Here is a 56363-nt window from a genome sequence, read left to right on the forward strand (position 1 = left end):
TCGCGCGCCGGCTTGCCCAACCACAGGCGCGAGCCCATCTCCACGCCTTCGACGATGCCGCCCATGGGCGCGTGGGTCAGGTACAGCGACAGGATCTCGTCCTTGCTGTAGTGCATTTCCAGCTGGATGGCGCGCCAGGCCTGCCGCAGCTTCGCCGACATCGAGCGCGAGGGCTTGCCGGCCAGTTCCGGATCGATCAACCGCGCAACCTGCATGGTCAGGGTGGAGCCGCCCGACACGATACGGCGGTTGGTGGCCCACTGCCAGCCGGCGCGCGCCATCGCCACCGGGTTGACGCCCGGGTGCCAGTAGAACCAGCGGTCCTCGTAGGTCAGTAGCGTTTCCAGATAGCGTTCGGACACCTGGTCGGGTTTGACCGGATAGCGCCAGATGCCGTCGCGGCTGGGATAGTTGCGCAGCGGCGTGCCGTCCGCGGCCACGACCACGGCGGCGCCGCCCGAATCCACGGGCGGCAAGGGATAGAGGCGGTCCAGCGTGAATAACAACGCGGCCAGCGCAAACAACGCGCTGGCCGCGAAGATTCCGCGCCGCCGCCAGCGGCGGGCGCGCGAGGCGCCCGCCACGGGGGTGGCGGCGGGGGTCAAGGACGCTTGGCGCCGCGGTCGCGGATCTCTACCGTGCTCCATTGCTCGCCTACGCCCCGGATTTCAGGCCGGTACATATCTTCGGCCACCGTCGACGGCACCGCGTAGCGGCCCGGCGTCACGACGCGCACCAGATAGAACACGTCCACCTTGCCGCGGCCCAGCGACACCGCGGCCACATAGCGGTCGTCGCGGAACTCGCGGTGCTTGATGTTGGGATCGGACATGGCTTCGGCCACGCGGCGTCCGCCGATCGTCCATTCCTGCATCTCGGGGCTTTGCGACAGGTTCAGGTTTTCGACTTCAAAACCCGCCGGCACGCGGTCCACCAGCAAGCCATCCGGAATGTTCTGGTTGGCGCTGGCCTGCACCCACACCACCAGCATATCGCCGGTCTGCAGGCTGCCGCCATCCCACGGACGGCCGTCCGGACGGTACCAGCCGCGTTTGAGCTGGATCACGTCGTTGCGCGGCGCGGGCGCGGTGGTCGGGCTGCCCTGGATGTCGTATTCGACGAACAAGGACTGGTTGCCGGTGTTCAGCAGCTGCGCGCCGGCCAGGTCGGCCGCCGACAGCGACACGGTCTGGTCGCTGGTGCCGCCGGCGAGCGCCTTGGTGGAACCGTTGACGGTCAGCGTGGCGGACCAGGGCGTGGCCTTGTCGCCGCCCAGGGCGCGGGCGGCCAGCAACAGCGACATCTGTTCCTGCGTCGACAGGTACGAACGGTTGCCCAGGCGGCTGGCCAACTGCGTCAGCAGGTTGTCCAGGCGCTCGTGGCGCAGCTCGTACTTGTCGGCGATCGCAAAGGCCAGCGCGTAGTCGCGCACGCCGCTGCCGTAGTCGCCCAGCCATTCGTCGTAATAGCCGGAGTTGCGGCGGTTGTTGAGACCGTACTCGCGCGCCACGGCCTGGTCGAGCGCGCTCTTCATGCGCCCTTCGTCGCCCATGAGCTTGAACGCAGCCGCCAGCTGGATCAGCGGCAGCGGCGAACGCGCGCGCTCCTGGTAGTTGTCGTACAGCTGGCGCACCGTGGACAGCGGCGCCTTCTTGTCGCGCGCCAGCGCCAGCGCGGCAGTGGCCAGGCCGGCGAAGCGGCGGTGGTCCTCACGCAGGATGTTGGCGTCGCTGGAATCGTAGCGTCCGGATTCGACGCCGCGCTTCAGGTTGGCCGACCAGGTGCCGAATGCGCCGGAACTCTGCTGCACCTGCTCCAGCAGCCACTGGCGCGAACGGTCCAGCGAGGCCTCGGGCACTTCGAAACCGTTGTCGCGGGCGTCCTGCATGAAGCCGACGGCGTAGGCCGTCAGCCATACGTCGCGCGAGGACGAGCTGCTCCACAGGTTGTACGAACCGACGGCATTGCGCATGCCCGCCAGGCGGCCGATCGCGCCGGCCACCTTGGCGTCACGCTCGGCCTTGGTACGCGGCTTGAGGCCGAACTGCTTGGCCGCGGCCTCATCCAGCATGACCCACGGCAGGGTCGCGCTGATGGTCTGCTCGGTGCAGCCGTAGGGATAGTTGAGCAGCCCTTCGACCAGGCGGTTGACGTTGATCGGCGGACGGTTCGAAACCGTCATGCTGACCGTGGTCGAGTCCGGATAGTAGGAAGCGATCCACGACGCCTGCGGCGCGTTGGCTTCGCCCGGATTCAGGCGCAGGCGGCGCACCTGGCGCTCGGCCGCGTAGGCCGGTTGCACCTGCAGCACGGATTCGCGCACGATGCGCACGGGCTTGCCGCCGCCCTGCCCGTCGACGGTCAGGCGCATCAGGCCCAGGCCGTACGAACCGGTGGTGGTGGCGGTGAAGCGCAACGTGGTGCGCTGCTTGTCCTTCAAGGTCACGGTCTTGACGCCGTCGACGATGGCCAGCGGGTCCAGCGCTTCCAGCTTGACCGTCACCTTCTGTTCGGCGCCGCTCAGGTTGGTCACGTCCAGCGCGATCGCTGCCTGGTCGCCCGGAGTAATGAAGCGCGGCGTGTTCAGCTCGGCCACGATAGGCGCCGCCACCACCATTTCGGTGTCGGTGCTGCCGTAGTTGTCGGGCGTGAAGGCCACCGCCATCAGGCGCAGCGTGCCGTTGAAGTCGGGCAGGTCCAGCGGGATGTCCGCCTCGCCCTGCTCGTTCAGCTTGACCGGACCGGAGAACAGGTCCACCAGCTTGACCTTCTTGGGCAGGCTCTTGCTGTCGCCGCGCATGGCGGCGTCGCCGCCCCACTTCAGCTTGCCCTTGGTGCCGTCCATTTTCTCGATCAGCTTGCCGTACATGTCCAGCAATTCGGGCGCGTAGCGGTGCTTGCCGAAGAAGTAGTCCAGCGGGTCGGGCGTCTTGTACTGATTGATATTGAGGATGCCCACGTCCACCGCCGACAGGGTCACGGTGGCCTGCTTGCCCGAAGCGCCGTCGACCTTGACGCGCACGGTCGCCTTGGTCTCGGGCACCGCCTTGGGCGGCGCCGTCAGCTTCACGTCCAGCTTGCGGTCGGCGCTGGCGATGGGCAGGAAGGTCAGGCCCAGCGCGCGCGCCGGCGTCACGCGGTCGCCCTCGCTGCCGGGACGGAACACGGCGGCTGCAATGTACAGGTCGTGGCGCTTCCAGCTCTTGTCGACCGGAATCTCGACCTGCGTGCCGGTCGCTTTCACGGCCACCCAGGTGGACCACAGCATGCGGTCGCCTTCCACGGTGATGAGCGCCTGGCCGTCATGCGGCGGCGTCAGGGTCAGCTTGACCGTGTCGCCCGGCTTGGCCGGCACGCCTTCGAGCTTCATCTGCACGCGGTCGGGACGATTGCCCATGGCGTCGGAGTCCTGCGCGTTCCAGCCCGCATAGAAGCGGTAGCGCAGGGTCTGGCCGGTTTCGGGATCGGCGATTTCCAGGCGATAGCGGCCCCACTTCACGGGCACGGTCAGCTGGGAGCGGTCGTTCAGCGCGATCTCGCGCGAATCCAGCAATTCCTCGGTTTCGGTGTAGCCGCTGTTCCAGCCGCGCTGGTCGTCGAAACGCCAGTAGTACTGGCGATCTTCACGGTACAGACGCATCTGCGCCTGCGCCAGCGGCGCAATCTTGCCCTGCGCGTCGACGCGCAGCACTTCAAAACCGGCGGGCGCGCCTTCGCGGGCCACGTCGCCGTCGAATTGCGGACGCACGGCGATCAGGCGGTCGGCGGGCCAGACGCTGCGCTCGATCGAACGCACCACCGGACGGCCGCCGGATTCCAGCAGGCTGGCCGACACCCTCACCTTCATCGGCGAACGCGTGCCGCCGGTGCGCGGATCGACCTCGAGCTGGCCGCGGCCCTTGTCGTCCAGGGCCGTTTCGGGCAGTTCCTCGAAATGGCGGCGGGCATCGTCGGCAACGTCGCCGAAGATGAAGCCAGGCCATTGCTGGGGCAGCGCAAAACGGTCGCGCTTGACCTGGAAGCTGGACAGCAGGCGGTTGCCGGCGGCGGGCGCGCCGTAGAGATAATCGCCCTGCACGTCCACGGTCAGCGTTTCCTCCGGCGACAGCACCTCCTGGTCGGAGGTCAGCGCCATCTTCATGCGCTCGGGCAGGAATTCCTCGACCTGGAACTTCCAGGACGCGTCCGGCGCGCGCGACGCGGGGTCCACGCGCAATTCCAGCAGCCACGTGCCGGTCTGCGCGTCCAGCGGCAGATCGATGCTGCGCTCGAGATAGCCGGGCAGATCCTTTTGGGGTTGCCACAAGGTGCTCAGCACCGTACGGCCGTCGGGGCGCTTGATGGTGGCGGTCAGGGGCGACGGCGCCAGCATGCGGCCGTCCAGGTCGCGCGGCAGGACCGAGACGTTGAAGGTTTCGCCGGGGCGGTACAGGTTGCGGCCGGCGTAGACGAACAGGTTGTTGGGGCGGGAAACATGGCCGCCGGTGTCGAATTCGGACAGGTCGAGGGCGGGTTCGCCCAGGGCCAGCACCGTCATTTCCTTGTCGCGCGAGGCGCGGATGACGCGCGCATTGGCGAAACTGCCGTCAAAGCGGACATGGCCCTGGCCGTCGGCCGCGGCCTTGGCCAGCGACTTGCCTGCGCCGTCCACCAGTTCGAACACGGCGCCCGAGATGGCGGTGCCGCTCTTCAGGGATACCGAATAGGCTTCGATGCGGTCGCTGTAGCGGCGCGCGTGCAGGCCGATGTCGCTGACGTAGAAATACGTCACCTGGTACTCGTAGCGGAAACGGCCGGGCTGGCTCATCACCGCGATGTAGATGCCGGGCTCCTGGAGTTCCTTGATGCCTTCGACCGGCAGGAACGTGACATGGCGGCGGTTGGGCTTGTCGTCGGTAACGAAACGGCCTTGATAGACGCTGGTCGTCAGCGAGTTCAGGCGGTCCAGGTCCCAGTTGCTGACCGAGCCCTTCAGGCTGCGGTTGTCGGAATAGCGCCAGTTGTCCTCTTCGTCGCCGCTGTCTTCCTCTTCTCCGGAGCCGGTGCTGCGGCCGATGCCCAGCACGGTGTCGAACAGTTCAGGCACGCGCTCAGGCGATACGCGCAGGAACTGCACGTCCACTTCGGAGACGTTCACCGTGGCCACGGGCAGGCCGCCATTCTGGCCGGCCGGCAGCACCACGCCGCGGCTGGCGAAATAGAACGACGGCGGCATGGCCTGCGTGTTCACCTCGCAATTCGACGCTTCCGCCAGCTTGATGCCGCCCGCGCCGGGCAGCCCGGCACGCACGGAGATCGCGTAGGAACGCTGCGGTTGCACGTAGGGGAAATAGACCATGCGGGGGTTGTCGCCCACCACCCAGTTGCCCTTCAGGATCTTGCCCTTGGGCGCCGAGTCGCCCGGCCGGACCGAGGCGGGCTGGTCGCCGTTGCTGGCGGCCGATTCGCTGTCCTTGTCGGAAGCCGAGCCCGTGTCCGTCACTTGCAGATAGCTGTCCAGGTCGGACTTGGCGTCCACCGGCTGCGTGAAGGTCACCGCCAGCGCCAGCGTATCGTTGTACTGGCGCGGCTGGCAGGAAAGCGCGGCAAACGGGTCGGCCGCGCCGACCACCGCGCTGGCGGGCAATGCCGGCTTGGCATCGCCGCCACCCGCCGTGGCCGCAGGCTGCGACACGACGGCTGGCGCCGGATTGGCGGGCTGACGCTCCTTGCCCATCCACCAGCCCACGCCGATGGCGCCGGCCAATACAACGACCCCGGCTGTCGCCAGCCAGGCCTTGCTTATCTTTCCACTCACGGTAAATCTCCCGCTTACTCAAATGCAGACGCACCGCTCCTAAGCGGCGGAGCTGCCGACCTGATCATTCCGCGCGCTTCTCGGGTACGCGGATACTGCCTATCAAAACAAAATAACCGGACAACACAACGCCGCCATGACAGGCGGCGCATTGATTCTGGGGTTCAGACGGGTTCCATCACGCATTGCAGGGGGTGCTGGCGCGCCCGCGCGTATTGGGCCACTTGCGCAATGCGCGTGGCGGCGAGGTCCCGGGGATAAACCCCGCATACACCACGCCCTTCGTGATGCACCTGCAACATGATCCTCGTAGCCTCTTCGTGATTCTTATTGAAGAACTTTTGCAGTACTTTCACGACGAACTCCATTGGGGTGTAGTCGTCGTTCAGCAGCAGGACCTGGTACATCGGAGGCGGCGCGGCGCGCGCCGGAGCCTTCTCGACGGCCAAATCATGCTGGGTATCCAAGGTAGAACTCATAGGGCCGCTATTCTATTTAAACGGGGGACGGCTAGCGTGTAACTTACGGAAAATTACACGTAGAAATGCGTAGTTTCCATACTTGACGCCGCAAAGAAAAGCGGCGCATTATCCACGCATTCTGGGGTTTTCAAAGCACCGAAAATCTGCCAGGAAGCCGGAGGGGGGACAGGGGTCTAGGCCGCGATGCCCTTCGTCAACATACGATTCAATGAGGCAGTCCGCATGTCTGATACGACCGCAACCGCCGTCCAAGGGGACAATCCCAAATCGACGGGCACCGTCAAATGGTTCAACGATGCAAAGGGGTTCGGCTTCATTACGCCCGACGACGGCGGTGAAGATCTGTTCGCCCATTTTTCGTCCATCCAGATGAATGGTTTTAAAACCCTGAAAGAAGGCCAGAAAGTGGCCTTCGAGATTATTCAGGGGCCCAAAGGCAAACAGGCGCTTAATATCACGGCTGCCTGAGTTACCCTTAAAGCGCAACGGTAAGGTTGCGCCATTATTCAGGCGGGGCTTTCGGGCCCCGCCTTGTTATTTTTCATTCATTGCGCCAGGTCATGCCCAAGAACGCCGTTTTAAATCCTGTCAGCCTCACGTTGTTCAAGACAGCGTTCTTCAGAAACCTCCTGCCGAAAGCCCTGGCTCCCGCCCTGGCAGCCATCGCAATGGCGCTGCCCGCAGCGGCCGGCGCGCAGCAGACAGGCCCGCAAGCCCCGCTACCCACCACCCAGCTTTCGGCCGGCATCCATATTATCCGCGCAGAAGTCGCGAACACGGAAGCGACCCGCCGCGACGGCCTGATGTTCCGCAAGGAGCTGCCCGGCAACGACGGCATGCTGTTCGTCTTCGAACAGCCCGACGTGCAGTGCTTCTGGATGCGCAACACCATCCTGCCGCTCTCGATTGCCTTTATCGCCGACGATGGCACGATCGTCAACATTGAGGACATGGCGCCACAGACCGAAGACCCGCACTGCGCCAAGAAGCCCGTGCGCTACGCATTGGAGATGGCTCAGGGCTGGTTCGAACGGCACGGCATCCAGGCCGGCAAGAAACTGGACGGCCTGCCCTGAGGCAAGCCTGCCGGCAGACATGAAAAGGGAGCCTTGCAGGCTCCCTTTTCGTTCCAGCGCGCAGCGTAGCCGCTGCGCGCCAGGCGATTACACGCGTTCGATGATCAGCGCGATGCCCTGGCCCACGCCGATGCACATGGTGCACAGCGCGTAGCGGCCGCCGGTGCGGTGCAGCTGATTGATTGCGGTGGTGGCCAGGCGTGCGCCGCTGGCGCCCAGCGGGTGGCCCAGGGCGATCGCGCCGCCGTTGGGGTTCACGCGCGGGTCGTTGTCGGCGATGCCCAGCTGGCGCAGCACGGCCAGGCCCTGGGCGGCAAACGCCTCGTTCAGTTCGATGACGTCCATTTGCGCAAGCGTGAGGCCGGTCTGGGCCAGCACCTTCAGCGTGGCGGGCGCCGGGCCGATGCCCATGATGCGCGGCGCGACGCCGGCCGTGGCCATGCCGACCACGCGGGCGCGCGGGGTCAGGCCATGGCGGGCGGCGCCCTTTTCGTCGGCCAGCAGCAGCGCTGCGGCGCCGTCGTTGACGCCCGAGGCGTTGCCGGCGGTGACGGTGCCGCCTTCGCGGACCACGCCCTTCAGCTTGGCCAGCGCTTCCAGCGTGGTTTCACGCGGGTGCTCATCCTTGCTGACGATGATCGGGTCGCCCTTTTTCTGGGCAATCGACACCGGCACGATCTCGGCGTCGAAGAAGCCTTCCTTCTGTGCGCGCGCGGTCTTCTGCTGGCTGGCCAGCGCGAACAGATCTTGGTCTTCGCGGTTGATCTTGAAATCGTCGGCGACGTTCTCGGCCGTTTCGGGCATCGAGTCCACGCCGTATTGCGCCTTCATCAGCTTGTTGATGAAGCGCCAGCCGATGGTGGTGTCATAGATGGCGGCGTTGCGCGAAAACGCGCTGTCGGCCTTGCCCATGACGAAGGGCGCGCGGCTCATGCTTTCCACGCCGCCGGCCAGCATCAGGCCGGCTTCGCCGGCGCGGATGGCGCGGGCGGCGCCGCCGATGGCGTCCAGGCCCGAACCGCACAGGCGGTTGACGGTGGCGCCGGGGACTTCGATCGGCAGGCCGGCCAACAGCGTGGCCATGCGGGCCACGTTGCGGTTGTCTTCGCCCGCCTGGTTGGCGCAACCCATGATGGCGTCGTCCAGTTCTTCCCAGCGCACGCCGGGATTGCGCGCCACCAGCGCCTTGATGGCTACGGCAGCGAGATCATCGGGGCGCACGGAAGCCAGCGCGCCGCCGTAGCGGCCGAAGGGGGTGCGGATCGCATCACAAATGAAAGCATGCACGGTCATGGGAAGCTCGAAGTCAGTGAGAAAAAATCCGGATCGGCCGATCTTAACGCAGCGCTTTCGCGCCAAGTTGGTGCGCACGCGGGATGTCCGCTGCACGGACAGTGTCCAACGGCTGTTCACCACCCCGGTGCGCGCCGCGTGCACCGCGGCAAGGCGCGGATCTGGCCTGCGGACTCACGCCGCAGGCGGCCTGGCGGCACGCCCGGCGTCGACGATGGCCTGCCTGCGGAAACGCCCGGCGGCCATGTGATAGAACGGTTGCGGGCAGAATTGGCGCGACACGCCCGAGGCCAGCAGGGAGCCCACCAGCAGCCAGAACAGCATGGGCTGGCTGCCCGTCATTTCCATGACCACCACGCTGGCGGTCAGTGGCGCCTGGGTCGCGGCGGCCAGGAAGGCGGCCATCGAAATCAGCACCAGCACGCGGTGATCCACGCCCTCTCCCGCCAATTGCCAGATGTGATGGCCGATGCCCGCCCCGGTGGTCAGGGCCGGCGTGAAGATGCCGCCCGGTATGCCCGCCCAATAGGAGGCGACCGTCGCGGCCAGCTTGGCCAGGCCGAAGCTGGCGGGCGCGGTGTCCTTGCCCGACAACAGATCCGCGGCCACGCCATACCCCGTGCCGTAGACGCTGCCGGCAGTAGCCAGCCCGATCACGGCCAGGATCAGGCCCATGATGAAGGCCGTCCAGATCGGATGGGCGCGGATCCAGGCGCGCCAGGACTGGGGCGCGCTACCGGCCGCCCCCTTGCCCAGCAGGCGCGCGAATATGCCGCCCAGCGCGCCATTGAGCGCCGCGCAGATGGCCACCCACATCACCATGCCATGGGTCAGCGGCGCGCCGCCGAACACGCCGAAGTACGGGTTGTTGCCCACCACGGCCACGACCAGGAAGCCCGAGGCCAGCACGCCGATCAGCACCAGCCGTTGCCAGCGCAGCACGGTGCCGCGCCCGAGTTCCTCGATGGCGAAAATGACGCCGGCCAGCGGCGCGTTGAAAGCGGCGGCCAGGCCGCCCGCGGCGCCGGCGGCGATCAGTTCATTGGCGTGAAAGCCGCGCAGCTGCACGCCGCGCCGTTTCCAGAAGTCGCCCCAGGCCAGCATCAGCGCGGCGCCAACCTGGACCGACGGCCCTTCGCGGCCGATCGAGGCGCCGGCCAGCATGCCGCCGAACGCGAGAGGAATTTTCCAGAGGGTCTGCCCCAGCGCCACCAGGCTGTTCTGGCTGGCGCCCGGCGGCAGCGACAAGGCGCCGATGACCTGGGGAATGCCGCTGCCGGACGCATTGGGCGCAAAGCGCAGGGTCAGCCAGCGCAAGGCCGCCAGGCTCAGCGGCAGGACCAACAAGGCCAGCCAGCCGTTGTAGGCGACCCACTCGCGGTTCCATTCCAGCGCCTTGTCGGCCAGATAGGCGAAGCCCAGCGACATCAGCGCCACCAGGCCGGCGCCCCCCAGCAGCAGCCCCATCTGCACGCTCTTGCGCGACAGGCGGTTGATCTGGCGCACCTTGCGATGCGCCCATCGGCGCGGGCCGGCCAGCAGCCGGCGTAGGGGGTCGGGCAGGTTCATGGGCGAAGCCGGCGCGGTTGAAGGTGGCTAACCTTACCACTCCCACCTGACCGGCAGCCCACAGCGCGGGATCAGAAGGTCGACCAGTCGTCGTCCGAGGCCTGCGCCAGCGCGGGACGCGCCGCGGGCGCGGCCGTCTTGCGCGGCGCCGCGGGCACCGCCTGCACCAGACGGACCTGGGCTTCGCGCGCCGATCCGCCGCCTGCTTCGACCTTGAAGCGGCGCACTTCCTGGGCCAGGCGGGTGGCCTGTTCCTGCATGCTGGCCGCCGCGGCGGCCGCCTCTTCCACCAATGCCGCGTTCTGCTGGGTCACGGTGTCCATCTGAGCCACGGCCTGGTTGACCTGGCCGATGCCGGCGGATTGCTCTTCCGAAGCGCTGGCGATTTCGCGCACCAGCGTGGCGACCTGGCGCACGCTGTCCACCACTTCGCGCATGGTGCGGCCAGCTTCGTCGACCTGGCGCGTGCCGCCCTCGACGCGCGTGACCGACTCATCGATCAAGGCCTTGATCTCCTTCGCGGCCACCGCCGAGCGCTGCGCCAGCGTGCGCACCTCGCCCGCGACCACCGCGAAGCCGCGGCCCTGCTCGCCCGCGCGCGCCGCTTCCACGGCGGCGTTGAGCGCCAGGATGTTGGTCTGGAAGGCGATGCCGTCGATCACGCCCGTGATGTCGGCGATGCGGCGCGAGCTGTCGGAAATCGCGCTCATGGTCTGGACCACGCCCTCCACCACTTCGCCGCCGCGCACGGCCACGCTGGAAGCCTGGTTGACCAGGCGGTCAGCTTCGCTGGCGTTGTTGGCGTTCTGCTGGACGGTGCTGGTCAGTTGCTCCATCGAGGCCGCGGTCTCCTCCAGCGACGAGGCCTGTTCCTCGGTGCGTTGCGACAGATCGGCGTTGCCCTGGGCGATCTGCGAAGACGCCGAGGCGATGCTCTCACAGCCGTCGCGCACGTCCTTGACGATGCGCGCGAGGCTCGCGTTCATGGTCTTGAGCGCGCCCATCAGGTCGCCGGTTTCGTCGCGCGTGGCAACCTGGATGTCGGTCGTCAGATCGCCGGCCGCGACCTGGCGCGCGGCCATCACGGCCTGTTCCAGCGGACGCACGATGCCGCGCGTCACCAGCCAGCCCAGCAGCATGCCGATCGCGACGCCGGCCACGGCGAGGACGATCATGACGGCGCGCAGCGTTTCATACAGGTCCGTGCCCGCCTGCACGCTTTGCGCCGCGACGTTTTCCTTGGCCTTCGCCAGGGTCGTCATCAGATCATCCAGCTTTTGCGACGAGGCGATCACGCGCGCCTCGATCGCGGCCACTTGCGGGTCGGCCTGGGTCAGCGGCCGGGCCTGGGCGGCGGCGAAGAAAGCGGCGGATTCGCGCTTCCAGACCTGCTCGGTCTCGGTGAACTGTGCCAGCAGGCGCTTGCCCTCTTCCGAATAGAAGTTGGCGGCGGCCTTTTCGCGCAAGTCATCCATGGTTGCAACGGCGTCGTCGAACTGCTTGCGCAGCGACTGGCGTTCCTGGTCCGTGGACGCGGCCAGGTAGCCCGTGCGGGCGCGGCCAGCGTAGATCAGATTGATGTTGGCTTCCTTGATGTCCGAGATGCCGCGCAGCTCGGTGTCGTAAAGCCGGTCATTCATTTCATTGATGCGCGCCAGGCCCCAGACCCCAAAGCCTCCTATCGCACCGCCTATCACCGCCACCAGCAAAAACGCGCCCGACAGGCGCGCGCCGATGCGCAAACCCGAAAATAACCGCAACATGCTTCCCTTCCCTGTAAGTACCACGGTTTATCGCGGGCATGCCGCGGCCGTGGACCCCGTGGTTCAGTCGCCGACCGGGGCCAACGATAGTGGTTGGCAAACCTAGGGATTACCCGGAAGAAAAGCCGGTTTGTTCGTTATTTCCCCGCAATGAATTCGACAATCGACAGGGATTTCGCAGGCTGAATTTTTCCTGAACAAAAAAGAAAACCCCACGCTCGCGCGAGGGGTTGCTCAGCAGGAGCCGCGACGCTGACGCCGCGGCGGGCCTGGCTTTGCCTATCAGGCGAAGTTCTTGGCCGCGAATTCCCAGTTCACCAGCGCCCAGAAGTTTTCCAGGTACTTGGGACGGGCATTGCGGTAGTCGATGTAGTAGGCGTGTTCCCACACATCACAGGTGAGCAGCGGCTTGTCGGCCGTGGTCAGCGGGGTGGCGGCGTTGCTGGTGTTGACGATGTCGACCGAGCCGTCGGCCTTCTTGACCAGCCAGGTCCAGCCCGAACCGAAGTTGCCGGCGGCCGACTTGTTGAAGGCTTCCTTGAAAGCGTCGAAGCTGCCCCACTTGGCGTTGATGGCGTCAGCCAGCTTGCCGGTCGGAGCGCCACCGGCCTTGGGAGCCAGGCTGTTCCAGTAGAACGTGTGGTTCCAGATCTGGGCGGCGTTGTTGAAAATGCCACCCGAGGACTTCTTGACGATGTCTTCCAGCGACAGCGTTTCGAATTCCGTACCCGGGATCAGGTTGTTCAGGTTCGTGACGTAGGTCTGGTGATGCTTGCCGTAGTGGAACTCCAGCGTTTCCTTGGAGATGTGCGGAGCCAGTGCGTCCAGTTCGTAAGGCAGGGGGGGAAGAGTATGTGCCATGTGAGGTTCCTTCTGTTGAGTGCACGATCAAGCCGTTCAATTGTATCGGCAACTACTGAGGATACCGCGTTAACCCCCCGCCCGCGCGGGGTTAAGGGACGCATCTGCTCATTACCTGAAGCATGTGCTCATGGCAGCGGCCTCAAGGGCGCGTGACCGCCCTCTTTCAGGAAGCCTCGCGCGTCTCGCGGCTGCGCGTGACCGCGACTTCGGCGCCGCCTTGCGCGAAGCTCAGGTCCAGCGCCTGCCCCGCCGTCAGCGCGGCCCCGTCCCGCACGATGCGGCCTTGTTCGTCGCGCGCGATGGCGTAGCCGCGGGCCAGCGTGTTGCCCGGATCCAGCGCGCGCAATTGCGCCGTGGCAGACGCCAGCCGGTTGCGCCGCTGCACCAGCAACCGCGCATGCGCCTGGCCAAGCTGGCGCGCCGCGCCCGTCAGGCGGTCGGCGGCGCGGCCGGTATCGGGCACGCGATGCGCCAGGCGCTGCGTCAGCAGGTTGACGCGCGCCGCGCGCCGCTCCTGGGGGCCGGACCAGGCGGTCGCCAAACGGAAGCGCAGGCTGTTCAGGCGCTCGCGCTGATGCTCCAGACGCTGGGCCGGGGACACCAATTGCGCGGCGGCGCGGTCCAGCCGCTGCGCCGCGCGTTCCAGGCGGCGCTGCTGGCCGCGCGTCATGGCCTCTGCCGCCTGCATGACCCGGCCCAGCAGTTCCGAACGCGGCACGCAGGCCAGTTCGGCGGCCGCGGTCGGTGTGGGCGCACGCACGTCGGCAACGAAATCGACGATGGTGAAATCCGTTTCGTGCCCCACCCCGCTGATGACGGGAATGGCGCTGGCCGCGACTTCGCGGGCCAAGGCTTCGTCGTTGAAACTCCAAAGATCCTCGATGCTGCCGCCGCCACGCACCAGCAGCAGCGTATCGACCTCGGCGCGCTGGTTGGCCATGCGCACCTGGGCGGCCAGCCGTCCGGCGGCGTCCGCCCCCTGGACCGGCGCCGGGTAGATGAACACGGGCACCTGGGGCGCGCGCCGCGCGAGCGCCGACAGCACGTCCCGCAGCGCCGCGGCATGCAGGGACGTCACCACGCCGATCGCCCGCGGCAGGCGCACGGGTTCGCGCTTGGCGGCCGGATCGAACAGGCCTTCGGAAGCCAGTTGCTCCTTCAGGCGCAAAAACGCCTCGTACAGATTGCCTAGTCCGGCCCGCCGCATGGCGTCAGCCTGCAGCTGATAGTCGCCGCGGGGCTCGTAAAGGGACACGCGGGCCCGGATTTCGACCTGGTCGCCGGCGCGCGGCGTGAAACCCACCGCACTGGCGCGGCTTCTGAACATGACTGCCCGCACCGAGGCCCGGCTGTCCTTGAGCGTGAAGTACCAATGCCCGGAAGCCGCCGCCGTGAAGTTGGAAATCTCTCCGCGCACCCACAGCGCCGGGATGCTGCGCTCCAACAACTGCCCCACAGCTTGATTCAGCTGGGCAACCGTCAGGATATCCCGCGCGAATACGTTGTTTGTGACTGTAGATTCAATTGTCATGGGGCTTTCCGATGCATACCTGTCCACAGGAGCCGCGTAGCGGGCCGCAATCATACCGCGTCCCAGCAGATTTCCCCCAACCGGCCCGAAAGCCAGCAAATTAGAACCAAGTCATTGTTTTTTATAAGAATTTATTGAAATCCAAGCTGCTCGAAATTGAAGCAAACAAGTGCAAGCCCTGTGCCCACAAGCAATTCCGGGAAGTTTTGCACAGAATTATCCACAAGATCTGTGGATAGATTGGGGGTCGTACCGACTTGCCACACCCCCGCCGCACCGTTACAGTTTCGGCTTGATCAGATGCCGGTCCGCGCCGCCTTGCGTACCGGTTCCCCCCGGGAGTTGAACGCTTTGCTTTCCATACTGCGCGAGGCCGGCTGGCCGATCTGGCCCCTGCTGGCGACATCCGTCCTGGGCCTGGCGCTGATCTTCGAGCGCTTCCTCTCCCTGCGCCGCGGCCTGGTCATGCCGCGCGGCCTGAGCGACCAAGTGGCTGAAATGCTGCGCAACCGCCAGGACACGCCCGACGCGATCAACCGCCTCGAGCGCAACTCGCCGCTGGGCCGGATCCTGGCCGAAGTGATGCGTCACCGTCATCTGCCGCGCGAGGAACTGCGCAACGTGGTCGAGGACACCGGCCGCGCCGTCGCCCACGACCTCAGCCGCTACATCTCCGCCATCGGCACCATCGCCGTGGTCGCGCCCCTGATGGGTCTGTTCGGCACCGTGGTCGGCATGATCGAGATCTTCGGCTCCTACACACCCGGCGGCGGCGATCCCGCGCAACTGGCGCGCGGCATCTCGATGGCACTGTACAACACCGGCTTCGGCATCCTCATCGCCATTCCCGCCATGATCGCGCACCGCTATCTGCGCGGCCGCGTGGACGGCTACCTCAGCGCCATGGAGCAGACCGCGTCGCGCCTGGTGCGCGCGGTCGCCCCCGGCTCCGCCACGCGCGAGGGCCGTTCATGAATTTCCGCGGCCCCCGCGGCGAGCGCGATGAGCTGGACATCAACCTGATTCCGCTCATCGACGTGCTGCTGGTCATCCTGATCTTCCTGGCGGCAACCACTTCCTTCGCGCGCTTCACCCAGCTGAAGGTGACGCTGCCCCAGGCCTCGATGGAACAGGACACGCCTCCGGCGCTGGAAGTCGCCGTCAGCCAGGACGGGCGCTACGCGCTCAACGGCACGCTCATCGACGTCTCCACGCCCCCCGAGATCGCCGAGGTCCTGCGCCAGGCCGCGGCCGGCAAGACCGAACCGCTGGTCGTCATCAACGCCGACGCCCAGGCCACCCACCAGTCCGTGATCAACGTCATGGAAGCCGCCCGGCTGGCTGGCATCGGCCGCGTCAACTTCGCCGCGCAGACCACCCGGTGACCGCCAAGCGTGCCTCGACGCTGCTGGCGCGCCAATGGCAGCGCGGCGGCTGGCTCTCCAATCTGCTGCTGCCGCTGTCCAGGCTGACCGCCTGGGAAGTGGCGCGCAAGCGCCAGCGCTACCTGGACGGTACCCGCAGCTCGTACCGCGCCCCGGTTCCCGTCGTGGTGATCGGCAATGTCTACGTCGGCGGCACGGGCAAGACCCCCATGGTCATCGCCACCGTCGAAGCGTTGCGGGCCCGCGGCTACACCCCCGGGGTCGTCAGCCGCGGCTACGGCGTCAAGGTCGGCCCGCACGCCCGCGTAGGGCTGGGCGAGCTCGAAGCCGCCCGCTTTGGCGATGAGCCCGCGCTGATCGCCCGCGCCACCGGGGCGCCGGTTTCCGTGCACCCGAAGCGCGCCCTGGCCGCCCAGGCCCTGCTGCAGGCGCACCCCAAAGTGGATGTGATCGTCTCGGACGACGGCCTGCAGCATCTGGCGCTGGCACGCGATGTCGAAATCGTGGTGCAGGACGAGCGCGGCGTGGGCAACGGCCGCCTGCTGCCCGCGGGCCCCTTGCGCGAGCCTGCCGAACGGTTGCGGGAGGTCGACGTGGTCGTGACGAACATCGGCACGCCTGACGGCCAGCCGCAAGCCGCTGGCAGCGGCCGGCCGCGGCAAGTCCGCATGTGGCTGGAGCCGGGCGATACGCGCCAGGTCTCGGGCCGCGGCACGCGCCCCCTGGCGGCCTTCGCCGGCCAGCCGCGCATCGCTGCGGCGGCGGGCATCGGCAATCCGGAACGCTTTTTCACCACGCTGCGCGGCGCCGGCATCCAGCTGGAAACCGCGCTCGCCCTGCCCGATCATCACGATTACGCCGAGTCGCCCTTCCAGGCGCTCACGGCCGAGGCCATCCTGGTCACGTCCAAGGACGCGATCAAATGCGCCGCCCTGGACGATCCGCGCCTGTGGGAAGTGCCCGTGCGCGCCGGCTTTTCCGACCCCCAGCTATTCGACTGGCTGGCGCAGGCGCTGCGCCAGCCGGCCCGGGCCTAGCAAACCGTCCGCCTGGTAGCGCCGCGCGGCCCGGCCCCCGGCAAACTGCTTTAGAATTCCGGTCATGGAATCCCGCCTACTCGACATCCTCGTCTGCCCGCTGTGCAAGGGCCGCCTCGAACACGACCGGCAGCAAGCCGAACTGGTTTGCCGTGCCGACCGCCTGGCCTTCCCTGTGCGCGACGGCATCCCCGTCATGCTGGAATCGGAAGCCCGCGCGCTGGACGACGCCCCCGCTGCCCACTGAACCGCCGCGCATGAGCTTCATCGCCCTGATCCCGGCGCGCACCGCCTCGACCCGGTTGCCCGACAAGCCGCTGGCCGACATCGCCGGCAAGCCCATGGTCGTGCGCACCGCCGAACGCGCGGCGCTGTCCGGCGCCTCCCGCGTCTATGTGGCCACCGACGACGTCCGCGTGCAACAGGCTGCGCAGGCGCACGGGCTGCAGGCGCTGATGACCCGCGCCGACCACCCGACCGGCACCGACCGCCTGGCCGAAGCCGTGGAGCAGCTGGGCCTGCCCGACGACGCCATCGTGGTCAATGTGCAGGGCGACGAACCCCTTATCGAACCCGAACTCATCGATGCCGTGGCGGCCAAGCTGCAAGCCAGCCCCGAGGCAGACATCGCGACCTGCGCCTGTCCCCTGGCCAACGCCGAAGCGCTGTTCAACCCCAACGTGGTGAAGCTGGTCTGCGCCGTGAACGACCGCGCGCTGTACTTTTCACGCGCCCCGATCCCCTGGGCCCGCGATGCGCTCGCCTCCGGCGAACGCGTGCTGGCGGAAGGCCTGCCGGCCTGGCACCACATCGGCCTGTACGCGTACCGGGTGTCGTTCCTGCGCCGCTATCCGGCCCTGCCGCAGGGCGCGCTGGAACGTTTCGAATCCCTGGAACAGCTGCGCGCCATGGAACACGGCCACGTCATCGTCGTCCATCGGGCGTCCCACCCTCCTGCCGCAGGCGTAGATACCCCGGCGGATCTGGAACGCGTCCGACAGGTCTACAGCAAGCAGATATAAGGGTTATTTCCTATGGCGCGGCTCCGCATCGGCTGCTGCATTGCGGCATAATTCCCCGGATCACAAAAAATACACCCCTTCAGGAGCACTCATGCGTCTCATCTTGCTCGGACCTCCCGGCGCCGGCAAAGGCACCCAGGCCGCGTTTCTCACCCAACACTTCGGCATCCCCCAGATTTCCACCGGCGACATGCTGCGCGCCGCGGTCAAAGCGGGCACGCCGTTGGGCATTGAAGCCAAAAAGGTCATGGATGCCGGCGGTCTGGTTTCCGACGAGATCATCATCGGCCTGGTGCAGGACCGTCTGAAGCAGCCCGACTGCGCCAACGGCTACCTGTTCGACGGCTTCCCCCGCACCATCCCGCAGGCGGACGCGCTCAAGAGCGCCGGCGTCAAGCTGGATTACGTGGTGGAAATCGAAGTCCCCGAAGAAGACATCATCGAACGCATGAGCGGCCGCCGCGTGCACCAGCCCAGCGGCCGCAGCTACCACGTGCGCTTCAACCCGCCCAAGGTCGAAGGCCGTGACGACGTCACCGGCGAAGAACTGATCCAGCGCGACGACGACCGCGAGGAAACCGTGCGCAACCGTCTGGCCGTGTACCGCGACCAGACCCGCCCCCTGGTCGACTACTACTCGTCCTGGGCGCAGCAGAATCCCGCCGACGCGCCGAAGTACCGCAAGATCTCCGGCGTCGGCGCGGTCGAGGAAATCAAGGCGCGCCTGTTCGCAGCCGTCCAAGGCTGATCGGCGCCTCGATGGCTCACAGGCCTTCGGCGCCGGCACCGGAACGCATCGCGTCCGGCCGGCCCCGAAGGCCTAGTCATATCCGGCGCCTGCCGCGCCGCTTTCATCCCTAGAACTCACTGGTGGTAGACACATGGAAATCGCGAACAAGGTATTCATCGTCACGGGCGGCGCGTCCGGACTGGGCGCCGGCACGGTGCGCATGCTGGTCGAAAATGGCGCCAAGGTCGTCATCGCCGACGTGCAGGACGAACCGGGCTCGGCCCTGGCCAAGGAACTGGGCCAGCGCTATGTCCACTGCGACGTGACCCAGGAAGCCGACGGCAAGAACGCCGTGGCCGCCGCGCTCGAACTGGGCTCGCTGTTCGGCCTGGTGAACTGCGCCGGCGTCGCGCCCGCCGCCAAGATCGTGGGCAAGAACGGCGCGCATCCGCTGGAACTGTTCCAGAAGGTCGTGTCGATCAACCTGATCGGCAGCTTCAACATGATGCGCCTGGCCGCCGAGGCCATGAGCGCCAACGCGCCCGAACCCACCGGCGAACGCGGCGTGCTGATCAACACCGCCTCCGTCGCGGCCTTCGACGGCCAGATCGGCCAGGCCGCCTACGCCGCCTCCAAGGCGGGCGTGGCCGGCATGACCCTGCCCATCGCGCGCGACCTGTCCAAGACCGGCATCCGCTGCATGACCATCGCCCCGGGCATCTTCGGCACGCCCATGATCTTCGGCATGCCGCAGGAAGTGCAGGACTCGCTGGCCGCCAGCATTCCCTTCCCCGCCCGCCTGGGCCGTCCGGAAGACTATGCCAAGCTGGTCCACAGCATCGTCACGAACGACATGCTCAACGGCGAAACCATCCGCCTGGATGGCGCCATCCGCATGCCGCCGAAATAATGCCCCCACGCTTCGCCCGCTACGCGGGCTCTCTGCCCCCCGAGGGGAAAAGACGCTCCGGCCTAGAGAAAAAGCGTCGGGCGAAGCGTTGTCCCACTCAAGGGGCAATGTTGGTCATGGGGCCTATCGGCCCCCTTTTTACGTAGTCATCCATGAGCCTGTTTCGTTCGGCGGCCACGGTCAGCAGCTTCACCCTGCTGTCCCGCATTTCCGGCCTGATCCGCGACATCCTGGTGGCCCGCGCTTTCGGCGCCGGCCCCATCACCGACGCCTTCTGGGTCGCTTTCCGCATTCCCAACCTGCTGCGCCGCCTGTTCGCAGAAGGGGCCTTCGCCCAGGCCTTCGTGCCCATCCTGGGCGCCGCGCGCAACAACAGGTCCGAAGCCGAAGTCCGCACCCTGCTGGACCGCGTGGCGCTGCTGCTGACCGCGGCGCTCATGCTCATCACACTCATCGGCATCGTCGCCGCGCCCTGGGTGGTATCGGCCATGGCCAGCGGCCTGCGCGGCGCCGCCCGCGACACCGAATTCGGCGCGGCGGTCTGGATGACGCGGGTGATGTTCCCCTACATCTTCTGCATGTCGCTGATCGCCTTCGCCTCGGGCGTGCTCAATACCTGGCGGCGCTTTGCCGTGCCGGCCTTCACGCCGGTGCTGCTCAACCTGGCCATGATCGCCGCCTGCATCTGGCTTGCCCCGCGCATGGACGTGCCGGTCTATGCGCTGGCCATCGGCGTCATGATCGGCGGCGTGGCGCAACTGGCCGTGCAATGGATCGCCCTGGCCCGGCTCGGCCTGACGCCGCGCTTCACCCTGCGGTTCCGCGAGGCCTGGGGCGACCCCACGGTGCAGCGCATCCTCAAGCAGATGGCGCCCGCCACCCTGGGGGTCTCGGTCGCGCAGATCTCGCTCTTGATCAACACCAACATCGCCACCTGGCTCACGCCGGGCAGCGTCACCTGGCTGTCCTTCGCCGACCGCCTGATGGAATTCCCCACGGCGCTGCTGGGCGTGGCGCTGGGCACGGTGCTGCTGCCCAGCCTGTCCGCCGCCCATGCCCGCGACGACCACGGCGGTTACAGCGGGCTGCTGGACTGGGGCCTGCGCCTGGTGCTGCTGCTGGGCCTGCCGGCGGCGGTAGGCATGGCGCTGCTGTCCGATGGCCTGGTCGCTACCCTGTTCCACTACGGCGCCTTCGCCGCCCAGGACGTGAGCCAGACCCGCCTGGCGGTGATTTCCTACTCCGCCGGGCTGATCGGTCTGCTGGCCGTGAAGATCCTGGCGCCCGGCTTCTACGCCAAGCAGGACATCCGCACGCCGGTGAAAATCGCCATCGGCGTGCTGATCATGACGCAACTGATGAACCTGGTGCTGGTGCCGCTGATGGCGCATGCCGGACTGGCCCTGGCGATCGGCCTGGGCGCCTGCCTGAACGCGCTGGCCCTGCTGATCGGACTGCGCCGCCGCGGCGTCTACCAGCCCGGTCCCGGCTGGACCGCGTTCGCGCTGCGCCTCCTGCCCGCCCTGGCGGCGCTGGCGGCCTTGCTCTGGTATGCGGACGGGCGCATCGACTGGATCGCCCTGCAGGCCCATTCCTGGCAGCGGGTGGCCTGGCTGGCCGGCGTGCTGGCAGCCAGCGGCGCGGTCTACTTCGGAATGTTGTTACTGTTTGGCTTCCGCCCTAGGGACTTTGGCCGACGTCCGGCGCGCTAAGTTCGGACAATCTGCCTATATACACGTCAAAAGCCGGTCTAGTACCGGCTTTTTTGCATTAGATTCGTCAAGAATTGACAATCAGCCGGTAATCTTTGGTAAAAAACCTTTATTATTTACAAATTGCCATCGAAAGGATCCCCCTTGAAGCACTGCGGGGACATGAAGTGAAGTACGCCCAAGGACAACCCATGGCGGACCAGGTAATCAATTGGCTGCTGTTATTGCGCTCCGGCAAGGCGACCGCCCAGGACTATAACGACTTCCTGGCGTGGCGCGCTGCCGACCCAGCCCACGAAAATGCCTGGCAGCAGCTGACCGGCTCGCTGGAAGGATCGACGTTCGGCCGGCTTGGCGACGCCTATCCCGCCGGTTACGCCACCGCTGGCCCCGCCATCCCGCCTCTCGCGGCCCCTCTCGGCCCCGCCATTGCGCCCCCTCGCCGCCGTTTCTTGGCCGGCGCGCTGGCGCTCGCCGGCACCGGAGCCTGCGCCGCCTACGTCGGCAATGCCTTCTATCCCCTGGGCAACGTGGCGGCGGATGCCGCCACCGCCACGGGCGAACGCCGCCGCTACGTGCTGTCCGACGGCAGCCAGCTGCTGCTGGACGCCCGCAGCCGCGTCAACCTGGACTTCACGCCTGCCTACCGCCAGGTCCGCCTGCTGGACGGCGCCGTGACGGTGTCCGTGGCGCCCGACGCGCGCCGCCCTTTCCTGGTCCAGACCGCGGAAGGCACGGTCCGCGCACTGGGCACCCGCTACATGGTGCGCCAGCAAGCCCAGCGCACCCTGGTGGTGGTGCATGAGCACGAGGTCGAGGTCGAAACCATGTCCGGCGCCCACGGCACCGTCCGCGCCGGCACCGGCGCCCGGTTCGACGCGGCCCGCATGGATACCCCGCGCGCCGAACTCATGGCCGAGGCCGCCTGGGAAGCCGGTTGGGTCGAAGCCCGCGGCCGCCCGCTGGCCGAAGTGATCGCCGCCCTGCGTCCCTACCGCAGCGGCACGCTGCGCGTGTCCATGGCCGCAGGCGGCCTGCCGGTATCCGGCCACTTCCCGCTGGATGACACCGATGCCGCGCTCGATACGCTGCGCGAAATCATGCCCATCCACGTCCGCCGCTTCACGCCCTGGTTCGTCTCCATCAGCGTCGCCACCTGACAACGCCGGCGTCCGCGCCGTGTCGCCAGAGCGGCTTCGTTGTATACTAAGCACGGTGTTTTTATCCAGTAGGCGCCACGGGTTTTCCTCAAACACATGAGGACCATCCGCAAGGGCTTTCCAGCCCAGGGAATTCCTCCCGCAGCGCCCCCGCCCGGTTGACGGGCGCTCCATCGGCTGATCAAACATTAAAAGCTTGCATTCCCGTAGGGACTTGCTACAATGTTCGACTTTGCCGAATTCAACTTATATAGCAACATGGCCAATACCGCCCAAGCCCGCAAGCGCGCTCGCCAATCCGTTGAGCGCAACAAGCACAATTCCAGCCTGCGCTCGATGCTGCGCACCGCCATCAAGCGCGTTCGCCAATCCATCGCCGCTGGCGACAAGGCTGCGGCTGGCGAAGTGTTCCAGAAGGCCTCCAGCGTGATCGATCGCGTGGCTGACAAGAACATCATCCACAAGAACAAGGCCGCTCGCCACAAGAGCCGCCTGGCTGCCGCCATCAAGGCGCTGGCCTAAGCCATTCTGCCGCCCTGTTTTCAGGGCGTCACGAATACGGCAAATGAAAAAGGATGCCCTTGGGCATCCTTTTTTGCATTTCCGCCCACCGCAAAGCCTCTAGTTTCCTGCGCCCACATCCATTCTTTGGACGCCCTACTCCCGACGCAGCTACAGCTGCGCCGCGATCCGCTCGGCGAAGAAATCGATGAATGCGCGCACCCGGGCAACCTCTGCCGAACGGGGCGGCCATAGCAGCGAAACGCTGCCCCGGTTTTCCGTGTAGTCCTCGAGCACCGGCCGCAGCCGGCCCGCCGCCACGTCTTCCTTTACCAGGTAACTGGGCACCTGCACGATCCCCAACCCGCCGATCGCCGCGGACGCCAGGGCCTCGCCATCATTCAATATGCTGGACGGCTTGAACACCCTGCCCGACGGCTCTCCCTTGAAGGCCCAGGTTTCCGTCCTGCCCGTAGTTGGAAACCGATAGTGGATGCAGCAATGCTCACTGAGATCCGCGGGCGTGCGCGGCGTGCCGCGCTGGGCCAGATAAGCAGGCGAAGCGCAAGTCGTGAACGCATGCGGGCCGATGTTGCGGGCCTGCAGTCTTGAATCCTCCAGCTCGCCCAGGCGCAATACGAGGTCGTATCCGTCCTCGATCACGTCGACGATCAGGTCGTCCAGGTTGATGTCCACCATCACCTCGGGAAAGCGCAAGTGGAAGTCGCTGAGCGCCGGCAACACGATCCTGCGGCCCATCACCGTGGGAACGCTGACCTTGAGCCGGCCCCGCGGCGCGTTCTGCACCAGCTGCAATTCCCGCTCCGCCTCCTGGAGATCCTTCAGGATCTTGCTGACATAGCGGTACAGAACCTCGCCTTCGCCCGTCGGCCCCAAAGAGCGGGTACTGCGATGCAACAATCGCACGCCCAGCTTTAGCTCCAGCCTTTCCACCGCCTTGCCCGCCGCTGAAGCGGACAAACCCAGCTTGCGCCCGGCCGCGGCAAAACTGCCGGACTCCACCGTGGCCGCGAAGGCCACCATTCCACTGAACGATTCGATCGAAAAGGTTCCGGACATATGTTCGCGACTCTAAAGACCGACACCCGTCTTCTGCCGGCGGCGGTACCGATGAATGATGCACCCAAATGGATGGCGAGCTGAACGCTGGCTCCAGCTGATCCGATCAGCCGTCGATGCGCTTGAACCTCCGATCCTGACACAAGCTCGGAATTCTTATGGGAGACCACAATGAATACAGGACTACGCCACCCTTTGGAGTCGGAAAATTCAGACTTCGAGCATGCTGCCTTCGACATCATCGTGGTGGGAGGCGGCTCGGCCGGAGCCGTGCTGGCCAGTCGCCTGAGCGAAGATCCGACCCGCCAAGTGCTGCTGATCGAGGCCGGCCGCGCCTATCCGCCCCACGCTTACCCCGACGCCGTCCGCGCCCAGAACATCATCGGCGGCGATGCCAAGCACGACTGGGGATATGCATCCCTGCCAGGCTGGGGCGGAAAATCCTTCCCGGTTCCGCGGGGCAAGGTGCTGGGCGGCTCCTCGGCCGTGAATGCCGGCGTCTGGATGCGGGCGCCCGCAGCCGACTTCGAGCGCTGGACCCGGGCAGGACTGCCACATTGGTCCATCGCCGACGCGCTGCCGTTCTTCCGCGGCAGCGAATGGACCGCCTCGGGCGCGGACCAATGCCACGGCCGCTCCGGCCCGGAACCGGTGCACCAGCTGCACGACGACGAGATCTCCGACATGCAGCATGCGTTCGTGGTGTCGGCCCAGATGGCGGGTCACCCCCGCGTCCAGGATTTCAATGGCGACTCGCCTTTCGGCGTCGGCCCCTACCCGATGAACAACCGCATGGGCCAACGGCTGAACACGGGCATGACCTACCTGTCGGACCTGGTGCGCGCCCGGCCCAACCTGACGATCTACAGTGAAACGCTGGCTGACCGCGTCGATATCAGCGATGGCCGGGCGCGGGGCGTGATCCTGGCCGATGGCGAGCGGATCGAAGCCGGCGAAGTCGTGCTCGCGGCCGGAACGTATGGATCGGCAGCCATCCTGCTTCGCTCCGGCATCGGGCCGGCGGCGGACCTCAAGGCTCTGGACATCCCCGTTATCGCCGATCTGCCGGTCGGCCTGCGGCTGCAGGAGCATCCCTTCTACTACACCGTCTGGGCCGCGCATCCCGAACGGCTGGGGCTTCCCATCCCGCCGGTCGGCGCCATTCTGTGGACCCAGTCATCCGAAGCCGGCCCGGGCGACGGCGACCTGCACGTCAGCGCCGTGCACTACGGCGATCCCGCCGACTCGCCCACCGGCGCGATCTTCATGCTGGCCCTGGCGCTGACCCGTCCCAGCTCCACTGGCACCCTCAAGCTGCGGGACCGCGATCCCCGTACCGCGCCGCTCATCGACCTCAACATCCTCGGGACCGCGCGCGATCGGGAACTGATGGTCGAAGGCATCCAACTGATCCGGCGGATCGCGAGCCAGGGTCCGCTGTCCGAGATCATCGCCCAGGAACTCATACCCGGCCCGGCCGCTGCGGACGCCGCCGCGCTGGAAGCCGCCCTCCCTGCGGCGCTGGACATCTATCACCACCCGACCTCGACCGCCCCCATGGGCGGCGACGGCGATCCCGCCGCGGTAACGGACTATCAGGGGCGCGTGCGCGGCATCGCCGGCCTGCGGGTCGCGGACGCTTCCTGTTTCCCGGACATTCCCTCGGTCGCCACCAATCCCACCGTAGTCATGCTGGCCGAGCGCATCAGCAACTGGATCAAGGACACGGAGACCTGACCATGAACGATGCCGCAAACACCGCCTGGTCCCGCAAGGCCTACAACTGGATCGGAGGCGTCCAGCTCTCCGAAGGCGCCTTGAGGGAATCGATCGACCCTGCCACCTACAACATCATCGGCCACTACCCCGACAATGGCCTGCAAGCGGCAAGTTCGGCCGTCGCGGCCGCCGTGCGCGCCTTCCGCACGACGCCGTGGGCGCATGACCACGAACTGCGCGCCCGCGTCCTGGAGCAACTGGCGCGCGCCTTCGAGCGCAACCGCGACCGGTTGCTGGATATCCTCTCGCTCGAAAACGGCAAGATCAAGGGCGAAGCCGGCTTCGAACTCGACATGATTCCAAGCAAGCTGCGCTACGCGGCCGCCGCCGCCCTGCTCGAAAGCGGCCGGGCGCTGACGCCCAGGCCTGGCAGCATCTCCATGGTCCTGCGCCAACCCATGGGCGTGGCGGCCGTGATCGCGCCCTGGAATTCGCCGGCGGTGCTGACGATACGGTCGCTGGCGCCGGCCCTGGCGGCGGGATGCACGGCGGTCGTCAAGCTGCCCGGCCAAGTGGCGCAGACGGCCAGCTTCATGGCCGAAATCATGTCCGAAGCTGAGGATCTGCCGGACGGCGTGGTCAATCTGTTCTTCGAAAGCGGACCCGAAGGCTCCGCCTATCTCGTGGACTCGCCCGAGGTTCCCGTCATCAGCTTCACCGGCTCCACCCGCACCGGCCGCGCGATCAGCGGCGCCGGCGCCAGGCACTTGAAGCGCTTCGGCATGGAACTCGGCGGCAAGACTCCCATGATCCTGTTCGATGACGCGGACGTGGACGCGGCGTTGCCCGTGCTTGAAAAGGCATTGACTGTCTTCAGCGGCCAGTTCTGCATGACCGGCTCCCGCTTGCTGGTTCAGGACGGCATCTACGCGGCGGTCCGCGACGGACTCGCCAGCCGGCTGCGCCAGGTCAAGGTCGGCCCGGCTGCCGATCCGGACAGCGATATGGGTCCGTTGATCGACCGCGCCAGCGTCGAACGCGTCGACCATGCGGTCGTCCTTGCGATCGCGGCGGGCGCCACGGCGGTCGAACGCGGCGGGCCGGTGAACAGCGGCCCGCTGGCCAGCGGCGCCTTCTACCGCCCCACCCTGCTGGAAGTGACCGACAACAGCCTGGCCATCGTCCAGCAAGAAACCTTCGGCCCGGTGCTGACGATCCAGCGCTTTGCCAATGAGGCCGAAGCCATACGCCTGGCCAACGACAGCGAGTACGGCCTGGCCGCCAGCGTCTGGACCCGCGACGTAGAGCGGTCGCTGCGCGTCGCGCAAGCCATCGACGCGGGTTCGGTATGGATCAACGACTGGGCCAAGGTCTACGACGGCACCGAGGAAGGCGGCTTCAAACAGTCCGGACTGGGACGCCTGAACGGCGTGGCCGCGCTGGAAGACTTCATCGAGTACAAGCACATCGCACTCAAATCCGGCCTCGGGTAATGCCGACGAACCGGAACATCCATTAGAAGAAGGGAGGCAACCATGCCGGATTCCACCGCCGCAAAGCTGATCGACGCGCTCCATGCGGGCGCGGAGGTCCCGCCAGGCTGCCGCGTCAATCACGCGCGCGGACTGCTTGTTGAAGGCAGATTCCTTGGCGTGCCCCGGGCAGCGCAATTCTGCGCTTCGCCCATGTTCAACGACGCGGAGCAGCCGCTCCTCGTCCGGTTCTCAGACTCCGGCCCCGACCCGCGGATCCGCCAGGACAGTCCGCAAGCCGAACCGCGCGGCTTGGCCGTGCGTATCGGGCAGGATTCCCAGTTGGTGCTGGTCGGCCACTCGATCGAAGGCTTCCCCGCGCAAGACCCGCAGACGTTTCTTGCATTCATACAGGCCTTGAACACGCAGCACGCGGCCCCTGAATCGCTGCAAGCCCACCTGGCGGCCAATGCGCCGGCGCAACGCTTCGGCCAACTGCAGCAAGACACCCTGCCCACGGGCTACGCCTCCCGCAGCTATCACATGCTTCATTCGTACCGCCTGACCGCCGCGGATGGCGGGACGCGAACTGGCAGGCTGACGATCCGGGGCAGGAACGCCGATGGCGCTCACAAGGCCCTGAACGGTCGGAACTGCATGGACGAGGCCTTGCGCCACGCAATGGAGGCGGGCCCGGTGGCGCTGGAACTGGCGTTCACTCCGGCGCCGGAAGGAGGCGCGACGAACGACCCGTCCGCTGGCTGGCCCGAACACGGCGGCTCGATGCTCCTGGGATACCTGATGCTGGAACGCCTTGCGCCAGATCAGGACGCGCAACGCACCCTGGTGTTCGACCCATCCATCCTGCCTGCAGGCATCGAGTTTGTGGGCGACCCGCTGCTGAAGGCGCGCCTGCTGGCCTACCGGCTGGCGGCAGAACGACGACTGCGCGGCATTTCCTGATCCAGGCCTGACGCCAGGCGGCTCCGGGCTGCCGCTGCCGCCTCGCGCAATGACGCCATCAGCCCGCCCACCAGCGGATTGCCTGGCCGATGCTCAGGAAACACCACGCTGACCCGGAACGGAAACGAGCGCGCCAAGGGACGGATATGCAGGCCCCGGCCGGCAAAGTCCAGCGCGGTCAGCGGATTCACGATGGCCAGGCCCAAGCCCTGCCGCACGAAGGTGCACACGGACACGGCGGTCGTCGTCTCGACGATGGACCGCCGCAGCACGCCGGCTTCGGCAAAAGCTTCGTCGATCTGGATGCGGTAGGGATCGCTGGAAGACAGGCTGACGAACGCCTGCCCTGCGAAATCCGCCAGTTCTATGCGCTGCCTGCCCAGGAGCGCATGAGCATCGGGCAGCACGCAGACCTCGTCCACTTCCAGCAACAGCTCCACGCGCGTGCCGGCCGGCGCCGCATCGTGTTCGGTCAGGCCCAGGTCGTAGCGCTGGGCGCTCAGCCATTCCTCCAGGAAGGGCGATTCCTGCGTTTCCAGCATCAGGCTCACCCCGGGATGGCGCTCGTGGAAGCGCCGGAATGCATCCGGCAGGATGGAATGGGAAAAGACCGGCAAAGCGATCACCGACAACTGCCCGCCCTGGTAGGCCCGCAGGCGGGCGGCAGCCGAGGCCACCCGCTCCAGGCCCGCGTAGGACTGACGGACCTCGTCGAACAGCGCCAGGCCCGGCATGGTGGGCCGCAGCCGCCCCGCCACGCGGTCGAACAGCGTGAAGCCTATGCCCTGCTCCAGGCGCGCCAGCTCGCGGCTGACGGTCGGCTGGGACGACCCCAGCAGTTCGGCCGCCTTGGTCACGCTGCCGGCGATCATGACCGCGCGGAAGACTTCGATTTGCCGGTGCGTCAGCATCGCCTACTCATATCAAAAATGAATCGATCAAGGAAATTTAAGCATTTTACTGGATGACCAAAGCCGGGCATCATGCCGCCTTGTTTTCACTTCCACCAACAAGGTTTCGCCCGCCATGGCCTTCGATCCGCGCCAACTCACCCAACTCGCCGCCGAGCACGGCACGCCGCTTTGGGTGTACGACGCCGCCGTCATCCGTGAACGCATCGCGCAACTGCGCCGCTTCGACACCATCCGCTATGCGCAGAAGGCCTGCTCCAACCTGCACATCCTGCGCCTGGTGCGCGCCGAGGGCGCCGTGGTGGACGCCGTCTCGCTGGGCGAGATCGAGCGCAGCCTGGCCGCCGGCTTCCAGCCCCAGGGGGAGCCGGAAGGCATCGTCTTCACCGCGGACCTGATCGACCACGCCACGCTGGCCGCCGTGCTCAAGCACGGCATCACCGTCAACGCCGGTTCCCTGGACATGCTGGCCCGCGTCGGCCAGGCCTCGCCCGGCCATCGCGTCTGGCTGCGCATCAACCCGGGCTTCGGTCACGGCCATAGCAACAAGACCAACACCGGCGGCCCGCAGAGCAAGCACGGCATCTGGATCGGCGACGTGGCCGCAGCCATGGCCATCGTGCGCCGCCACGGCCTGAAGCTGGTCGGCATCCACATGCATATCGGCTCGGGCGTGGACTACGCCCACCTGTCCAGCGTGTGCGACGCCATGGTCGACGTGGTCGCCTCGCTGGACCACGACATCGAAGCCATTTCCGCGGGCGGCGGCCTGTCCATCCCGTACCGCGAAGGCGACGCCCGCATCGACTGCGACCACTACTTTGAACAATGGGACGCGGCGCGCCGGCGCATCGCCGAGCGCCTGGGCCATGAGATCCGCCTGGAAATCGAGCCGGGCCGCTTCCTGGTCGCCGAGGCCGGCGCGCTGGTGTCGGAGGTGCATTCGATCAACCGCCGTCCGGAGCGCGATTTCGTGCTGGTCGACGCCGGCTTCAACGACCTGATGCGTCCGGCCATGTACGGCAGCTATCACCAGATTTCGGTGCACGCGCCCGACGGCAGCCGGCCGCAAGGCGCGGCCGAGACCCGCATCGCCGTGGCCGGCCCGCTGTGCGAATCGGGCGACGTGTTCACCCAGGACGCCGGCGGCGTGGTGTCGGACCAGTTGCTGCCGCAGCCGCGCATCGGCGATTTCCTGGTGTTCCACGACGCGGGCGCCTATGGCTCGTCGATGTCCTCGAACTACAACAGCCGCCCGCTGGCGCCGGAAGTGCTGCTGGACAACGGCGCGGCGCGGCTGATCCGCCGCCGCCAGACGATAGGCGAGCTGCTGGCGCTGGAAGAGGCCTGAGCCTCGTCAGGTCGGGAACGCCTCGCGCAAGGCAAAGGTCGCCTGCTTGAACACGCCCAGGTCGGTGCCCACCGCCACGAAGTGCATGCCCATGTCCAGGTAGCGCCGTGCATCCGCATGCACCGGCGCCAGGATGCCCACGGCCTTGCCCTGGGCCGACACCCGCTGGTACAGATGGCGGATGGCCTCCTGGACTTCCGGATGGCCGGGATTGCCGATATGGCCCAGCGCCGCGGCCAGGTCGGACGGTCCGATGAACACGCCGTCCACGCCCTCCACGGAGGCAATCTCGTCCACGGCATCGATGCCCGGGCGGCTTTCTATCTGCAGCAGTACGCAGATGTTGTCGTTGATGGTGTGCAGGTAGTCCGGCACCGTGCCATAACGGTTGCTGCGCTGGGCGCCCGCCACGCCGCGCATGCCCTGCGGCGGATAGCGCGTGGCGGCCACGGCCCGACGCGCGTCCTCTTCGGATTCGATGAACGGAATCAACAGGTTGTAGAAACCGATATCCAGCAGCCGCTTGATCTCCACCGGGTCGTTCCACGACGGCCGGCCCACGGCAGCGCTGGCGCTGCCCTGCAGGGCCTGCAGCTGCTGCAGGAACATCGGCACCTCGTTGGGCGAGTGCTCGCCGTCCAGCAGCAGCCAGTCGAAATTGGCCAGCCCCACGAGCTCGGCCGTGATGTGGCTGGACATGCACATCCAGAATCCGATGAGCCGTTCGCGCGCCAGGATGCGTTGCCGGAAACGGTTGGGTAAGGGTGAGTTCATTGCCGTCTTCACTTCATCAAAAAAACAGGTCAGGCCGGGCCCGCAAGCCCGGCCGCGCATTCAATCCACGCATTCAATCCATTTTTGCGCCCGAGGCCTTGGCCGCCTTGCCCCACTTCGCGATCTCGTTATCCACGAACGCCGAGAACGACTTCGGGTCGTCGGCCACCACCACGAACCCCACGCTCTCCAGCTTCTGCCGGATCTCGGGCGAAGACAGCGCCTTCACCGTCGCCTGGTTCAGGCGCTGGATCACGGCGGGCGGCGTCTTTGCCGGCGCCGACAAGCCAAACCAGGACTCGGCCGAAAAACCCGGATAGCCCGATTCCGCCACCGTCGGCGTATCGGGATAGGCGGGATTGCGCTTGGCGCTGGCCACGGCCAATGCGCGCAGCTTGCCCGAAGTGACCTGCGGCAGCAGCGTGTCCTGGTTCAGGAACATGACCTGCACGCGGCCCCCGATCATGTCGGTGATGGCGGCAGCGCCGCCCTTGTAAGGCACGTGCACCAGATCGATCTTGGCGTCCTGCTTCAGCATCTCCATGGCCAGATGGCCCGACGAGCCGCTGCCCGAACTCGCATGCGTGTACTTGCCCGGGTTCTCGCGCGCCAGCTTGATGAACTCGGCGAAGGTCTTGCCCGGAAAGTCGTTGTTGGCGACCAGCACATTGGGCCCAGTCGCCAGCAGCGAGATGTGCGCGAAGTCGCTGTCGCGGTAAGGCATGTTCTGGTAGACCGCATAGCTGATGGCGTTGGAGCCCACGCCCGACAGCAGCAGGGTGTAGCCGTCAGGCTCGGCCTTGGCCACCATGTCGGAGCCGATATTGCCATTGGCGCCGCCCTTGTTCTCCACCACCACGGTCTGGCCCAGTTCCTTGGACAGCTCGGCCGCCAGCAGGCGGCCCACCGAATCGGTGCTGCCGCCCGCCGGAAACGGCACCACCAGCTTGATTTGCTTGGCGGGCCAGTCCGCGCCCTGCGCCATCAGCATGCCTGGCAGCACGGCCAGCGCCCCCGCGGCCGCCAGGATGGCCAAGCGTGCGCGCGCCGCCGGTTTCTTCTGTTGCATGGTTGTCTCCTCTGTGGGTTTTTTAGTATGTGCGCCCGGTGTCCGGGTCAGTGGATTTCAGGCTCGCCCGCGGCCGGAGCGCGCGTTTCAGTCTGAAGAAAATCGAAATCGCAGCCCGTGTCGGCCTGGCCGATGTGCTTGAGGTACAGCACGCCGTAGCCGCGCTCGAAACGCGGCGGCGGCGCCTGCCAGGCGGCGCGGCGCGCGGCCAATTCCTCGTCGGACACCAGCAGTTCCAGGCGCCGCGCCGGCACGTCCAGCGTGATGCGGTCGCCGTCCCGTACCAGCGCCAGCGGGCCGCCCACATAGGCTTCGGGCGCCACGTGCAGCACACAGGCGCCGTAACTGGTGCCGCTCATGCGCGCGTCCGAGATGCGCACCATGTCGCGCACGCCCTGCTTCAGGAGCTTCTGCGGAATCGGCAGCTGGCCCCATTCCGGCATGCCGGGCGCGCCCTGCGGCCCCGCGTTCTGCAGCACGATGACGCTGTCGGCGTCCACGTCCAGATCGGGGTCGTCGATGCGCGCGGCCATGTCGTTGTAGTCTTTGAAGACCACCGCGCGGCCCGTGTGCACCTGCAGATGCGCCTCCATCGCGGGCGGCTTGATCACCGCGCCGTCGGGCGCCAGGTTGCCGCGCAGCACCGCCAGCCCGTCGCGCTCGATCAGCGCCTGCGCGCGCGGCCGGATCACGTCTTCATTGAAGATGCGCGCGCCCGCGATGTTCTCGCCCAGCGTGCGGCCGTCCACGGTGCGCTGGGTCGTGTCCAGCAGGTCGCCCAGCTGCACCAGCATGGCGCGCAGGCCGCCCGCGTAATAGAAGTCTTCCATCAGGTACTTGCCGGCCGGCCGCAGATTGGCCAGTACCGGCGTGGTGCGCGCCAGGTGATCGAAGCGGTCCAGGTCCAGTCCGAAGCCGCTGCGGCGCGCCATGGCGATCAGGTGTACCACCGAATTGGTCGAGCCGGACAGCGCCAGCACCGTGCGCACGGCGTTGTCGAAAGACGCGGCGGTCAGCAGGTCCGACGGCTTCAGGTCTTCCCACACCATCTCCACGATGCGCTTGCCGGTCAGGCTGGCCATCTGCGCGTGGCGCGAGTCCGGCGCCGGGATCGACGAGGCGCCCGACAGGCACAGGCCCAGCGCCTCGACCGCGCCCGTCATGGTGGACGCGGTGCCCATGGTCATGCAGTGGCCGGGCGAGCGGGCGATGCCGTCCTCCACGCCTTGCCAGTCTTCCTCGGTGATGTTGCCGGCGCGCAGCTCGGCCCAGTACTTCCAGGTGTCCGAGCCCGAGCCCAGGGTGTTGCCGTTCCAGTTGCCGCGCAGCATGGGGCCGGCCGGCATGAAGATAGTGGGCAGGTCCATGGACACCGCGCCCATCAGCAGCGCGGGCGTGGTCTTGTCGCAGCCGCCCATCAACACGCAGCCGTCCGCGGGGTAGGAGCGCAGCAGCTCTTCGGTCTCCATCGCCAGCAGGTTGCGGTAGAGCATGGTGGTCGGCTTCTGGAAGGGTTCCGACAGGCTCATGGCGGGCATTTCCACCGGGAAGCCGCCCGCCTGCCAGATGCCGCGCTTGACCTCTTCCACGCGCTGCTTGAAATGGCTGTGACAGGGATTGATGTCGCTCCAGGTATTGATGATGGCGATCACCGGCTTGCCGGCGTAGTCCGAGCGGTGATAGCCCATCTGCGCGGTGCGCGAACGGTGGCCGAACGAGCGCAGGTCGCGCACGCCGTACCAGCGGTGGCTGCGCAGTTCTTCGGGTTTCTTGCGCTTGGTTGAATTGCTCATGTCTCTGTTCCTGTGCTCTTGGGCAAGGGTTTATAGGGAAAACGGGATCACGCCGCGTCCAGCAGATAGGGCGTGCCGGCGCGCTCGCAGATGGCGCGCAGGCGTTCGGCCAGCGCGACAGGGATGGGGATGCCCTCGCGCAGCCGGCGCGCGCGCTCGGCGGCCTCGGGCTCGCCCGCCACCAGCACCGGCTCGTCGGGATGGGCGGGCGGCGTATCGTGCATGGCGTCGATCATGTCGTCCATGTCGGACTCGAACGAGCCCGCCGCGCGAAAGGCGTCGGGGTTCAGGGCCAGGAAGAAATGGCCCACGTCGTCGGGTTCGCCGGGACGGCGGGTCGGGGCGCGGCGCGCGGCGAAGGCGCTGCCGCTGAGCGTGCCGCCCAGGATCTGCGCCATCATCGCCAGGCCGTAGCCCTTGTGGCTGCTCATGGCGGCAGTGCCGCCCAGCGGCGTCAGGCCGCCCTCGGGATGCTTGAAGATGAATTGCATGGCGGCCGCCGCATCGGTGACCGCGCCGCCCTGCCCGTCCACCGCCCAGCCCGGCGGCAGCGGCTGGTCAAGGAAGTCGTAGACCTTGACCTTGTTGGCGGCGACGGTGGTGGTCGCCATGTCCAGCAGAAAGGGTTCGTTGTAGGCCGCCGGCGCGCCGAAGGCGATGGGGTTGGTGCCCAGCATGGGCATGGCGCCGCGCGTGGGCACCATGATGACGCCGTTGGCGCTGCTGGTCACCAGTCCGACCACGCCGCGCTCGACCGCGATGCGCGCATAGACCCCGGCCGCGCCGAAGTGATGCGAATTGCAGACCGACACGGCGCCCACGCCGTGCTCCAAAGCCTTGTCCACCGCCAGGTTCATGGCCTGCGCCGCCACCGGATAGCCCAGGCCGCCCATGCCGTCGATCAGCGCGCTGGCGCCGCCGTCGCGCAGGATGCGCGGCCTGGCGTCCAGCCGCAGGGTGCCGGCGCGCAGCTTGTCCTCGTATGCCGGCAGCATGGAGATGCCGTGCGAATCGATGCCCAGCAGGTCGGTGCGCGCCATCAGGCCCGCAGTGACGTGCGCCAGGTCCTGCGCCATGCCCCAGGCCATCAGCACCTGCAGGATCTGCTCGCGGACCTGCTCCACCGGCGCTTGCACCGCGATATTCCCTTGCACTCTGGTCTCCTGTAGTTTTGATTCGATCGCAGCGGGCAGACGGAAGGGATCAATCGCGCTCGCGGTCCACCAGCCGGTGCCGCGCCTGGCCCAGATGGAACTGCATGGCGACGCGGGCGCGCTCGCTGTCCTGTTCGCGAATGGCGTCCAGGATCGCGGCATGCTCGTCCACCACGCGCTGCGCACGCTGGCGCGAACCGGTGCGGGTCAGGTTCAAGGTGAGCCGCATGAAGCCGCTGATGGATTCGTGGATGCTCTCCAGCACGCCCAGATAGAAGTCGTTGCCGCTGGCTTCGGCGATGCTGGCATGGAAGGCCAGGTCGGCCTCGGCCGACACCTGGCCGCGCGCCAGGCTGTCGGCGAAGGCCGCGTGCGCGTCCGCGATCTTCCTGAGCTGCTCATCGGTGCGGCGCAGCGCCGCCAGGCGCGCGGCGTCGCCCTCCAGCGCCACCCGGACCTCCTGGGCGCGCAGGTAGGCGCTGACGTTCTGCACGTCGTTGAAGGTCTTCAGGCGCGGCGCGGGCGCATGGCTGACAAAGGTGCCCAGCCCCTGGTGCGCGGTGATCAGGCCGTCGGCGCGCAGGCGCAGCAGCGCTTCGCGCACCACCGGACGCGAAACGCCGAAGCGTTCGGAGATTTCGTTCTCGGATGGCAGCTTGTCGCCCACGTTCAGCCCGCCGGAGACGATCTGCTCGAAGATCTGGCCGTACAGCTGATCCGCCAGCCGCACCCGGTGCCCGCGTTCGAGCACCAGCGCGCCCGCGGCATCGTGTTCGGCGGGCGCCTGCGGCGCGGGCGCGGGTGTTGCTTTGGGTCGGGCCACGAAACCTCCTCGATGCTATGGCGCTGCCCGCGATGGCGGGACAGCGCTCATCGTACCGTCAATGCGCGGCGCCAGTGCGCTCACGCGGCGGCCGCCTCCCGGTCCCAGGCCGCCAGGGCGCGCGCCACCGGCGCCACGCGCTCGCGCTCGGCGGCGGAGATGCCGGTCAGCAGGGGCAGCATCGGCCCCATGTCCGCCACGCCCGACAGGGTCACGGCATCGTGCAGCACGCGGATGGGGCTGATGCTGTCGCGGCAGTCTTCCAGGCCCAGGTACTGCTGACGCACGGCCTCGGCTTCGTCATAGCGGCCGTCGCGCAGCAGATGCAACAGGCGCATCGAGCCGCGCGGCGCGACGCAGACCGAGCCGGAGGTGAAGCTCTTCAGGCCGAAATCGCGGTAGTGCACGATGGCCGGGCGTTCGCCGATGCCGCTGACGATCCAGCGCGCATCCACCGCCTGCAGCAGCGACGACAGATAGGCGTCCTGCGACGGATCGTCGCGCACGACGGCGTACTTGAACGCCACGATGCGGCCCTCTTCGATCAGGCGCGCGGCGCTTTCCGGCGCCAGGTAGCCGGACGACTTGATGTAGATCACCGCGGGTTTGCCCAGCGCGTCCGTGAAGCGGCGCACGCCTTCTGCCAGGCCCGCGTCCGTATAGGGAAAGGACATGGGCAGCAGCATGGCCGTGGGAAACGCGCGCGTACGCAGGATCGCCGCCTGGTCCATCATCTTGCCGTAGTCGGGCCCCACGGAAGGCAGGATCCACGTATCCGCGCCTGCCAGCCCGGCCAGCATATCGACGATGCGCGCGTATTCGCCCACGCCCACGTTGTAGAAGTTGGCGTTGCCGCCATACATCACGTTGCGCACGCCGCCCGCTTCCAGATGGCCGAGCAGGGCCTTGTTGGCCGCCTCGTTCAGGGAAAGATCGTCGTGGCGCGCCAGCGGCGGCACGGCGATGACCGAACGCTGCAAGTCCTGCGCGGTGACCGGGGAGGTTTTCATGGGCTGGGCTCCTGGCTGATCCTGCTATCGGGTGTATGGGTTCGAAAAAGTATACTTGGTTGACAAGCACAAGCTCAATACATATATTTGTTTTACAAGTAGTCAGGCAGCAAAACGCAGGGCGCCGCGGGGCGCCATGCGGCTTCAAAGCCTCGGGCCATGCCAGGGGCGGAATACCCCCAGAAACGATGCGCGGCCACGCGCACACCGAGGAGACGAATTCCATGCATGCAGCCCCTGCGCGAGGCCGGTCCGCCCTGGCCGTTCTTTGCACCGCCGCCCTGGCGGCGGCCGCCTTCCTGTCGCCGGCCGCGCCGGCGCGGGCAGACTACCCCGAACGGGACGTCAAGATCATCGTGCCCTTCCCGGCCGGCGGCACCACCGACATCGCGGCCCGCATCGTCGCCGCCGAACTCGGCAAGACCTGGAACAAGGCCGTGGTGGTGGACAACAAGGCAGGCGCAGGCGGCAACGTCGGCACGGCCGAGGCCGCGCGGGCCGCGCCGGACGGCTACACGCTGCTGATGGGCACCGTCAGCACGCACGCGATCAACCAGTCGGTCTATGCCAAGCTGCCCTATGACCCGGTCAAGGACTTTGTGCCGGTGACGCTGGTGATCCCCGTGCCCAACATCCTGGAGCTCAACCCCGCGTTTGCCGACAAGCACGGCATCCGCACGGTGGCCGACCTGATCAAGTACCTGAAGGCCAACCCGGGCAGCGTCAACATGGCGTCCACCGGCAACGGCACTTCCACCCATCTGTCGGGAGAGCTGTTCCAGAACATGACGGGCACGCGCATGACCCACGTGCCCTACAAGGGCAGCAGCCCCGCGCTGACCGACGTGATGGCCGGTTCCGCCGACCTGATCTTCGACAACCTGCCGTCCTCCATGGGGTTCCTCAAGAGCGCCAAGCTGCGCCCGCTGGCCGTCACGACTGCCCAGCGCTCGCCCGCCCTGCCCGACGTCCCCACCATGGCGGAAGCCGGCGTGCAAGGCTATGAGGCGTCCAGCTGGTTCGGCCTGCTGGCGCCGGCCGGCACGCCGCAGGCTGTGGTCGACAAGATCCAGCGCGACGTGGCCGCCGCTCTCAAGCTGGAATCCGTGCGCGCGCAGCTGCAGGCGCAGGGCGCCACCCCATCCGGCAACACCCCGGCCCAGTTCAAACAGTTCATGGCGCAGGAATCCGTCAAGTGGGCGGAGGTCGTGAAGAAATCCGGCGCCAAGGTCGACTGACCTCAAGCCGATCCGGGCCCGTCCGCAACGCGTGGGCGGCGGGCTCTTCATCAGCACGCGAACCAGGAGACACCATGAACAAACTGATGAGCGCCGCGGCCGTCGCAGCCGCCGTCGCCGCAGGCGCCGTGCTGCCCGGGATGCCCGCGGCGCAGGCTGCCGGCTATCCCGACAAACCCGTGACGATGATCGTGCCCTTCGTGCCGGGCGGCTCCTCCGACATCACCGCGCGCTCGGTCACGCCGGGGCTGACGAAAATCCTGGGGCAGACCTTCGTGGTCGAAAACAAGCCGGGCGCCAACAGCGCCATTGGCGCGCAGGCGCTGGCCCGCTCCACGCCCGACGGCTACACCATGATGGTCGGCTCCATCGGCACCTTCGCCATCAACGAGGCGCTCTACAAGAACCTGTCATACAACCCCAGCAAGGACTTCGAGTACCTGACGCAGGCCGTGCGCAATCCCAACGTGCTGGTGGCCGCGCCCGCGTTTCCGGCCAGCACCGTCGCCGAGCTGATCGAGTACGCGAAGAAAAATCCGGGCAAGGTGTCCTATGCCTCGTCGGGCACGGGTTCTTCGGACCATCTGTCCGCCGTGCTGTTCCGCCAGCGCACCCAGAGCACGGGCGTGGACGTGCCCTACCGCGGCGGCGGCGCGGCCATCGCCGACCTGATCGGCGGGCAGGTCAACGTATCGTTCCAGAACCTGGGCGCGGTCCAGACCCACATCAAGGCCGGCAAGCTCAAGGCGCTGGCCATCACCGGCGACGCGCGCGCCGCCGACCTGCCGGACGTCCCCACGCTGGCCGAAGCCGGCATCAAGGACATGGTGGTGTACTCCTGGCAAGGCTTTGCCGTGCCCAAGGGCACGCCCGCGCCCGTCGTCCAGCAATTGTCCAAGGCCTTGCAGACCGCGCTGCGCGATCCCCAGACCGAAAAGACCCTGCAGGGCCTGGGCTTCGAGGTCGTGGCCAACACGCCGCAGCAGTTCACGGCGTTCCAGCAGGCCGAGGTCAAGCGCTGGAAGGACGTCATCCAGAAAGCCAACATCCAGCTCGAGTAAGGCCGCGATCAGGACGCGGGATGCCCCTGGCGGGCATCCTGTCAGCCTGCATCAAGGCCGGATCAAGTAGCATCAACGTTTTGCCACCCACCTGTACGACAACATGACCACCAAGCATCGCATCATCCAGGTCGGCTCGCTGGCCGGTTCCCCCTACGCCAACAAGACGCTCGCCGACCGCTACGACGTCGTCGAACTATGGAAGTACCCGGACCGCAAGGCGGCGCTGGCCGAGCATGGCAAGGGCGTCACCGCCGTCGTCACGTCCGCCACCTATGGCGCCAACGCCGAACTCATCAACGCCCTGCCCGACCTGAAGGCCATCTGCAGCTGGGGCGTGGGCTACGAGACCATCGACGTGCAGGCCGCCAAGCAGCGCGGCGTGCAGGTCAGCAACACGCCTGACGTGCTGACCGATTGCGTCGCCGATCTGGCATGGGGCCTATTGATCGCCGGCGCGCGCCACATGGGCCAGGGCGAGCGCTTCGTGCGCGCAGGCCAGTGGGGCCAGGTGCACGGCGGCATTCCGCTGGGCCAGCGCGTCAGCGGCAAGAAGCTGGGCATCGTCGGCCTGGGCCGCATCGGCGAAGCCATCGCCCGCCGCGGCATGGGCTTCGACATGGATGTGCGCTATCACAACCGCCGCAAGCGCGATGACGTGGAATACGGCTACGAGGCCTCGCTCACCGACCTGGCCAAGTGGGCGGACTTCCTCATCGTGGCCACCGTCGGCGGACCCAGCACGCGCCATCTGGTCAACCGCGAAGTGCTGGAAGCGCTGGGCCCCACGGGCATCATCGTCAACATCGCGCGCGGCCCCGTCATCGACGAGACCGCGCTGGTCGCCGCGCTGGAAGCCGGCAAGCTGGGCTGCGCCGCGCTCGACGTGTTCGAACACGAGCCCAAGGTACCCGAAGCGCTGCTCAAGACCGATCGCGCGGTGCTGCTGCCGCACATCGGCAGCGCCACGCTGGAAACCCGCTTGGCCATGGAGAACCTGATGCTGGAAAACCTGCAGGCGTTCTTCGAGACCGGCCGCGTAATCACCCCGGCGGAATAAGCCCGCTCTGCGCTGCGGCCCTGGCCGCGGCGCGCCCATGAAAAAGCCTCTCGGCGCCCATACCGAGAGGCTTTCGACTTTCCGGCCCCCGCGGGAATCGGAAGTCGTTTGCGCAAAGGAACTACCAGGCCGCAAGGCCCTCAGTGCTTACTTCGCTGGTGCCGCAGCGCCGGAATGATCCGTCTTCGCGGCCCCGCCCGATTTGGCCGCCGCCGGCTTGGCGGAGGTCTTGTCGGATTTGTGATGCTTGTGCTGCGCCTGGGTCTTGGTTTCACCCGTCTTGGACGTGGCATCGGCGCCCGCCGCAAACGCCGAAGGCGCGGCAGCAAGACCGAGGCACAAGGCCGAGGTGGATAGGAACGCAGCAATACGGGAGTGAGTCGTCATTTCATGAACTCCTGAATGTAAAAGGACCGAGGTCCTTTATTCGACACGGGGCGGCAACATCGCCGCTTTACCCGTTCCCGTTTGAACCGGGCCCATCCAGAAGGTTCAGCGCGGAACCAGAAAATTTCGGTCGCTAACGCTTCGAAATATTGTGCGGGCGGTTCAGCTCTCGAATGCCAGCAAGGCCACGGTGGCGAACAGCATCAATGCGAAGCAGGCTCTCAGCTTGCGTTCAGGCAGACGGTACGCGAGCTTCACGCCCACCGGCACGAACAGCAGGCTGCCTATCGCCAGCGGCGCGCCAACCATCCAATCGGCCTGTCCCGCCCAGGAGTAGGTGATCAACGCGATGAAAGAGCCCGGAATCACCATGCTCAGCGCCAGCGCCTGCGCGGTGGTCTGCGGCAACCTGAACACGGACGTGATGATGGGTACGGCCAGCACCGCGCCGCCCACGCCGAAGAAGCCGCCCAGCGTGCCGCACAGGATGCCCAGCACGCTGGCGCGGCGCGGCGTGAAGACGGGCGGCGCACCCTTGGCCGCCGGCTTGCGCGCCGCAGCGGGACGCGATGCGCGCCAGGTCTGCCACACGTAGAACAGCGCAATGAAGAAAAGGAAAACGGCGAAGCTGCGGCGCAGGATGCCGGAATCTATGCCTAGCGCCAGCTGCGCGCCGACCCAGGTGAACACCACGGCCCCGGCCGCGCCCGCCAGCGCCACGCGCTTGTCGATGCGGGTCTGCTGGTTGTACTTGCGCACCGCCATCATGATGGTGGGCAGGACCATGATGAGCGCCGTGCCCTGCGCCAACTGCTGCGACATGCCCATCAACAGCACCAGCGCGGGAATCGCGATCAGGCCGCCCCCGATGCCCAGCACGCCGCCCATGAAACCGATCAGGCCGCCCGCGGCCAGGCACGCGGCGATAACTAACAGACTCACTTCTTGCTCCAGCAGGCCCGGCCGGTTGCAGGCCGGGCAATCAGAATACCGATATGAAACCGCCGCCGACCGCCGCTGTGGGCGTCAGCGCAACTTGTCCAGCGCGGCGTCCAGCCGGTCCACCGCCCAGATCTCCAGCCCTTCGATGGGCTGGCGCGGCGCGTTGGCCTTGGGGATCAGCGCAATCGAAAAGCCCAGCTTGGCCGCTTCGCGCAAGCGTTCCTGTCCGCGCGGCGCGGGCCGGATCTCGCCCGCCAGGCCGACTTCGCCGAAAGCGATCAGGCCGCGCGGCAGCGGCTTGTCGCGCAGCGAGGACATGATGGCCAGCAGCACCGGCAGGTCGGCCGCGGGTTCCGTGATGCGCACGCCGCCCACCGCGTTGACGAACACGTCCTGGTCAAAGGTGGAAACGCCGGCATGCCGGTGCAGCACCGCCAACAGCATCGCCAGGCGGTTGCCTTCCAGGCCGACTGTGAGCCGGCGCGGGTTGGGCGCATGCGAACTATCCACCAGCGCCTGGATCTCCACCAATAGCGGACGCGTGCCTTCCTGCGTGGCCATCACGCAGGATCCCGCGACCTGCTGTTCATGCTGCGACAGGAACAGCGCGGAGGGATTGGCCACGCCGCGCAGCCCGCGGTCCGTCATGGCGAAGACGCCCAGTTCATTGACCGCGCCGAAACGGTTCTTGAAGGCGCGCACCAGGCGGAACGACGAGTGCGTGTCGCCCTCGAAATACAGCACGGTGTCCACGATGTGCTCCAGCACCCGCGGCCCGGCCAGCGCGCCGTCCTTGGTGACGTGGCCGATCATGACGATGGCGATGCCCGTCTGCTTGGCCAGGCGCGTGAGCTGGGCCGCGCATTCGCGCACCTGCGACACCGACCCCGGCGCCGCGGTCAGTTCGCCGCTGTACAGGGTCTGGATCGAGTCGATCACCGCCACGGTGGGCTTCTGCTCCGACACCGCCGCCTGGATCGACTCCAGCCGGATCTCGGCCAGCAGATTGACGTTGCCCGTCTGCAGGCCCAGGCGGCGCGCGCGCAGGGCGACCTGTTCGGCGGATTCCTCGCCCGTCACGTACAGCACGTTGGTGACTTCGGACAGCGAAGCCAGCGCCTGCAGCAGCAAGGTGGACTTGCCTATGCCGGGGTCGCCGCCGATCAGCACCACGGCGCCGGCCACCAGGCCGCCGCCCAGCACGCGGTCGAACTCTTCCAGCCCGGTAGGCTGGCGCGGGGTTTCGCGGGCTTCGATTTCAGACAGGCTGCGCACCGGGCTGGCGGCCGCCAGCGGCGCATAACGGTGGGAGGCAGCGGCCGGCGCCGACGACTCCACGGTTTCTTCCAGCGTGTTCCAGGCGTTGCAATGCGGGCATTTGCCCTGCCACTTCGGGGTGGTGCCGCCGCAATCGGAGCACACGTATACGGTTCGGGATTTGGCCATGCGCGAAAGTGTACCGGCAAGGCAGGGAGGCATGCGCGCGCAAACGCGTGCTTTTGTCCTTGCGCGCCCCATGCTGGTGCTGCTATCTGTCATTCTGCTTTCAAAAACAGGGACGCGCTGAAGTTACATGATGCAAACTCAAGAAATTCTCTGGCGGATTTCTCCAAATCGCGCATAATCATCAGGTGCAGCGCATTGACGAACCGCCCGGCCCAGGGCGGCATACCTGCAGCCAGACGCCCCCAGGGGCGCGGCGGCGGGAATCGCGGCGCAATCACCCGCGGCTTTCCAGGAAGCCGCCTAAACCGGAACAGGACCCGAGCTACGACGAGACCGCCGGACCACCGGCGCGGCGTGCGCAGAGGTCAGACGCGGATGCGCCTTGCCACCAGGCGCATGCGCGAGGAGTACGCGCATGAGCATTACCTACCGCCCCCCTTTCGACGAAGACGATGAACGGGATCTGCGCGCCTTGTATCGCAGGCACGGTCCCGGCGCCAATCCCGAATTGGACGCGGCGGTGCGCCGCCGTTGGCATCCCGGCCATAGCTGGCACCCCGCCTGGGGCGCTGCTGCCTGCGCGGCCATGGTCTTCGGCCTGTTCGCCTGGACCGAGATGCGCGAAGCCCAGGACTTTGCCGAGCAGAACACGCCTGTCATCGCCCCCCACGAAATAGGGACAAGCTCGGAACGCGCGCCCGCGCTGCTGTCCACGCCGGCGCAAGCGCCCGCCGAACAGGCCGCGCCCGTCACCGAACGCGTGGCCGCGCCGCCGCAGGAAGCGGCGCCGCAAGCCGCTCCTGCCCAGGAAGCCGCCCCCGTCCAGGAAGCCGCGCCTGCGGAACAGCCGGCCGCCGAACCCGCCGCACCGGAAACGCCCGCCCTCAGCGACCAGGACATCGAAGCCCGCGTGACCCACATCCGGGCGCTGGTGCGCGAGGAACAACAGGAAGAGGCCGTGCAGGCGCTGCGCGAATTGCAGCAGGCCGCGCCCGACCTGACCCTGCCCGACGACCTGCAGGAACTGGCCCAGCAGAATCCCGCCTGACCGCCGCCTCCCATCGGCGCCGCGCCCGGCGCGGACCGATGGGCGTGCGCGTCCGATTTCGCTGCGGCGCGGCTCGGCTTCTTGCTAACATAGCCGCCATGAGTCCGAGCTTCCACCACCGCAATCTCCCCCATCTGCTGCTCTACGCGCGTGAAACGCTGATGGCGCACTTCCGCCCCATCCTGCACGCGGCGGGCGTCACCGAACAACAATGGCGGGTGCTGCGCACGCTGAGCGAAGTGGGCTCCATGGAACCCAACCAGATCGCCCGCACCTGCCAGATCCTCAGCCCCAGCCTCACGCGCATGCTGGCGGGCATGCAGGAACAGGGCCTGATCAAACGCACGCGCTCCAGCGCCGATCAGCGGCGCCAGGAAATTTCGCTGACGCCCAAGAGCAACAAGCTGATCGACCGCATGCGTCCGCAAGTGGACGCGAAGTACCAGGAAATCGAGGCCCGGATCGGCAAGGAATTGCTCGACCGCCTGTATCGCGACGTCGACACCATGGTCGACCTGATCAAGCGCGAGCCCGCCGACGCGCGCGCCTCCGAAGACGAATGATCAGGCCGGCACCGGGAAGATCGCGTTGATCTGTCCCGTGCCGGAACTGGCGAAGTAGTCGGTCACGATCTCCACCGGCTGGTCATAGCCGTCCCAGCCCAAGAGGCCCAGCAGCATCGCGGTATCGTGCATGCCGCCCTCGCCCACGCACAGGTCGGCGTATTCGGGCAGCATGGCGCAGAAGGTCTTCCAGTCGCCTTGGCGCCACAACTCCACCACGCGCACGTCCACCTGCCGGAAAAACTCGCGGCTGATCTGGTGCATGGCGGCCTCGGGGCTGCCGTTGTCGTTGAAGCGGTGCGACAGCGAACCGCTGGCCAGCACCGCCACGCGGCTGTCGCTGGCCTCGATGGCCTGGCGCAGCGCCGCGCCGAAGCGGCGGCTCTCGTCCAGCGAATGCCAGGCGCACCAGGCGGCCACCGACACCACGTTGAAGCGCCCGTCGCCATTCATGTAGCGCATCGGCACCAAGGTGCCGTACTCCAGTTCCAGGCTGTCGATTTCATGCGCACGCGTGCCCACGCCCGCGGCATTGGCGCATTCGGCAATGCGCCGTCCCAGTTGCGGATTGCCGCGGTAGGCGTAGTCCATGTCCTTGATGAAATGCGGCAGCTCGTTGCTGGTGTAGCGGCCCTTGAAGCCGCTGTTGCAGTTCACGTGATAGCCGCCATTGACCAGCCAGTGCACGTCCAGCACCACGATGCTGTCCACGTCCAGGTCGCGGCACCGCTGGCCGATGATGCGGTGTCCCTGGATCGCGGCCTCCCTGCAGCCCTGGTGCTTGCCAGGCAGTTCCGAAAGATACATGGACGGCACATGCGTTACCTTGGCCGCCAGCGCGAGCTTGCCCATGGTGCTAGTCTCCTCGTTCTTGTGGTCCGGGCCGGATTCAAACGCCCCATCTGGGGATGTGGTGGCTGCCCATGGACACGCACACGTTCTTGATCTCGGCAAAGACTTCGTAACTGTATTCGCCGCCTTCGCGTCCCGTGCCCGATTCCTTGGTGCCGCCGAAGGGCTGGCGCAGGTCGCGCACGTTCTGGCTGTTGATGAACACCATGCCGGCTTCGATGCCGCGGGCCAGGCGGTGCGCCCGGCCGATGTCGCGGGTCCAGATGTAGGAGGCCAGGCCATACTTCACGTCGTTGGCCAGCGCCAGGCCCTCGGCCTCGTCCTTGAACGGCAGCAGGCAGGCGACCGGTCCGAAGATCTCTTCCTGCGCGCAGCGCATGCGGTTGTCGACGTCGGCCAGCACCGTGGGGCTGACGAAATTGCCGCCCGCCAGATGGGCCGGCAAGCCTGCGGGCCGGTCCGCGCCGCCCGCGAGTATGCGCGCGCCTTCCTGCTCGGCCAGGCGGATATAGCCCGTGACCTTTTCCCAGTGCTGGCGCGTGATCATCGCGCCCACATGGGTATGGTCATCGGTGGGGTCGCCCACGGCCAGGCGCTGCGTGCGTTCGGCAAACCTGCGCACGAAATCGTCGTAGATGGATTGCTGGATGAAGATGCGCGAACCCGCGGTGCAGCGTTCGCCATTGAGCGAAAAAATGGTGAACAACGCCGCGTCCAGCGCGCGCTCCACGTCCGCGTCGTCGAAGATCAGCACCGGCGACTTGCCGCCCAGTTCCATCGAGTATTTCTTGACGCCGCCGGCGCTGGCCAGGATCTTCTTGCCCGTCACGGTACCGCCCGTGAAGGAAATCGCGCGCACGCCGGGGTGGCGCACCAGCGCGTCGCCGGCGGTGGCGCCATAGCCCTGCACCACGTTCAGCACGCCGGCCGGAATGCCGGCTTCCAGCGCCAGCATGCCCAGCTGGTCCGCCGTCAGCGGCGAAAGCTCGGACATCTTCAGCACCGCGGTGTTGCCCAGCGCCAGGCACGGCGCGGTCTTCCAGGTGGCGGTCATGAACGGCACGTTCCAGGGCGACACCAGCGCGCACACGCCCACCGGCTGGTACAGCGTGTAGTTCAGCATCTGGTCGTCCACCGGGTAGGTGTGGCCGTTCATGCGCGTGCAGACCTCGGCGAAGAAATTGAAGTTTTCCGAGGCGCGCGGGATCAGCTGCTTGCGGGTCTGCGAGATCGGCAGCCCGGTGTCGCGGGTTTCCAGTTCGGCCAGCTGAGGCACGTTCTGGTCTATCAGTTCGCCCAGCCGGCGCATCAGGCGGGCGCGTTCCTTGGCGGGCGTGTTGGCCCATTTGGGAAAGGCCTCGGCCGCGGCCGCAACTGCCGCGTCGACTTCGGCCTGCCCGCCCGCCGCGACCTCGGCGATGGCCTCGCCCGTGGCGGGGTTGCTGGTGATGAAGCGGTCGCTGCTGTCGACCTGCTTGCCATTGATCCAGTGCTTGATGCTCACGCGCGGCTCCTCGTCCCGTCTGCGCCTGATGGTGCGGCGCCAATTTAATTAACAGGTTAACGTTATGCTTGCCTGACCGGGCTGTCAACGTCGGGAAACCCCCAGGCGGAACGGACCCCGACAGCCCTCTGGCCGATTGTTGTCACCGCGGTTTTTCATTAAACTAGTTAACATGATAATTACATCATGCGGAGCAAGGCCATGCCCCATATCTGGATCGAATACTCAGGCAATCTGGCCCTGGACACGCAGGCGCTGATGCGGACCGTGCAGGATGCCGCCGTGGGCGACGGCAGCCTGTTCCCGCTGGCCGGCGCGCGCACCCGCGCACTGCGCGTGGATGATTGCCTGATCGTCGACGGCCATCCCGACAATGCCTTCGTCCACGTGGTGCTGCGCATCGGCCACGGCCGCAATGCCGAACAAAAAGCCGCCCTGGGCGAACGGGTGTTCCAGGCGCTGACCGCCGCACTCGCGCCGCAGATGGCGGCGCGCCCGCTCGGCATCTCGATGCAGATCGAGGAAGCCGACCCGGTGCTGAACTACAAGCTCAACAACTACCGCGAGCACCTGGCCGCGCGCGCGGCCGCGGCGCCGTGGCCGCGGACCGTGGTGGGCGCGGCGCTGAATACGCGCCAGGCGCTGGCCGCGCTGGGCGACGCCGTGGACGCGCCCCCTTACAAAGCCGCGCCGAATGCGCCCGTGCTCTACATCAAGCCGGCCAATACCTACTCCCGCAACGGCGACGTCATCGCCCTGCCCGCCGAGGTGGACGAGGTCGAAGTGGGCGCCTGCCTGGGCGTGGTGTTCGCCCGCCGCGCGACCCGCGTGAGCGAAGCCGAGGCGCTGGACTATGTGGCGGGGTACCGCGTGGTGGCGGACCTGTCCGTGCCGCACGCCAGCTACTTCCGCCCCGCGCTCAAGCAGAAATGCCGCGACGGCTTCTGTCCCATCGGCCAGGATCTCGCCCCCGTGGCGGCGGTCGGCGACCCGGACGCGCTGGACATCGAAGTACGCATCGACGGCCAGGTGTCGCAGCGCGCCAGCACCGCCGACCTGATCCGTCCCGTGGCGCGGCTGATCGCCGACGTGACCCAGTTCATGACGCTGGAAGCAGGCGACATCCTGCTGGCCGGCACGCCCCACGGCGCGCCGCGCGCACGCGCCGGGCAGCGTTACGACATCAGCATTTCCCGGGTCGGCACGCTGGGCAATGCGCTGGCCGCCGCCCGATAGGCACAGGAGCCCGCCATGAAACATGCCCGCATCTCCCTGGACGGCGTCATCCATGCCGCCACCGAAGCCGGCCCCGGCCAGGTCCGCCTGGCCGACGGACGCGTGTATGCCGAAGACGCGGTGCAATGGCTGCCGCCCTTCGAGCCGCGCACCACCTTCACGCTGGCCATCAACTACGCCGACCACGCCAAGGAACTGGCCTTCAAGGCGCCGGACGAGCCGCTGGGCTTTCTCAAGGCTGCCAACACCTTCGTGGGCCACCGTGCCCAGACTTTCCGCCCCGCCGACGTCGCCTTCATGCATTACGAATGCGAACTGGCGGTGGTGATAGGCAAGACCGCCAGCAAGGTCCGCCGCGCCCAGGCCTATGACTGCGTGGCCGGCTACACCGTGGCCAACGACTATGCGCTGCGCGACTACCTGGAAAACTGGTACCGCCCCAATCTGCGCGTCAAGAGCCGCGACACCTGCACGCCGCTTGGCCCCTGGCTGGTGGACCGCGACGACGTGCCCGCCCCCATGAACCTGAACCTGCGCACCACCGTCAACGGCGTGGAGACGCAGCGCGGCAATACCCGCGACATGGTGTTCGACGTACCCGCGCTGATCGAGTACTTCAGCAGCTTCATGACGCTCTCGCCCGGCGACCTGATCCTGACCGGCACGCCCGACGGCATCGTCAACGTGCAGCCCGGCGACGAAGTCGTGACCGAGATCGAAGGCGTGGGACGGCTGGTCAACACGCTCGTCCCCTTCCCCCAATGATTCCACTCCAACCCAATTACACCTGGAACTCCGATGCTAGATAAAGATACCGTGCGCGCCATCGCCGCGCGCCTGCACGAAGCCGAACGCACCCGCCAGCAGATCCGCCAGATTTCGCTCGAGTACCCCGACATCACCATTGCCGACGCCTATGCCATCCAGCGCGCCTGGATGGACATCAAGCTGGCCGAAGGCCGCATCAAGCGCGGCCACAAGATCGGCCTGACTTCGCGCGCCATGCAGCAGGCCTCGCAGATCGACGAGCCCGACTTCGGCATGCTGCTGGACGACATGTTCTTCAATGACGGCGCGGACATACCCGCGGGCCGCTTCATCCTGCCGCGGCTGGAAGTCGAACTGGCCTTCGTGCTGGGCAAACGCCTGCAAGGCCCCAACGTCACGTTATTCCAGGTCTATGACGCGGTCGACTACGTGATCCCCGCGCTGGAGATCATCGACGCGCGCTCGCACAGCATCGACCCCGACAGCAAGCGCCCGCGCAAGGTGTTCGACACCATCGCCGACAACGCCGCCAATGCCGGCGTGGTGATGGGCGGACGCCCGGTGAAGATCGGCGAGCTGGACCTGCGCTGGATCGGCGCCATCCTGTCGCGCAACGCCGTCATCGAAGAAACCGGCGTGGCCGCGGGCGTCTTGAACCATCCGGCCAATGGCGTAGTATGGCTGGCGAACAAGCTGGCCGCCCACGACGTGGCGCTGGAAGCGGGAGAGATCATCCTGTCGGGCTCCTTCACCCGGCCGGTGCTGGCCCGCCCTGGCGATACCTTCAACGTCGATTACGGCGTGCTGGGTTCCGTCAACTGCCACTTCATCTGACCACGCCACCATCCATGGACATATTGACCAACACCTTCAAGCAGGCCCTGCGCAGCGGCAAACCCCAGATCGGCCTGTGGGCGGGCCTGGCCAGCGCCTACTCCACCGAGATCATCGCTGGCGCCGGTTTCGACTGGCTGCTGATCGACGGTGAACACGCGCCCAACACCTTGCAGACCACGCTGCAGCAGCTGCAATCGATGGCCGCCTATCCGGTCGCCCCGGTGGTACGGCCGGCCTGGAACGACGCGGTGCAGATCAAGCAGATCCTGGACACCGGCGCGCAGACGCTGCTGGTACCCATGGTGCAATCCGCCGAAGAGGCTGCCGCCGCCGTCGCCGCGGTACGCTATCCGCCGCAAGGCGTGCGCGGCGTGGGCAGCGCGCTGGCCCGCTCGTCGCGCTGGAACCGCATCCCTGACTACCTGCGCCGCGCCAACGACGAGATGTGCGTGCTGGTGCAGATCGAAACCCCGCGCGGCGTGGACGCGCTGGAAGAGATTCTCGCGGTGGACGGCGTCGACGGCGCCTTCATCGGCCCGGCCGACCTGTCGGCCAGCATGGGCTACCTGGGCCAGCCGGAGCATCCGGAAGTGGTCAAGGCGATCGACGACGCGATCCTGCGCATCGTGCGCAGCGGCAAGGCGGCCGGCATCCTGCACAGCGGCGTGGACCGCGCCAAGCACTATCTGTCGCTGGGCGCCACCTTCGTGGCGGTTGGCGTGGACGCCACCTTGCTGGCGCGCGCGGCCGAACAGCTGGCGGGCCAATTCAAGAGCGCGGCCGCGCCCGTGGCGGCCAAGGGTCCCTACTGACCCGCAGGCCGGGACGCGCCGTCCCGGCCCGCCAGAAACTCACGCACGGCGGTGTTGAACAATCGCGGGCGCTCCAGGTGCGCGGCATGCCCGCAGTCCGGCAGCACGCACAGGCTGCCGTGCGTCAAGGCCGCGCGCAAGGCCAGCGCCGATGGCAGCGGATGGCTGCGTTCGTGTTCGCCCGATATGACCAGCACCGGCGCGCGCACCGCCGCCAGCGCCTGCGTGTAGTCCACGCCCGCAACCGCCGCAATCATCGACGCCGCGCCGGCCGCGCTCATGGACATGCCGTCTTGCAGGCAGGCCGCGTAGGCCGGCGCCTGCTCCCCCTGCTGGAACCAGGCGCCCAGCACGCGCCTTGCGGTGGCCCGCGGGCCGTCCGCGCGCAGGCGCGCCAAGGTCTGGTCCATGGGCTCGAAGCGCGCGGCGGCATCGACCCTCAAGCCCGCGCCATACAGCACGGCACGGCCCACGCGCCCCGGAACCGCGCACAGCAACTGCTGCGCGACGAAGCCGCTGAAAGAATGGCCCAACACGTCGAAGCTGCCTATACCCAGCTCGTCCGCCAGCGCGACGACCGCGTCCGCATAGGCCGGCAATCCCTGCAAGGGAGCCGCTTGCGCGCCGCGCCCGAAGCCCGGCCAATCCACGGCGATCACGTCATGCTCATCGGCCAGCACACCCGCCAGGCCGTACCAGATCGCGGACGATGAACAAAAGCCATGCAGCAGGAACAGCGGGCGGCCTGAACCGCGGCGCGTGTACTCCATGTCCAGCTCCTCAGTTCTCCAGCACCACGCCGGATTCGCGCACCACCGCCTGCCATTGCGGCGCTTCGCTGCGCCACTCGGAGGCGAACGACGCAGGCGTGTCCTGCCCCGGCACGAAGCCCCCCGCCAGGAAGGCCTGGCGGACCTCCGGCAAGGCCAGCACCTCATGCAGGACGCCGGCAAAGCGCGCCACCCGCTCTGGCGGTGTGCCCTTGGGCGCGGCAAAGCCCCACCAGTTGCCCTGCACCACGTCCGGCATGCCAGCCTCGCCCGCGGTAGGCACGTCGGGCAGGCCGGCGAAGCGCTCGGATGCCGCCACCGCCAGGGCCCGCACCTTGCCCTGCGGCACGTAGGCCGCGGCAATGCTGTAGCCGCCGATGTACATCTGGATCTCGTTGGCCAGCAAGGCCTGCACTCCCGGCGAGGAACCGCGGTAGGCAATGTGCGTCATGCCCGCGCCCATCGCATGCGACAGGCGGTAGCCGGAAAGATGCGGCGTGGTGCCCATGCCCGGCGATCCGTAGTTCAGCTTGCCGGCCTGCGCGCGCGCATACTGCGCGAACTGCGCGTAGTCCTGCGCCGGCACTTGCGCGCTGACGTAGACGAAGGCCGGCACGTCCGCCAACTTGCCCACCGGCTCCAGGTCGGCCAGGGGATCGAAGCCCAGCTTGCGGTACAGGAACTGATTGATGACGAAGTTGTTGGTGGCGCCCAGCACCAGCGTGTAGCCGTCGGGCTTGGCGCGCGCCACCTCCAGCGCGCCGATGTTGCCGCCGGCGCCAGTCTTGTAATCGACGATGAGAGGCTGGCCCAGACGCTTTTCCAGCAGGGGCTGGATCTGGCGCATGGCCACGTCGCCCGCCGCGCCCGGCGCGTACGGCAGGACGATACGGATGGGGTGATCGGGATACTGCGCCCGGGCGGCCAGCGGCGATGCCGCCAGGCCCAAGGCAAGCAAAACGGATACGGCGCAAGTCCGGTACGTCATGGTGTTCTCCCTGGCTGGCGGGCCACGCCCGCGCACGCTCCGGCCCGGCGGCCGGCAGGTATTCCCCGCGGATGCTACAGGTCGATGCGCATCAGGTCGTGCGCCAGCCGCAGCGGGCCCGAGTAGTTCTTGCGGATGTCGGCCACGATCTCGTCCATCAGGTGCGGTCCCATCAGTTCCACCGGCAGATGCTTGGCCGCGGCGCGCTTGATCACCGGGCTGGTCGAATCGAAATGGCCGAAGTGCGTCGCCACCAGGCTCTTGACGCCGGCGCGGCTGGCGATGATGCCCAGGTCCGTGGGGCTGGTATGCGCATAGGTGCCCACCCCTGTCTTGGCGCGATGCGCGATGAACGATTCGGGAAAGGTGCACTCATGAATCAGCAGGTCTGCGTCCTGCGCCAGGCGCACCATGGCTTCACAGGGCGCCGTGTCGCCGCTGAACGCGATGACCTTGCCTTCGGCCTCCACCCGCACGCCGAAGCATTCGCAGACGTCGCGCGGAATGTGCTCCACCCAGTCGACCGAAATGCGCACCCTGCCATCGTCGAACACCGGGCCAGGGCTGACTTCCCGCACCTCGGGGCGCATGGCTTCCAGATTGGCCTGGCGCACCGGATAGGCGCTGCGCGCCTGGTAGTCGGTGTGGTAGGCGCCGTTCTCGAACAGATGGTCGACGAAATGGCGCGTGCCCTTCGGCCCCAGCACCAGCGGCGCGCCGGTCTTGTTCAGCATCCAGCTGGAAATGACGAAATAGGGATAGTCGCAGATGTGGTCATGGTGCAGGTGCGTCAGGAACACGAAGCCTACCTTCGCAGGATCCACGTTGGCGCGCACCATCTGCCGCGTGGCGCCCTCGCCGCAGTCAAACAGGTAATGGGTATCGTCATCCAGGGTCAGCAGGATGGCAGACTGGCCCCGGTCGGGATCGGGCAGCGCGGCTCCGGTTCCCAGCATCGTGATCTTCATGTTTTCCCCTTTTGCACAGGTCGTTGAACTGCGATCCAGTATAGGTATGGGGTGCATACAATCTAATCAATTATTAGAATGCTGTGATAACCAACAGGAATTCCACAAAATGCCAGCCACGCCCCGCATTCCAGAGCTGCACCACATCGGCGGACGCCTGCGCATGCGCCACCTGGACCTGCTGCGCGCGCTGTACGCGCTGGGCAGCGTGCACAAGGCTGCGGCCGAGCTCGGCATGACGCAACCAGCGGCCAGCAAGCAACTGCTGGAACTGGAAGACATGTTCGGCGTGCCGCTGTTCCAGCGCACGCGCCGCGGCATCGTGCCCACGGGATTTGGCCATGCGCTGGCGCGCAAGGCCGATGTGCTCTGGTCCGACCTGTCCGGCGCGCGCAACGAGATCGCGGCGCTGGCGGCCGGCGCCAGCGGCCGCATCCGCGTTGGCGTGCAGCAGGTGGCCCTGCCCGTGCTGGTGCCGCGCGCCTTGCAGCGCCTGCGCGCCGACCATGCCGGCGTCACCGTCATGCTGCAGGAAGGCGCGCACGATGCGCTGCTGGCCGGCCTGGCGCGCGGCGAACTCGATTGCGTGCTGGGCCGCCTGATGCTGGACGCCACGCAACCCGTGTTCCGTACCGAGGTCCTGTACGAAGAACCCATCTGCGTGGTGGCGCGCGTCGGCCATCCGCTGGCCAAGTCCACCCGCATCACCGCCGCCGCGCTGGCGCGGCAGGACTGGATCCTGCCGCCGCCCCAGGCGCCGCTGCGCCAGCGCATCGACTCCTACTTCGCCGAACAGGGACTGACGCTGCGCGCGCCCATGGCCGAATCGGTATCGCTGCTGGCCAACGAGGTGCTGTTGCGCAGCAGCGACCTGCTTTCGGCCATGCCGCGCGCGGTGGCGCAGCACTACGCCGCGCTGGGCGTGCTGGCCATCCTGAGATTCCGCCCCGACTGGAACCTGCCGCCGGTAGGCGTGGTGCAGCGGGCGCAGGTGGAAGCAGCGCCGGCGCTGCAGCGCTTTCTGGACGCGCTGCGGGTGGAAGCCGGCGCGCTGGGCGCGTAGCGCCCCCTTTCCGGTCTCAAGCGTATTGCGCGAGACCGTGTCCGAAAGACCAGTTCTCTTTCGCCACTTCCACCAGGTTCACGAACACGTCCTCGGGCCGCAGGCCAGGGTCATCGCCCAAGCGCTGCGCGATCCGCTGGAACAGTGCCTTCTTCTGTTCCAGGCTGCGCGTGTTGTTCGCCGTGATCTGGATGTACACGAGGTCGTCGCTGCGCGCCACATCCATGTAGGTCGGGCTGTAGCGGAAGTTCGACGCCTCATGCTCGGACATGGTCATGAATTGGTCGTCTTCGGGAACATTGAACGTTTCGCGCATGGCCAGATAGATATTGTCGAAGATGGCCTGGCGATAGGCTTGCGGCTTGCCAGCGCGCAATGAGACATGGACTAGCGGCATGGTGGTTCTCCGTGGTTGTGCCATGCCATGTTAGCCATTCTGATAAGCTATGGCTCTATATTTCAATGATAAGCATCTGAAATGACTGAACGCCCACTGGACGTCGCTGCCGTAAGGGCTTTTGTCCGCATTGCCGAGCTGGGCAGCTTCACGCGCGCCGCCGAAGTCCTGCAGACGACGCAGGCGGCCATCAGCCTGAAACTCAAGCGGCTCGAGGACCGGCTTGGGTTCCGCCTGATCGAACGCACGCCGCGGTACGTGGAGCTTTCGGCGCGGGGCGCCGCCTTTCTTGGACAGGCGCGCGAACTCCTGGCGGCGCACGACCGCGCGCTATCCGCGGCCGCCGAGGGCAGGCAGCGCCTTGCCGTCGGCATCAGCGAACACGTGGCGGGACCGGAACTGCCGGCGCTGATCGCACGCATGAACGCGGCGGATCCCCAGTTGCTGATCGAGATCCGGATTGCCTCGTCCGGCGATCTGCTCCAGAGCTACGACCGGCGCGAACTCGATACGGTGATCGTGCGCCTGCATGCGGGACGCGACGACGGCCAGGTCCTGACCAAGGAAAAATTCGGTTGGTTCGCGGCGCCCGACTGGCAGCACCGGGCGGGCGAACCGCTACCCCTGGCCACCATGGCGCAACCTTGCGGCGTGCGCGCCATCGCCGAGCAACTGCTCGACGAATCCGGCATACCGTGGGCAGAAGTCTTTGTGGGCGGCGGCGTGATGGCGGTCGCGTCCGCCGTGATGGCGGGACTCGGCGTTGCGGCGTTGTCTCCGCGCATGCTGCCCTTCGGCGCGGTCGACGCGGGCCCCAGGCTGGGACTGCCTGCCCTGCCGCAACTACCAGTCCTATTGCACACCAGGGTCAGGGATGGCCGCGCGCGCGAGGCGCTGACGGCCCTGGGCGCGGCGTTCCGCAGCGCAGTGAAAGGCTGAAAACAAGGCTTGAAGCGTCAGGAACGGCCGCCCAGGCTGCCGCCGCCGTCCACCCCCAACACCTGCCCGGTAATGAAGCCGGCGTCGTCCGACAGCAGGAAGGCGATCGCGGCCGCCACTTCGGCGGGCGTGCCCAAACGCTTCATGGGCACCGAGGCCAGTGCGCGCTTTTCGGCGTCGCTGCCGGCCGGCCGCGTGGCGCGGAACATTTCGGTTTCGATCGGGCCGGGGGCCACCGCATTGGCGGTGACGCCGTATTCGGCCAGTTCCAGCGCCCAGGTGCGCGTGCAGCCCACCAGCGCGCTCTTGGCGGCCGAATAGGCGGTGCGCTCCAGGCCGCCATGGATGGCGCGGCTGACCACGTTGACGATGCGCCCGGCGCGGCGCACCTTCATGGATTCGATGAAGGCCTGGGTGACTTGCACCGCCACGCGCACGTTCAGGTCGAGCACGTTGTACAGCGTGGCCAGGTCGATCTCGCCCAGCGGCTGGGGCGAGACGATGCCCACGTTGTTGACCACGGCATCGACCGG

The 56363-nt window shown here is 67.2% G+C and carries 53 protein-coding genes (1 of these 53 running past the window's edge); 27 read left to right on the forward strand and 26 right to left on the reverse strand.

The window, feature by feature from the left end:
- The 3 genes from N5C88_RS07180 to clpS form a co-directional block, all read right to left on the reverse strand.
- On the reverse strand, positions 1–605 hold a 605-nt coding region (locus N5C88_RS07180; RefSeq protein WP_280015041.1), incomplete at its 3' end, for a transglycosylase domain-containing protein.
- Entirely contained in the window at positions 602–5716 is a 5115-nt protein-coding gene (locus N5C88_RS07185; RefSeq protein ID WP_223283255.1) for an alpha-2-macroglobulin, read from the reverse strand. The genes N5C88_RS07185 and N5C88_RS07180, both read right to left, overlap by 4 nt.
- Positions 5717–5961: 245 nt before the next feature.
- Positions 5962–6276, reverse strand: a complete 315-nt coding sequence (clpS, locus tag N5C88_RS07190; protein ID WP_006383989.1) for an ATP-dependent Clp protease adapter ClpS — start codon at positions 6274–6276, stop codon at positions 5962–5964.
- 225 nt (positions 6277–6501) lie between these two features.
- On the opposite strand from clpS, the gene N5C88_RS07195 reads away from it, so the two are divergent.
- Together N5C88_RS07195 and N5C88_RS07200 are read left to right on the forward strand one after the other, a co-directional pair.
- On the forward strand, positions 6502–6747 hold the full coding sequence (locus N5C88_RS07195; protein WP_006220277.1) for a cold-shock protein: 246 nt from the start codon (positions 6502–6504) through the stop codon (positions 6745–6747).
- 200 nt (positions 6748–6947) lie between these two features.
- Positions 6948–7355, forward strand: a complete 408-nt coding sequence (locus N5C88_RS07200; RefSeq protein WP_223283254.1) for a DUF192 domain-containing protein — start codon at positions 6948–6950, stop codon at positions 7353–7355.
- Positions 7356–7442: 87 nt separating this feature from the next.
- On the opposite strand, the gene pcaF is transcribed toward N5C88_RS07200, so the two are convergent.
- From pcaF to xseA, 5 genes are all read right to left on the reverse strand, one after another.
- On the reverse strand, positions 7443–8648 hold the full coding sequence (pcaF, locus tag N5C88_RS07205) for a 3-oxoadipyl-CoA thiolase (RefSeq protein WP_059379878.1): 1206 nt from the start codon (positions 8646–8648) through the stop codon (positions 7443–7445).
- 174 nt (positions 8649–8822) lie between these two features.
- Entirely contained in the window at positions 8823–10217 is a 1395-nt protein-coding gene (locus tag N5C88_RS07210) for a chloride channel protein (RefSeq protein ID WP_059379879.1), read from the reverse strand.
- 71 nt (positions 10218–10288) lie between these two features.
- Entirely contained in the window at positions 10289–11980 is a 1692-nt protein-coding gene (locus N5C88_RS07215; protein ID WP_059379880.1) for a methyl-accepting chemotaxis protein, read from the reverse strand.
- A 282-nt stretch (positions 11981–12262) separates the two neighbouring features.
- Complete coding sequence (sodB, locus tag N5C88_RS07220) at positions 12263–12841, reverse strand: superoxide dismutase [Fe] (protein ID WP_013394768.1); 579 nt, start codon at positions 12839–12841, stop codon at positions 12263–12265.
- Between the two features lie 166 nt (positions 12842–13007).
- Entirely contained in the window at positions 13008–14375 is a 1368-nt protein-coding gene (xseA, locus tag N5C88_RS07225; protein ID WP_280015042.1) for an exodeoxyribonuclease VII large subunit, read from the reverse strand.
- A 351-nt stretch (positions 14376–14726) separates the two neighbouring features.
- On the opposite strand from xseA, the gene N5C88_RS07230 reads away from it, so the two are divergent.
- The 10 genes from N5C88_RS07230 to rpsT all read left to right on the forward strand — a co-directional run bounded on the left by N5C88_RS07230 (position 14727) and on the right by rpsT (position 22853).
- On the forward strand, positions 14727–15350 hold the full coding sequence (locus N5C88_RS07230; RefSeq protein WP_059379882.1) for a MotA/TolQ/ExbB proton channel family protein: 624 nt from the start codon (positions 14727–14729) through the stop codon (positions 15348–15350).
- The gene (locus tag N5C88_RS07235) at positions 15347–15760 is read left to right on the forward strand and encodes a biopolymer transporter ExbD (protein WP_059379883.1); all 414 of its coding nucleotides are present in this window, start codon (positions 15347–15349) and stop codon (positions 15758–15760) included. Before N5C88_RS07230 ends, N5C88_RS07235 begins: the two co-directional genes overlap by 4 nt.
- Entirely contained in the window at positions 15757–16797 is a 1041-nt protein-coding gene (gene lpxK / locus N5C88_RS07240) for a tetraacyldisaccharide 4'-kinase (RefSeq protein ID WP_118932826.1), read from the forward strand. Before N5C88_RS07235 ends, lpxK begins: the two co-directional genes overlap by 4 nt.
- 64 nt (positions 16798–16861) lie before the next feature.
- Complete coding sequence (locus N5C88_RS07245; protein ID WP_059379885.1) at positions 16862–17044, forward strand: Trm112 family protein; 183 nt, start codon at positions 16862–16864, stop codon at positions 17042–17044.
- A 10-nt stretch (positions 17045–17054) separates the two neighbouring features.
- Entirely contained in the window at positions 17055–17819 is a 765-nt protein-coding gene (gene kdsB / locus N5C88_RS07250; protein WP_059379886.1) for a 3-deoxy-manno-octulosonate cytidylyltransferase, read from the forward strand.
- Between the two features lie 91 nt (positions 17820–17910).
- Complete coding sequence (gene adk / locus N5C88_RS07255) at positions 17911–18567, forward strand: adenylate kinase (RefSeq protein WP_059379887.1); 657 nt, start codon at positions 17911–17913, stop codon at positions 18565–18567.
- Between the two features lie 133 nt (positions 18568–18700).
- Positions 18701–19459: a 3-hydroxyacyl-CoA dehydrogenase gene (locus tag N5C88_RS07260; RefSeq protein WP_059379888.1), complete on the forward strand. Its 759-nt coding sequence runs from the start codon at positions 18701–18703 to the stop codon at positions 19457–19459.
- 152 nt (positions 19460–19611) lie between these two features.
- Positions 19612–21171, forward strand: coding sequence for a murein biosynthesis integral membrane protein MurJ (gene murJ, locus N5C88_RS07265; RefSeq protein ID WP_059379889.1), 1560 nt, complete (start codon positions 19612–19614; stop codon positions 21169–21171).
- A gap of 191 nt (positions 21172–21362) precedes the next feature.
- The gene (locus N5C88_RS07270) at positions 21363–22331 is read left to right on the forward strand and encodes a FecR domain-containing protein (protein ID WP_059379890.1); all 969 of its coding nucleotides are present in this window, start codon (positions 21363–21365) and stop codon (positions 22329–22331) included.
- A gap of 258 nt (positions 22332–22589) precedes the next feature.
- On the forward strand, positions 22590–22853 hold the full coding sequence (gene rpsT, locus N5C88_RS07275; protein WP_006396042.1) for a 30S ribosomal protein S20: 264 nt from the start codon (positions 22590–22592) through the stop codon (positions 22851–22853).
- Positions 22854–23003: 150 nt separating this feature from the next.
- Here the strand turns inward: rpsT and N5C88_RS07280 are convergent, their stop codons facing one another.
- A complete protein-coding gene (locus N5C88_RS07280) occupies positions 23004–23912 on the reverse strand; it encodes a LysR family transcriptional regulator (protein WP_280015043.1) in 909 nt (302 codons plus the stop codon).
- Positions 23913–24083: 171 nt separating this feature from the next.
- On the opposite strand from N5C88_RS07280, the gene N5C88_RS07285 reads away from it, so the two are divergent.
- Genes N5C88_RS07285 through N5C88_RS07295 form a run of 3 tightly spaced genes read left to right on the forward strand, consistent with a single transcriptional unit; the run spans position 24084 to position 28066 of the window.
- Positions 24084–25649 (forward strand): GMC family oxidoreductase N-terminal domain-containing protein, encoded by a 1566-nt coding sequence (locus N5C88_RS07285; protein WP_280015044.1) that lies wholly within the window; start codon positions 24084–24086, stop codon positions 25647–25649.
- A 2-nt stretch (positions 25650–25651) separates the two neighbouring features.
- The gene (locus N5C88_RS07290; RefSeq protein WP_280015045.1) at positions 25652–27124 is read left to right on the forward strand and encodes an aldehyde dehydrogenase family protein; all 1473 of its coding nucleotides are present in this window, start codon (positions 25652–25654) and stop codon (positions 27122–27124) included.
- A gap of 42 nt (positions 27125–27166) precedes the next feature.
- Positions 27167–28066, forward strand: a complete 900-nt coding sequence (locus N5C88_RS07295) for a catalase (protein WP_280015046.1) — start codon at positions 27167–27169, stop codon at positions 28064–28066.
- Here N5C88_RS07295 and N5C88_RS07300 read toward each other — a convergent pair.
- Positions 28024–28977, reverse strand: coding sequence for a LysR family transcriptional regulator (locus N5C88_RS07300; protein ID WP_280015047.1), 954 nt, complete (start codon positions 28975–28977; stop codon positions 28024–28026). The genes N5C88_RS07295 and N5C88_RS07300 overlap by 43 nt on opposite strands.
- 115 nt (positions 28978–29092) lie before the next feature.
- Between N5C88_RS07300 and lysA the strand changes: the two genes are divergently transcribed.
- Positions 29093–30328 carry a diaminopimelate decarboxylase gene (gene lysA / locus N5C88_RS07305; protein ID WP_280015048.1) on the forward strand — a complete coding sequence of 412 codons (1236 nt, stop codon included), beginning with the start codon at positions 29093–29095 and terminating at the stop codon, positions 30326–30328.
- 6 nt (positions 30329–30334) lie between these two features.
- On the opposite strand, the gene garL is transcribed toward lysA, so the two are convergent.
- The 6 genes from garL to N5C88_RS07335 all read right to left on the reverse strand — a co-directional run bounded on the left by garL (position 30335) and on the right by N5C88_RS07335 (position 36951).
- A complete protein-coding gene (garL, locus tag N5C88_RS07310) occupies positions 30335–31102 on the reverse strand; it encodes a 2-dehydro-3-deoxyglucarate aldolase (RefSeq protein ID WP_041655817.1) in 768 nt (255 codons plus the stop codon).
- A gap of 73 nt (positions 31103–31175) precedes the next feature.
- A complete protein-coding gene (locus N5C88_RS07315; protein ID WP_118932819.1) occupies positions 31176–32171 on the reverse strand; it encodes a tripartite tricarboxylate transporter substrate binding protein in 996 nt (331 codons plus the stop codon).
- A gap of 47 nt (positions 32172–32218) precedes the next feature.
- Entirely contained in the window at positions 32219–33964 is a 1746-nt protein-coding gene (gene araD, locus N5C88_RS07320) for an L-arabinonate dehydratase (protein WP_280015049.1), read from the reverse strand.
- A gap of 47 nt (positions 33965–34011) precedes the next feature.
- The gene (locus tag N5C88_RS07325; protein WP_280015050.1) at positions 34012–35118 is read right to left on the reverse strand and encodes an Ldh family oxidoreductase; all 1107 of its coding nucleotides are present in this window, start codon (positions 35116–35118) and stop codon (positions 34012–34014) included.
- A gap of 49 nt (positions 35119–35167) precedes the next feature.
- Positions 35168–35872 (reverse strand): FadR/GntR family transcriptional regulator, encoded by a 705-nt coding sequence (locus tag N5C88_RS07330; RefSeq protein WP_041654020.1) that lies wholly within the window; start codon positions 35870–35872, stop codon positions 35168–35170.
- A gap of 149 nt (positions 35873–36021) precedes the next feature.
- Positions 36022–36951, reverse strand: a complete 930-nt coding sequence (locus tag N5C88_RS07335) for a dihydrodipicolinate synthase family protein (protein WP_059379899.1) — start codon at positions 36949–36951, stop codon at positions 36022–36024.
- A 224-nt stretch (positions 36952–37175) separates the two neighbouring features.
- Here N5C88_RS07335 and N5C88_RS07340 point away from each other — a divergent pair, with 224 nt between their 5' ends.
- The 3 genes from N5C88_RS07340 to N5C88_RS07350 all read left to right on the forward strand — a co-directional run bounded on the left by N5C88_RS07340 (position 37176) and on the right by N5C88_RS07350 (position 40310).
- The gene (locus N5C88_RS07340; protein ID WP_059379979.1) at positions 37176–38189 is read left to right on the forward strand and encodes a tripartite tricarboxylate transporter substrate binding protein; all 1014 of its coding nucleotides are present in this window, start codon (positions 37176–37178) and stop codon (positions 38187–38189) included.
- Positions 38190–38263: 74 nt separating this feature from the next.
- On the forward strand, positions 38264–39250 hold the full coding sequence (locus tag N5C88_RS07345; protein ID WP_059379900.1) for a tripartite tricarboxylate transporter substrate binding protein: 987 nt from the start codon (positions 38264–38266) through the stop codon (positions 39248–39250).
- A gap of 103 nt (positions 39251–39353) precedes the next feature.
- Complete coding sequence (locus tag N5C88_RS07350; protein WP_059379901.1) at positions 39354–40310, forward strand: 2-hydroxyacid dehydrogenase; 957 nt, start codon at positions 39354–39356, stop codon at positions 40308–40310.
- Positions 40311–40457: 147 nt separating this feature from the next.
- Here the strand turns inward: N5C88_RS07350 and N5C88_RS07355 are convergent, their stop codons facing one another.
- From N5C88_RS07355 to radA, 3 genes are all read right to left on the reverse strand, one after another.
- A complete protein-coding gene (locus N5C88_RS07355) occupies positions 40458–40697 on the reverse strand; it encodes a hypothetical protein (protein WP_054452411.1) in 240 nt (79 codons plus the stop codon).
- Positions 40698–40859: 162 nt separating this feature from the next.
- On the reverse strand, positions 40860–41639 hold the full coding sequence (locus N5C88_RS07360; RefSeq protein ID WP_280015052.1) for a sulfite exporter TauE/SafE family protein: 780 nt from the start codon (positions 41637–41639) through the stop codon (positions 40860–40862).
- An 84-nt stretch (positions 41640–41723) separates the two neighbouring features.
- A complete protein-coding gene (radA, locus tag N5C88_RS07365; RefSeq protein ID WP_059379903.1) occupies positions 41724–43085 on the reverse strand; it encodes a DNA repair protein RadA in 1362 nt (453 codons plus the stop codon).
- A 415-nt stretch (positions 43086–43500) separates the two neighbouring features.
- On the opposite strand from radA, the gene N5C88_RS07370 reads away from it, so the two are divergent.
- Both N5C88_RS07370 and hpaR read left to right on the forward strand, forming a co-directional pair.
- A complete protein-coding gene (locus N5C88_RS07370; RefSeq protein WP_059379904.1) occupies positions 43501–44133 on the forward strand; it encodes a hypothetical protein in 633 nt (210 codons plus the stop codon).
- A 98-nt stretch (positions 44134–44231) separates the two neighbouring features.
- Positions 44232–44696 (forward strand): homoprotocatechuate degradation operon regulator HpaR, encoded by a 465-nt coding sequence (hpaR, locus tag N5C88_RS07375; protein ID WP_118932812.1) that lies wholly within the window; start codon positions 44232–44234, stop codon positions 44694–44696.
- Here the strand turns inward: hpaR and hpaD are convergent, their stop codons facing one another.
- Entirely contained in the window at positions 44697–45548 is an 852-nt protein-coding gene (hpaD, locus tag N5C88_RS07380; protein ID WP_280015053.1) for a 3,4-dihydroxyphenylacetate 2,3-dioxygenase, read from the reverse strand.
- Positions 45549–45585: 37 nt separating this feature from the next.
- Positions 45586–47052 carry a 5-carboxymethyl-2-hydroxymuconate semialdehyde dehydrogenase gene (hpaE, locus tag N5C88_RS07385; RefSeq protein ID WP_118932811.1) on the reverse strand — a complete coding sequence of 489 codons (1467 nt, stop codon included), beginning with the start codon at positions 47050–47052 and terminating at the stop codon, positions 45586–45588.
- A 201-nt stretch (positions 47053–47253) separates the two neighbouring features.
- Between hpaE and N5C88_RS07390 the strand changes: the two genes are divergently transcribed.
- From N5C88_RS07390 to hpaI, 4 genes are read left to right on the forward strand one after another with little or no spacing between them, the layout of a single operon-like run.
- A complete protein-coding gene (locus tag N5C88_RS07390; protein ID WP_280015054.1) occupies positions 47254–48288 on the forward strand; it encodes a fumarylacetoacetate hydrolase family protein in 1035 nt (344 codons plus the stop codon).
- Between the two features lie 15 nt (positions 48289–48303).
- Positions 48304–49053, forward strand: coding sequence for a fumarylacetoacetate hydrolase family protein (locus N5C88_RS07395; RefSeq protein ID WP_280015055.1), 750 nt, complete (start codon positions 48304–48306; stop codon positions 49051–49053).
- Positions 49054–49086: 33 nt separating this feature from the next.
- Positions 49087–49890: a 2-oxo-hept-4-ene-1,7-dioate hydratase gene (gene hpaH / locus N5C88_RS07400; protein ID WP_059379909.1), complete on the forward strand. Its 804-nt coding sequence runs from the start codon at positions 49087–49089 to the stop codon at positions 49888–49890.
- A 14-nt stretch (positions 49891–49904) separates the two neighbouring features.
- The gene (hpaI, locus tag N5C88_RS07405; protein WP_059379910.1) at positions 49905–50705 is read left to right on the forward strand and encodes a 4-hydroxy-2-oxoheptanedioate aldolase; all 801 of its coding nucleotides are present in this window, start codon (positions 49905–49907) and stop codon (positions 50703–50705) included.
- Here hpaI and N5C88_RS07410 read toward each other — a convergent pair.
- The 3 genes from N5C88_RS07410 to N5C88_RS07420 form a co-directional block, all read right to left on the reverse strand.
- Positions 50699–51475 (reverse strand): alpha/beta hydrolase, encoded by a 777-nt coding sequence (locus N5C88_RS07410; RefSeq protein WP_280015057.1) that lies wholly within the window; start codon positions 51473–51475, stop codon positions 50699–50701. The genes hpaI and N5C88_RS07410 overlap by 7 nt on opposite strands.
- 10 nt (positions 51476–51485) lie before the next feature.
- The gene (locus tag N5C88_RS07415; RefSeq protein WP_251881705.1) at positions 51486–52463 is read right to left on the reverse strand and encodes a tripartite tricarboxylate transporter substrate binding protein; all 978 of its coding nucleotides are present in this window, start codon (positions 52461–52463) and stop codon (positions 51486–51488) included.
- Positions 52464–52537: 74 nt separating this feature from the next.
- Positions 52538–53431 carry an MBL fold metallo-hydrolase gene (locus tag N5C88_RS07420; protein WP_013394808.1) on the reverse strand — a complete coding sequence of 298 codons (894 nt, stop codon included), beginning with the start codon at positions 53429–53431 and terminating at the stop codon, positions 52538–52540.
- Positions 53432–53540: 109 nt separating this feature from the next.
- Here N5C88_RS07420 and N5C88_RS07425 point away from each other — a divergent pair, with 109 nt between their 5' ends.
- The gene (locus N5C88_RS07425; protein WP_054452434.1) at positions 53541–54494 is read left to right on the forward strand and encodes a LysR substrate-binding domain-containing protein; all 954 of its coding nucleotides are present in this window, start codon (positions 53541–53543) and stop codon (positions 54492–54494) included.
- A gap of 16 nt (positions 54495–54510) precedes the next feature.
- Here N5C88_RS07425 and N5C88_RS07430 read toward each other — a convergent pair whose 3' ends face one another.
- Positions 54511–54891: a tautomerase family protein gene (locus N5C88_RS07430; protein ID WP_059379914.1), complete on the reverse strand. Its 381-nt coding sequence runs from the start codon at positions 54889–54891 to the stop codon at positions 54511–54513.
- 81 nt (positions 54892–54972) lie between these two features.
- Between N5C88_RS07430 and N5C88_RS07435 the strand changes: the two genes are divergently transcribed.
- Entirely contained in the window at positions 54973–55830 is an 858-nt protein-coding gene (locus tag N5C88_RS07435; protein ID WP_280015058.1) for a LysR substrate-binding domain-containing protein, read from the forward strand.
- A 17-nt stretch (positions 55831–55847) separates the two neighbouring features.
- On the opposite strand, the gene N5C88_RS07440 is transcribed toward N5C88_RS07435, so the two are convergent.
- Positions 55848–56363, reverse strand: the 3' portion of a protein-coding gene (locus N5C88_RS07440; protein ID WP_042794220.1) for an SDR family oxidoreductase. The gene runs 204 nt beyond the window's last position; only the last 516 of its 720 coding nucleotides appear in the window; its start codon lies off the right edge, out of view — the gene reads right to left on this strand; the stop codon is at positions 55848–55850.

Source organism: Achromobacter sp. GD03932 (assembly GCF_029839485.1).
GTDB classification, from domain to species: Bacteria; Pseudomonadota; Gammaproteobacteria; order Burkholderiales; family Burkholderiaceae_B; genus Achromobacter; species Achromobacter bronchisepticus_A.

Coding starts and splice junctions, on each gene's coding strand:
- hpaH (WP_059379909.1), top strand. CDS start 49,087: ATGCTAGATAAAGATACCGTGCGCGCCATCGCCGCGCGCCTGCACGAA.
- hpaR (WP_118932812.1), top strand. CDS start 44,232: ATGAGTCCGAGCTTCCACCACCGCAATCTCCCCCATCTGCTGCTCTAC.
- N5C88_RS07390 (WP_280015054.1), top strand. CDS start 47,254: ATGCCCCATATCTGGATCGAATACTCAGGCAATCTGGCCCTGGACACG.
- N5C88_RS07235 (WP_059379883.1), top strand. CDS start 15,347: ATGAATTTCCGCGGCCCCCGCGGCGAGCGCGATGAGCTGGACATCAAC.
- N5C88_RS07270 (WP_059379890.1), top strand. CDS start 21,363: ATGGCGGACCAGGTAATCAATTGGCTGCTGTTATTGCGCTCCGGCAAG.
- N5C88_RS07350 (WP_059379901.1), top strand. CDS start 39,354: ATGACCACCAAGCATCGCATCATCCAGGTCGGCTCGCTGGCCGGTTCC.
- N5C88_RS07420 (WP_013394808.1), bottom strand. CDS start 53,431: ATGAAGATCACGATGCTGGGAACCGGAGCCGCGCTGCCCGATCCCGAC.
- N5C88_RS07260 (WP_059379888.1), top strand. CDS start 18,701: ATGGAAATCGCGAACAAGGTATTCATCGTCACGGGCGGCGCGTCCGGA.
- hpaI (WP_059379910.1), top strand. CDS start 49,905: ATGGACATATTGACCAACACCTTCAAGCAGGCCCTGCGCAGCGGCAAA.
- lysA (WP_280015048.1), top strand. CDS start 29,093: ATGGCCTTCGATCCGCGCCAACTCACCCAACTCGCCGCCGAGCACGGC.
- N5C88_RS07245 (WP_059379885.1), top strand. CDS start 16,862: ATGGAATCCCGCCTACTCGACATCCTCGTCTGCCCGCTGTGCAAGGGC.
- radA (WP_059379903.1), bottom strand. CDS start 43,085: ATGGCCAAATCCCGAACCGTATACGTGTGCTCCGATTGCGGCGGCACC.
- N5C88_RS07430 (WP_059379914.1), bottom strand. CDS start 54,891: ATGCCGCTAGTCCATGTCTCATTGCGCGCTGGCAAGCCGCAAGCCTAT.
- N5C88_RS07395 (WP_280015055.1), top strand. CDS start 48,304: ATGAAACATGCCCGCATCTCCCTGGACGGCGTCATCCATGCCGCCACC.
- N5C88_RS07185 (WP_223283255.1), bottom strand. CDS start 5,716: ATGGGCAAGGAGCGTCAGCCCGCCAATCCGGCGCCAGCCGTCGTGTCG.
- N5C88_RS07280 (WP_280015043.1), bottom strand. CDS start 23,912: ATGTCCGGAACCTTTTCGATCGAATCGTTCAGTGGAATGGTGGCCTTC.
- pcaF (WP_059379878.1), bottom strand. CDS start 8,648: ATGACCGTGCATGCTTTCATTTGTGATGCGATCCGCACCCCCTTCGGC.
- N5C88_RS07335 (WP_059379899.1), bottom strand. CDS start 36,951: ATGAAAACCTCCCCGGTCACCGCGCAGGACTTGCAGCGTTCGGTCATC.
- N5C88_RS07415 (WP_251881705.1), bottom strand. CDS start 52,463: ATGACGTACCGGACTTGCGCCGTATCCGTTTTGCTTGCCTTGGGCCTG.
- N5C88_RS07290 (WP_280015045.1), top strand. CDS start 25,652: ATGAACGATGCCGCAAACACCGCCTGGTCCCGCAAGGCCTACAACTGG.
- sodB (WP_013394768.1), bottom strand. CDS start 12,841: ATGGCACATACTCTTCCCCCCCTGCCTTACGAACTGGACGCACTGGCT.
- N5C88_RS07315 (WP_118932819.1), bottom strand. CDS start 32,171: ATGCAACAGAAGAAACCGGCGGCGCGCGCACGCTTGGCCATCCTGGCG.
- araD (WP_280015049.1), bottom strand. CDS start 33,964: ATGAGCAATTCAACCAAGCGCAAGAAACCCGAAGAACTGCGCAGCCAC.
- N5C88_RS07295 (WP_280015046.1), top strand. CDS start 27,167: ATGCCGGATTCCACCGCCGCAAAGCTGATCGACGCGCTCCATGCGGGC.
- N5C88_RS07200 (WP_223283254.1), top strand. CDS start 6,948: ATGGCGCTGCCCGCAGCGGCCGGCGCGCAGCAGACAGGCCCGCAAGCC.
- N5C88_RS07340 (WP_059379979.1), top strand. CDS start 37,176: ATGCATGCAGCCCCTGCGCGAGGCCGGTCCGCCCTGGCCGTTCTTTGC.
- N5C88_RS07300 (WP_280015047.1), bottom strand. CDS start 28,977: ATGCTGACGCACCGGCAAATCGAAGTCTTCCGCGCGGTCATGATCGCC.
- garL (WP_041655817.1), bottom strand. CDS start 31,102: ATGAACTCACCCTTACCCAACCGTTTCCGGCAACGCATCCTGGCGCGC.
- N5C88_RS07285 (WP_280015044.1), top strand. CDS start 24,084: ATGAATACAGGACTACGCCACCCTTTGGAGTCGGAAAATTCAGACTTC.
- clpS (WP_006383989.1), bottom strand. CDS start 6,276: ATGAGTTCTACCTTGGATACCCAGCATGATTTGGCCGTCGAGAAGGCT.
- N5C88_RS07425 (WP_054452434.1), top strand. CDS start 53,541: ATGCCAGCCACGCCCCGCATTCCAGAGCTGCACCACATCGGCGGACGC.
- N5C88_RS07345 (WP_059379900.1), top strand. CDS start 38,264: ATGAACAAACTGATGAGCGCCGCGGCCGTCGCAGCCGCCGTCGCCGCA.
- murJ (WP_059379889.1), top strand. CDS start 19,612: ATGAGCCTGTTTCGTTCGGCGGCCACGGTCAGCAGCTTCACCCTGCTG.
- kdsB (WP_059379886.1), top strand. CDS start 17,055: ATGAGCTTCATCGCCCTGATCCCGGCGCGCACCGCCTCGACCCGGTTG.
- hpaD (WP_280015053.1), bottom strand. CDS start 45,548: ATGGGCAAGCTCGCGCTGGCGGCCAAGGTAACGCATGTGCCGTCCATG.
- N5C88_RS07195 (WP_006220277.1), top strand. CDS start 6,502: ATGTCTGATACGACCGCAACCGCCGTCCAAGGGGACAATCCCAAATCG.
- rpsT (WP_006396042.1), top strand. CDS start 22,590: ATGGCCAATACCGCCCAAGCCCGCAAGCGCGCTCGCCAATCCGTTGAG.
- N5C88_RS07370 (WP_059379904.1), top strand. CDS start 43,501: ATGAGCATTACCTACCGCCCCCCTTTCGACGAAGACGATGAACGGGAT.
- N5C88_RS07210 (WP_059379879.1), bottom strand. CDS start 10,217: ATGAACCTGCCCGACCCCCTACGCCGGCTGCTGGCCGGCCCGCGCCGA.
- N5C88_RS07215 (WP_059379880.1), bottom strand. CDS start 11,980: ATGTTGCGGTTATTTTCGGGTTTGCGCATCGGCGCGCGCCTGTCGGGC.
- xseA (WP_280015042.1), bottom strand. CDS start 14,375: ATGACAATTGAATCTACAGTCACAAACAACGTATTCGCGCGGGATATC.
- N5C88_RS07410 (WP_280015057.1), bottom strand. CDS start 51,475: ATGGAGTACACGCGCCGCGGTTCAGGCCGCCCGCTGTTCCTGCTGCAT.
- adk (WP_059379887.1), top strand. CDS start 17,911: ATGCGTCTCATCTTGCTCGGACCTCCCGGCGCCGGCAAAGGCACCCAG.
- N5C88_RS07435 (WP_280015058.1), top strand. CDS start 54,973: ATGACTGAACGCCCACTGGACGTCGCTGCCGTAAGGGCTTTTGTCCGC.
- N5C88_RS07355 (WP_054452411.1), bottom strand. CDS start 40,697: ATGACGACTCACTCCCGTATTGCTGCGTTCCTATCCACCTCGGCCTTG.